The sequence below is a fragment of the Pseudomonas sp. GYB4201 genome, assembly GCF_056312595.1.
The window spans coordinates 18,226-75,335 of record NZ_JBWGIG010000029.1; the positions used below are offsets into that span (position 1 = coordinate 18,226).

The 57,110-nt window shown below is 64.4% G+C and carries 49 protein-coding genes and 1 pseudogene (1 of these 50 running past the window's edge); 29 read left to right on the forward strand and 21 right to left on the reverse strand.

Going from position 1 to position 57,110, the window contains the following annotated elements:
- Positions 1-63: 63 nt before the first annotated feature.
- The 5 genes from AC0Z2B_RS23450 to glyA form a co-directional block, all read right to left on the reverse strand.
- Complete coding sequence (locus tag AC0Z2B_RS23450; RefSeq protein WP_416427240.1) at positions 64-696, reverse strand: sarcosine oxidase subunit gamma; 633 nt, start codon at positions 694-696, stop codon at positions 64-66.
- A 138-nt stretch (positions 697-834) separates the two neighbouring features.
- Entirely contained in the window at positions 835-3,852 is a 3,018-nt protein-coding gene (locus AC0Z2B_RS23455) for a sarcosine oxidase subunit alpha (RefSeq protein ID WP_476299759.1), read from the reverse strand.
- Positions 3,849-4,145: a sarcosine oxidase subunit delta gene (locus AC0Z2B_RS23460; protein ID WP_027980273.1), complete on the reverse strand. Its 297-nt coding sequence runs from the start codon at positions 4,143-4,145 to the stop codon at positions 3,849-3,851. Before AC0Z2B_RS23460 ends, AC0Z2B_RS23455 begins: the two co-directional genes overlap by 4 nt.
- Positions 4,146-4,163: 18 nt before the next feature.
- Complete coding sequence (locus AC0Z2B_RS23465; RefSeq protein WP_476299760.1) at positions 4,164-5,414, reverse strand: sarcosine oxidase subunit beta family protein; 1,251 nt, start codon at positions 5,412-5,414, stop codon at positions 4,164-4,166.
- A 16-nt stretch (positions 5,415-5,430) separates the two neighbouring features.
- Positions 5,431-6,684: a serine hydroxymethyltransferase gene (glyA, locus tag AC0Z2B_RS23470; RefSeq protein ID WP_476299762.1), complete on the reverse strand. Its 1,254-nt coding sequence runs from the start codon at positions 6,682-6,684 to the stop codon at positions 5,431-5,433.
- 329 nt (positions 6,685-7,013) lie between these two features.
- Between glyA and AC0Z2B_RS23475 the strand changes: the two genes are divergently transcribed.
- The gene (locus tag AC0Z2B_RS23475; RefSeq protein WP_476299763.1) at positions 7,014-8,051 is read left to right on the forward strand and encodes a threonine aldolase family protein; all 1,038 of its coding nucleotides are present in this window, start codon (positions 7,014-7,016) and stop codon (positions 8,049-8,051) included.
- Between the two features lie 3 nt (positions 8,052-8,054).
- On the opposite strand, the gene AC0Z2B_RS23480 is transcribed toward AC0Z2B_RS23475, so the two are convergent.
- From AC0Z2B_RS23480 to AC0Z2B_RS23495, 4 genes and pseudogenes are all read right to left on the reverse strand, one after another.
- Positions 8,055-8,792, reverse strand: coding sequence for a methyl-accepting chemotaxis protein (locus AC0Z2B_RS23480; RefSeq protein WP_416427483.1), 738 nt, complete (start codon positions 8,790-8,792; stop codon positions 8,055-8,057).
- Between the two features lie 126 nt (positions 8,793-8,918).
- A pseudogene (locus AC0Z2B_RS23485) lies at positions 8,919-9,989 on the reverse strand (HAMP domain-containing protein); the annotation flags it as partial.
- 125 nt (positions 9,990-10,114) lie between these two features.
- Positions 10,115-10,417 carry a cell division protein ZapA gene (locus tag AC0Z2B_RS23490; protein ID WP_416427245.1) on the reverse strand — a complete coding sequence of 101 codons (303 nt, stop codon included), beginning with the start codon at positions 10,415-10,417 and terminating at the stop codon, positions 10,115-10,117.
- Positions 10,414-10,644 carry a hypothetical protein gene (locus AC0Z2B_RS23495; RefSeq protein ID WP_416427246.1) on the reverse strand — a complete coding sequence of 77 codons (231 nt, stop codon included), beginning with the start codon at positions 10,642-10,644 and terminating at the stop codon, positions 10,414-10,416. Before AC0Z2B_RS23495 ends, AC0Z2B_RS23490 begins: the two co-directional genes overlap by 4 nt.
- Positions 10,645-10,944: 300 nt before the next feature.
- Here AC0Z2B_RS23495 and AC0Z2B_RS23500 point away from each other — a divergent pair, with 300 nt between their 5' ends.
- The gene (locus AC0Z2B_RS23500; RefSeq protein WP_476299821.1) at positions 10,945-12,555 is read left to right on the forward strand and encodes a methyl-accepting chemotaxis protein; all 1,611 of its coding nucleotides are present in this window, start codon (positions 10,945-10,947) and stop codon (positions 12,553-12,555) included.
- Between the two features lie 111 nt (positions 12,556-12,666).
- On the opposite strand, the gene gbcB is transcribed toward AC0Z2B_RS23500, so the two are convergent.
- Positions 12,667-13,767, reverse strand: a complete 1,101-nt coding sequence (gbcB, locus tag AC0Z2B_RS23505; protein WP_416427247.1) for a glycine-betaine demethylase subunit GbcB — start codon at positions 13,765-13,767, stop codon at positions 12,667-12,669.
- Positions 13,768-14,051: 284 nt separating this feature from the next.
- Here gbcB and gbcA point away from each other — a divergent pair, with 284 nt between their 5' ends.
- Both gbcA and AC0Z2B_RS23515 read left to right on the forward strand, forming a co-directional pair.
- Positions 14,052-15,347, forward strand: coding sequence for a glycine-betaine demethylase subunit GbcA (gbcA, locus tag AC0Z2B_RS23510; RefSeq protein WP_476299764.1), 1,296 nt, complete (start codon positions 14,052-14,054; stop codon positions 15,345-15,347).
- Between the two features lie 815 nt (positions 15,348-16,162).
- The gene (locus AC0Z2B_RS23515; RefSeq protein WP_416427250.1) at positions 16,163-16,417 is read left to right on the forward strand and encodes a hypothetical protein; all 255 of its coding nucleotides are present in this window, start codon (positions 16,163-16,165) and stop codon (positions 16,415-16,417) included.
- A gap of 103 nt (positions 16,418-16,520) precedes the next feature.
- Here AC0Z2B_RS23515 and etfB read toward each other — a convergent pair whose 3' ends face one another.
- The 6 genes from etfB to AC0Z2B_RS23545 all read right to left on the reverse strand — a co-directional run bounded on the left by etfB (position 16,521) and on the right by AC0Z2B_RS23545 (position 24,260).
- The gene (gene etfB / locus AC0Z2B_RS23520) at positions 16,521-17,291 is read right to left on the reverse strand and encodes an electron transfer flavoprotein subunit beta (protein ID WP_416427251.1); all 771 of its coding nucleotides are present in this window, start codon (positions 17,289-17,291) and stop codon (positions 16,521-16,523) included.
- A 7-nt stretch (positions 17,292-17,298) separates the two neighbouring features.
- Positions 17,299-18,519: an electron transfer flavoprotein subunit alpha gene (etfA, locus tag AC0Z2B_RS23525; protein ID WP_476299765.1), complete on the reverse strand. Its 1,221-nt coding sequence runs from the start codon at positions 18,517-18,519 to the stop codon at positions 17,299-17,301.
- A complete protein-coding gene (gene dgcB, locus AC0Z2B_RS23530) occupies positions 18,519-20,465 on the reverse strand; it encodes a dimethylglycine demethylation protein DgcB (RefSeq protein ID WP_476299766.1) in 1,947 nt (648 codons plus the stop codon). The genes etfA and dgcB overlap by 1 nt, the downstream gene beginning before the upstream one ends.
- A 159-nt stretch (positions 20,466-20,624) precedes the next feature.
- A complete protein-coding gene (gene dgcA / locus AC0Z2B_RS23535; protein WP_457358362.1) occupies positions 20,625-22,685 on the reverse strand; it encodes a dimethylglycine demethylation protein DgcA in 2,061 nt (686 codons plus the stop codon).
- Positions 22,686-22,700: 15 nt separating this feature from the next.
- Positions 22,701-23,231 (reverse strand): DUF5943 domain-containing protein, encoded by a 531-nt coding sequence (locus AC0Z2B_RS23540; protein ID WP_027980258.1) that lies wholly within the window; start codon positions 23,229-23,231, stop codon positions 22,701-22,703.
- Between the two features lie 51 nt (positions 23,232-23,282).
- Positions 23,283-24,260: a dipeptidase gene (locus tag AC0Z2B_RS23545; protein WP_416427254.1), complete on the reverse strand. Its 978-nt coding sequence runs from the start codon at positions 24,258-24,260 to the stop codon at positions 23,283-23,285.
- Between the two features lie 259 nt (positions 24,261-24,519).
- Here AC0Z2B_RS23545 and AC0Z2B_RS23550 point away from each other — a divergent pair, with 259 nt between their 5' ends.
- The 5 genes from AC0Z2B_RS23550 to AC0Z2B_RS23570 all read left to right on the forward strand — a co-directional run bounded on the left by AC0Z2B_RS23550 (position 24,520) and on the right by AC0Z2B_RS23570 (position 27,744).
- Positions 24,520-25,299 carry a hypothetical protein gene (locus tag AC0Z2B_RS23550; RefSeq protein WP_476299768.1) on the forward strand — a complete coding sequence of 260 codons (780 nt, stop codon included), beginning with the start codon at positions 24,520-24,522 and terminating at the stop codon, positions 25,297-25,299.
- A 94-nt stretch (positions 25,300-25,393) separates the two neighbouring features.
- Complete coding sequence (locus AC0Z2B_RS23555) at positions 25,394-25,819, forward strand: lysozyme inhibitor LprI family protein (protein ID WP_416427256.1); 426 nt, start codon at positions 25,394-25,396, stop codon at positions 25,817-25,819.
- Between the two features lie 24 nt (positions 25,820-25,843).
- Positions 25,844-26,263, forward strand: a complete 420-nt coding sequence (locus AC0Z2B_RS23560) for a DUF3010 family protein (protein WP_476299770.1) — start codon at positions 25,844-25,846, stop codon at positions 26,261-26,263.
- 115 nt (positions 26,264-26,378) lie between these two features.
- Complete coding sequence (locus AC0Z2B_RS23565) at positions 26,379-27,119, forward strand: hypothetical protein (RefSeq protein ID WP_476299773.1); 741 nt, start codon at positions 26,379-26,381, stop codon at positions 27,117-27,119.
- 358 nt (positions 27,120-27,477) lie between these two features.
- On the forward strand, positions 27,478-27,744 hold the full coding sequence (locus AC0Z2B_RS23570) for a hypothetical protein (protein ID WP_476299775.1): 267 nt from the start codon (positions 27,478-27,480) through the stop codon (positions 27,742-27,744).
- A gap of 72 nt (positions 27,745-27,816) precedes the next feature.
- On the opposite strand, the gene AC0Z2B_RS23575 is transcribed toward AC0Z2B_RS23570, so the two are convergent.
- Complete coding sequence (locus AC0Z2B_RS23575) at positions 27,817-28,983, reverse strand: ATP-binding protein (RefSeq protein WP_476299777.1); 1,167 nt, start codon at positions 28,981-28,983, stop codon at positions 27,817-27,819.
- 67 nt (positions 28,984-29,050) lie between these two features.
- A complete protein-coding gene (locus AC0Z2B_RS23580) occupies positions 29,051-29,998 on the reverse strand; it encodes a GlxA family transcriptional regulator (RefSeq protein WP_476299779.1) in 948 nt (315 codons plus the stop codon).
- Between the two features lie 166 nt (positions 29,999-30,164).
- On the opposite strand from AC0Z2B_RS23580, the gene AC0Z2B_RS23585 reads away from it, so the two are divergent.
- The 10 genes from AC0Z2B_RS23585 to AC0Z2B_RS23630 all read left to right on the forward strand — a co-directional run bounded on the left by AC0Z2B_RS23585 (position 30,165) and on the right by AC0Z2B_RS23630 (position 38,811).
- The gene (locus tag AC0Z2B_RS23585; RefSeq protein WP_416427261.1) at positions 30,165-31,109 is read left to right on the forward strand and encodes a choline ABC transporter substrate-binding protein; all 945 of its coding nucleotides are present in this window, start codon (positions 30,165-30,167) and stop codon (positions 31,107-31,109) included.
- Between the two features lie 140 nt (positions 31,110-31,249).
- Positions 31,250-32,137, forward strand: coding sequence for a 3-dehydrocarnitine:acetyl-CoA trimethylamine transferase CdhC (gene cdhC / locus AC0Z2B_RS23590; protein WP_476299781.1), 888 nt, complete (start codon positions 31,250-31,252; stop codon positions 32,135-32,137).
- A 9-nt stretch (positions 32,138-32,146) separates the two neighbouring features.
- Positions 32,147-33,112 (forward strand): L-carnitine dehydrogenase, encoded by a 966-nt coding sequence (locus AC0Z2B_RS23595; protein WP_476299783.1) that lies wholly within the window; start codon positions 32,147-32,149, stop codon positions 33,110-33,112.
- Complete coding sequence (locus AC0Z2B_RS23600; RefSeq protein ID WP_476299785.1) at positions 33,109-33,564, forward strand: thioesterase family protein; 456 nt, start codon at positions 33,109-33,111, stop codon at positions 33,562-33,564. Before AC0Z2B_RS23595 ends, AC0Z2B_RS23600 begins: the two co-directional genes overlap by 4 nt.
- Before the next feature lie 138 nt (positions 33,565-33,702).
- Positions 33,703-34,515 (forward strand): hypothetical protein, encoded by an 813-nt coding sequence (locus AC0Z2B_RS23605; RefSeq protein WP_476299787.1) that lies wholly within the window; start codon positions 33,703-33,705, stop codon positions 34,513-34,515.
- Between the two features lie 60 nt (positions 34,516-34,575).
- The gene (locus AC0Z2B_RS23610; protein ID WP_476299789.1) at positions 34,576-35,169 is read left to right on the forward strand and encodes a hypothetical protein; all 594 of its coding nucleotides are present in this window, start codon (positions 34,576-34,578) and stop codon (positions 35,167-35,169) included.
- A 242-nt stretch (positions 35,170-35,411) separates the two neighbouring features.
- Entirely contained in the window at positions 35,412-35,672 is a 261-nt protein-coding gene (locus AC0Z2B_RS23615) for a hypothetical protein (RefSeq protein ID WP_476299792.1), read from the forward strand.
- A 110-nt stretch (positions 35,673-35,782) separates the two neighbouring features.
- Positions 35,783-36,421: a hypothetical protein gene (locus AC0Z2B_RS23620; RefSeq protein WP_476299794.1), complete on the forward strand. Its 639-nt coding sequence runs from the start codon at positions 35,783-35,785 to the stop codon at positions 36,419-36,421.
- Between the two features lie 184 nt (positions 36,422-36,605).
- Positions 36,606-37,973, forward strand: a complete 1,368-nt coding sequence (locus tag AC0Z2B_RS23625) for an MFS transporter (protein ID WP_473004734.1) — start codon at positions 36,606-36,608, stop codon at positions 37,971-37,973.
- Positions 37,974-37,980: 7 nt separating this feature from the next.
- A complete protein-coding gene (locus tag AC0Z2B_RS23630) occupies positions 37,981-38,811 on the forward strand; it encodes an amidohydrolase family protein (RefSeq protein ID WP_476299796.1) in 831 nt (276 codons plus the stop codon).
- Positions 38,812-38,905: 94 nt separating this feature from the next.
- On the opposite strand, the gene gbdR is transcribed toward AC0Z2B_RS23630, so the two are convergent.
- Positions 38,906-40,009, reverse strand: a complete 1,104-nt coding sequence (gene gbdR, locus AC0Z2B_RS23635) for a choline metabolism transcriptional regulator GbdR (RefSeq protein WP_416427269.1) — start codon at positions 40,007-40,009, stop codon at positions 38,906-38,908.
- A gap of 376 nt (positions 40,010-40,385) precedes the next feature.
- Positions 40,386-41,762, reverse strand: coding sequence for an L-serine ammonia-lyase (locus AC0Z2B_RS23640; protein ID WP_476299798.1), 1,377 nt, complete (start codon positions 41,760-41,762; stop codon positions 40,386-40,388).
- A gap of 446 nt (positions 41,763-42,208) precedes the next feature.
- On the opposite strand from AC0Z2B_RS23640, the gene AC0Z2B_RS23645 reads away from it, so the two are divergent.
- The 3 genes from AC0Z2B_RS23645 (at position 42,209) to choV (ending at position 45,246) form a co-directional block, all read left to right on the forward strand.
- A complete protein-coding gene (locus AC0Z2B_RS23645; RefSeq protein WP_416427272.1) occupies positions 42,209-43,156 on the forward strand; it encodes a choline ABC transporter substrate-binding protein in 948 nt (315 codons plus the stop codon).
- Positions 43,157-43,225: 69 nt separating this feature from the next.
- Positions 43,226-44,071, forward strand: coding sequence for a choline ABC transporter permease subunit (gene choW, locus AC0Z2B_RS23650; RefSeq protein WP_416427273.1), 846 nt, complete (start codon positions 43,226-43,228; stop codon positions 44,069-44,071).
- On the forward strand, positions 44,068-45,246 hold the full coding sequence (gene choV / locus AC0Z2B_RS23655) for a choline ABC transporter ATP-binding protein (protein ID WP_416427274.1): 1,179 nt from the start codon (positions 44,068-44,070) through the stop codon (positions 45,244-45,246). The genes choW and choV overlap by 4 nt, the downstream gene beginning before the upstream one ends.
- 64 nt (positions 45,247-45,310) lie before the next feature.
- On the opposite strand, the gene AC0Z2B_RS23660 is transcribed toward choV, so the two are convergent.
- Positions 45,311-46,870 (reverse strand): BCCT family transporter, encoded by a 1,560-nt coding sequence (locus AC0Z2B_RS23660; protein ID WP_476299823.1) that lies wholly within the window; start codon positions 46,868-46,870, stop codon positions 45,311-45,313.
- Between the two features lie 334 nt (positions 46,871-47,204).
- Between AC0Z2B_RS23660 and betI the strand changes: the two genes are divergently transcribed.
- The 7 genes from betI to yccS all read left to right on the forward strand — a co-directional run.
- Entirely contained in the window at positions 47,205-47,798 is a 594-nt protein-coding gene (gene betI, locus AC0Z2B_RS23665; protein ID WP_416427276.1) for a transcriptional regulator BetI, read from the forward strand.
- 53 nt (positions 47,799-47,851) lie between these two features.
- Positions 47,852-49,324, forward strand: coding sequence for a betaine-aldehyde dehydrogenase (gene betB / locus AC0Z2B_RS23670; protein WP_476299801.1), 1,473 nt, complete (start codon positions 47,852-47,854; stop codon positions 49,322-49,324).
- A gap of 134 nt (positions 49,325-49,458) precedes the next feature.
- Positions 49,459-51,150: a choline dehydrogenase gene (gene betA / locus AC0Z2B_RS23675; RefSeq protein ID WP_476299802.1), complete on the forward strand. Its 1,692-nt coding sequence runs from the start codon at positions 49,459-49,461 to the stop codon at positions 51,148-51,150.
- Positions 51,151-51,320: 170 nt separating this feature from the next.
- Positions 51,321-52,742: a multidrug transporter subunit MdtD gene (mdtD, locus tag AC0Z2B_RS23680; protein ID WP_476299804.1), complete on the forward strand. Its 1,422-nt coding sequence runs from the start codon at positions 51,321-51,323 to the stop codon at positions 52,740-52,742.
- 105 nt (positions 52,743-52,847) lie between these two features.
- Positions 52,848-54,185, forward strand: a complete 1,338-nt coding sequence (gene dbpA, locus AC0Z2B_RS23685; protein ID WP_476299825.1) for an ATP-dependent RNA helicase DbpA — start codon at positions 52,848-52,850, stop codon at positions 54,183-54,185.
- A gap of 141 nt (positions 54,186-54,326) precedes the next feature.
- Positions 54,327-55,505 (forward strand): BaiN/RdsA family NAD(P)/FAD-dependent oxidoreductase, encoded by a 1,179-nt coding sequence (locus tag AC0Z2B_RS23690; RefSeq protein WP_476299807.1) that lies wholly within the window; start codon positions 54,327-54,329, stop codon positions 55,503-55,505.
- Between the two features lie 117 nt (positions 55,506-55,622).
- Positions 55,623-57,110: the 5' portion of a YccS family putative transporter gene (gene yccS, locus AC0Z2B_RS23695; RefSeq protein WP_416427283.1), read on the forward strand. 705 nt of this gene lie beyond the right edge of the window; only the first 1,488 of its 2,193 coding nucleotides appear in the window; it begins with the start codon at positions 55,623-55,625; its stop codon lies beyond the right edge, outside the window.

Genomic DNA, 57,110 nt, shown 5'->3' on the forward strand with positions numbered 1-57,110 from the left:
CGCGCGCCCGGGGCGCGCGCGCTCTGTTCGGTGTCCCGCCGCGGCCGCAGGCCGCGTCAGGGCTCAGCCAACAATCTCAAGGCCATACTCGGCCGACGCATCCTGCAGCCACAGCCACCAGTAGTCGGAGAAGCTGCGGCGCACCACCAGCTCCCAGACGTCTTCGCTGGGGCGACGAATCACCAGTTGCGACTTGGCGAACACCGTGCCCACGGCCTTGCCCACCGGGAAGTTGTCGGGGTGCACGTCGTAGCTGGTGGACTTCATCAGCACTTCACGCACCTTGGGGCCGCTCAGCTCCAGCAGGCTCTGGCCGCCGCTGACGTTGACCACGGCGATGTGCTGGCCATCCAGCGCTTCACGCAGGCGGTTCTCGGTGGCCACTTCTTCGCCAGCCGGCACTACCAGCAGCCATTCATCCGGGCCCAGCCATTGCAGCGAAGTATCGCCGCTGGCAACCATGGCCAGGGCACCCGGCAGCTCCAGGCCCAGGGCCTTGAACACGCCACCGGCGAAGGCCTGATCGTGGCCGTTGCCACGCAGGGTCAGGTGGCCCAGCAGTTTCTTGTCGCGCAGCTTCACGCCGGCGTTCTTGCGGCCCTTGCCCACCAGCTTGTCGAGGCCGGCGTGATGCAGCGGCGACTCGACCTTGGCACCCGAGGCAGGGCGTTGTTCGTATACGTTGACTGTGGTCATGGGGACACCTGTCAAAAATTCAGTGAGCTGACACACCCGTAGCCGCTGCCAGAGGCTGCGCTGGCCTTCGCATACACCCGCGACTCCTGGGTTGGAATACGGGCCAGCGCAGCCTGACGGCAGCGGCTACAGTCGATATCAAACGTTCTGTTGTTCGCCTTTGGGGTCGAAGAACACCGAGCTGCAGATTTCGGCTTCCACGAAGCTGCCGTCCACCAGCGGGGCGTAGACCTTCTCGCCCATGCGCTTGAGGCCGCCCTTGACCACCGCCAGGGCAAACGAATGGCCCATGGTGGAGCTCATGTAGCTGGAGGTCACGTGACCGACCATGCTCATGGGGATGGCCTGCTTGGTGTCGAACACCAGCTGGGCGCCTTCGGGCAGCACCTTGTTCGGGTCCACGGGGCGCAGGCCCACCAGCTGCTTGCGCTGGTCGCGCACGCAGTCTTCGCGGTTCATGCCACGCCAGCCGATCCACGAGAACGGCTTGGTGCGGCCTACGCACCAGCCCATGTTCAGGTCGTCCGGGGTCATGGAACCGTCGGTGTCCTGGCCAACGATGATGAAGCCCTTCTCGGCGCGCAGCACGTGCATGGTCTCGGTGCCGTACGGGGTCAGGTTGTACTGCTTGCCGGCCTCGACGATCTGTTGCAGCACGCCCATGGCGTAGTCGGCCTGGATGTTGACTTCGTACGACAGCTCGCCGGTGAACGAGATACGGAACACCCGCGCCGGCACACCGCCGACCTTGCCTTCCTTCCAGGTCATGAACGGGAAGGCGTCCTTGTCCAGGTCGATGTCGGTGACGTGGCTCAGCAGCTTGCGGCTGTTGGGGCCCGACAGGGTCAGGGTGGCCCAGTGGTCGGTGACCGAGGTGAAGTACACCTTCAGGTCCGGCCATTCGGTCTGCTGGTAGATCTCCAGCCACTGCAGCACGCGGGCGGCGCCGCCGGTGGTGGTGGTCATCAGGAAGTGGTTGTCGGCGAGGCAGGCGGTCACGCCGTCGTCGAACACCATGCCGTCTTCCTTGCACATCAGGCCGTAGCGGGCCTTGCCCACGTCCAGTTTGGTCCAGGCGTTGGTGTAGATGCGGTTGAGGAACTCGCGGGCGTCCGGGCCCTGGATATCGATCTTGCCCAGGGTGGAGGCGTCCAGCAGGCCCACGCTGTCACGCACGGCCTTGCATTCGCGGGCCACGGCGGAGTGCATGTTTTCGCCGCGTTGCGGGAAGTACCAAGGGCGCTTCCACTGGCCGACGTCTTCGAATTCCGCGCCATTCTTCACGTGCCAGGCATGCAGGGCAGTGAAGCGCACCGGTTCGAACAGGTGGCCGCAGTGACGCCCGGCGATGGCACCGAAGGTGATCGGCGTGTAGTTGGGGCGGAACATGGTGGTGCCCATCTCGGTGATCGAGATGCCACGGCTGCGGGCCGCAATGGCCAGGCCGTTGATGTTGCCCAGCTTGCCCTGGTCGGTGCCGAAGCCCAACGCGGTGTAGCGTTTAACGTGTTCCACCGACTCGAAGCCTTCGCGGGTCGCCAGTTCGATGGCGGCGGCGGTGACGTCGTTCTGCTGGTCGACGAATTGCTTCGGCGCCCGGGCAGTCGGCTTGTCGTGGGGCACCTGGAACAGCGCCACGGTCGGTTCTTCCTGGCGGTTCAAGGCCTTCGGCACGGTGCCTTCGACAATCTTGAAGCCCGCTTCGGCCGCCGCACGGGCGCCACCTTCGAAGCCGTCCGACAGCGCGTCGGCCAGGTTGAACACACCATTGATGCCGCCCACGCACACGCGTTTCTGCGGGGCATCGCCGGGCACGAAGGCGAGGATGTCTTCACGCCACACCGGCTTGCCGCCCAGGTGCGAGGCCAGGTGCACCACCGGGCTGTAGCCGCCGGAGCTGCCGATCAGGTCGCACTCCAGCCATTCGCCGGGGCTGGTGACTTTGTGGCCCTTGACGTCGATGGCGGCGACACGGGCAGCGGTCACGTGCTTGCTGCCACGCGATTCGATCACGGCGCTGGAGGTGAGGATGCGAATGCCCTTGGCACGTGCCTCTTCCACCAGGGCACCGCGCGGGTTATGGCGGGCATCGGCCACGGCCACCACTTGCAGGCCGGCGTCGAACCAGTCCAGGGCCACGCGGTAGGCGTAGTCGTTGTTGGTGGACAGCACCAGCTTCTTGCCCGGTGCCACGCCGTAGCGGCGCACGTAGGTGGAGATGGCACCGGCGAGCATGTTGCCCGGCACGTCGTTGTTGCCATACACCAGCGGACGCTCATGGGCGCCGGCGGCCAGCACCACACGCTTGGCGCGCACACGGTGGATGCGCTGGCGCACCTGGCCGATCGGGGCGCGGTCGCCCAGGTGGTCGGTCAGGCGTTCGTGAATGGTCAGGAAGTTGTGGTCGTGGTAGCCGTTGACGGTGGCACGCGGCAGCAGGGTGACGTTGGCCAGGCCCTTGAGCTCGTTGACCACCTGCACCACCCACTCGGCGGCGGGCTTGCCGTCCAGGCTCTCGCGGGTGTCGAGCAGGCTGCCGCCGAACTCTTCCTGCTCATCGGCGAGAATAACGCGGGCCCCGCTGCGCGCGGCTGCCAGGGCAGCGGCCAGGCCAGCAGGGCCGGCGCCGACGATCAGCACGTCGCAGTGCTGGTTGAAGTTGTCGTAGGTGTCCGGGTCGTTTTCGGTCGGCGAGCGGCCCAGACCGGCAGCCTTGCGGATGTACTTCTCGTAGGTCATCCAGAAGGACTGCGGGTACATGAAGGTCTTGTAGTAGAAGCCCGGCGGCATCAGCTTGCCGCCGACCTTGCCGAGGATGCCCATCATGTCGTTGTTGACGTTCGGCCAGCCGTTGGTGCTGGTGGCCACCAGGCCCTGGTACAGCGCCTGTTGGGTGGCGCGTACGTTGGGAATCTGGGTGGCTTCGGTGGCACCGATCTGCAGGATGGCGTTCGGCTCTTCGGTACCGGCGGCGATGATGCCGCGAGGGCGCGAGTACTTGAAGCTGCGGCCGACGATGTCGACGCCGTTGGCCAGCAAGGCGGCGGCCAGGGTGTCGCCTTCATAGCCGGTGTAGCTCTGGCCGTTGAAGGTGAAGGTGATTTTCTTGCTGCGATCGATGCGACCGCCGCTGGACAGGCGATTGACCTGGCTCATGCTTTATCTCCCGCGGCCGTGAACTGGGGCTTGGTGCCGATCGGATAGGTTTCGAGAATCTCGTACGTCACCGTGTCGCGGGTGGCGTTGAAGTACTGGCGGCAGCCGGCGGCGTGAATCCACAGTTCGTGGTGCAGGCCACGGGGGTTGTCGCGGAAGAACATGTAGTCGCCCCACTGCTCGTCGGTGCAGGCGCCGGGGTCCAGCGGGCGCGGGATGTGGGCCTGGCCGGAGCTGTGGAACTCTTCTTCGGAGCGCAGTTCGCCGCAATGAGGACAGAAGATATGCAACATGAAGGACTTCTCCTGTAATTAGTGGGCGACCGCGGCAGCGCCGTGTTCGTCGATCAGCGCGCCGTTGTGGAAACGCTCGATGGAAAATGGCTTGGCCAGCGGGTGCATCTCGCCCTTGGCCAGGCTGGCGGCAAAGACGTTGCCCGAGCCGGGGGTGGCCTTGAAGCCGCCGGTGCCCCAACCGCAGTTGAAGAACATGTTCGGCACCGGGGTCTTGGAGATGATCGGGCAGGCGTCCGGGGTGGTGTCGACGATGCCGCCCCACTGACGGTTCATGCGCACGCGCGACAGCACCGGGAACATCTCGACGATGGCCTGGATGGTGTGCTCGATCACCGGGTACGAGCCGCGCTGGCCGTAGCCGACCCAGCCATCGATGCCGGCGCCGATCACCAGGTCGCCCTTGTCGGACTGGCTGATGTAGCCGTGCACGGCGTTGGACATGATCACGCTGTCGATGATGGGCTTGATCGGCTCCGACACCAGGGCCTGCAACGGGTGGGATTCCACTGGCAGGCGGAACCCGGCCAGCTTGGCCATGTGCCCGGAGTTACCGGCGGTCACCACGCCGACGCGCTTGGCGCCGATGAAGCCCTTGTTGGTCTCCACGCCAATGCACACGCCGTTTTCCTTGCGGAAGCCGATCACTTCGGTCTGCTGGATCAGGTCCACGCCCAGGGCGTCGGCGGCCCGGGCGAAGCCCCAGGCCACGGCGTCGTGACGGGCCACGCCGCCGCGGCGTTGCACGGTGGCGCCGATGATCGGGTAGCGGGTGTTCTTCGAGCAGTCCAGGTACGGAATCTCGTCGGCCACCTGCTTGCCGTTCAGCAGTTCGCCGTCCACGCCGTTGAGGCGGTTGGCGCTGACGCGGCGCTCGGAGTCACGCATGTCCTGCAGGGTGTGGCACAGGTTGTAGACGCCGCGCTGGCTGAACATGACGTTGTAGTTGAGGTCCCGGGACAGGCCTTCCCACAGCTTCATGGCGTGTTCGTACAGGTGGGCCGATTCGTCCCACAGGTAGTTGGAGCGCACGATGGTGGTGTTGCGGGCGGTGTTGCCGCCGCCCAGCCAGCCCTTCTCCACCACCGCGACGTTGGTGATGCCGTGTTCCTTGGCCAGGTAGTAGGCCGTGGCCAGGCCGTGCCCGCCGCCGCCGACGATAACCACGTCGTAGACCTTTTTAGGCGTTGGCGTGCGCCACATGCGCTGCCAGTTCTCGTGGTGGCTGAGGGAGTGTTTGAGAAGGCCGAAGCCCGAATAACGTTGCATAGGGTTCTACTCCAGCTCAGCGGTAAACCGGGAAGTCAGCGCACAGGGCGGCGACGTTCTTGGCCACATCGGCTTCCACGTCGGCGTCGCCCAGGTTGTCGAGGATGTCGCAGATCCAGCCAGCCAGCGCGGTGCACTGGGCCACCTTGAAGCCACGGCTGGTGACAGCCGGGGTGCCGATGCGCAGGCCCGAAGTCACGAACGGCGACTGTGGGTCATTGGGTACGGCGTTCTTGTTGACGGTGATGTGCGCGCGGCCCAGGGCGGCGTCGGCGTCCTTGCCGGTCAGGCCCTGGCGAATCAGGCTGACCAGGAACAGGTGGTTGTCGGTGCCGCCGGAGACCACGTCGTAACCGCGGTCGACGAACACGCCGGCCATGGCCTGGGCGTTGTCGATCACTTGTTGCTGGTAGGCCTTGAAGCCTGGCTCCAGGGCTTCCTTGAAGCACACGGCCTTGGCGGCGATGACGTGCATCAGCGGGCCGCCCTGGCCGCCGGGGAACACCGCGGCGTTGAGTTTCTTCTCCAGGGCTTCGTTGGCACGTGCCAGGATCAGGCCGCCACGCGGGCCGCGCAGGGTCTTGTGGGTGGTGGTGGTGACCACGTCGGCGTAAGGCAGCGGGTTGGGGTACAGGCCGGCGGCGACCAGGCCAGCCACGTGGGCCATGTCGACGAACAGGTAGGCACCGACCTTGTCGGCGATCTCGCGGAAGCGCGGGAAGTCCAGGGTCTTGGAGTAGGCCGAGAAGCCGGCGATGATCATTTTCGGCTGGTGTTCGACGGCCAGGCGTTCCACTTCGTCGTAGTCGATCAGGCCGGTGTCGGTGTCGATGCCGTACTGCACGGCGTTGTACAGCTTGCCGCTGAAGCTGACCTTGGCGCCGTGGGTCAGGTGGCCGCCGTGGGCCAGGCTCATGCCCAGCACGGTGTCACCGGCCGCCAGCAGCGCCAGGTACACCGCGGCGTTGGCCTGGCTGCCCGAGTGCGGCTGGACGTTGGCGTAGTCGGCACCGAACAGCTGCTTGGCGCGGTCGATGGCCAGCTGTTCGACCTTGTCCACGTGCTCGCAGCCACCGTAGTAGCGCTTGCCCGGGTAGCCTTCGGCGTACTTGTTGGTCAAACCGCTGCCCTGGGCCTGCATCACGCGCTTGCTGGTGTAGTTTTCCGAGGCGATCAGCTCGATGTGATCTTCCTGACGCTGTTCCTCGGCATTCATTGCCGCCAGCAGTGCATCGTCATAACCCTGGATCTGGTCTTGCTTGCTGAACATCGCGATCTCCCAGCGGCGGCGCGGCGCCTGTCGTATTGGTCGGGAACGGCCTTCTGGCAGCCCCCTTTGAGTGCGATGGTAGGGCTGGCGCCTATAGGCCAGATGCCTGCGCGCGCCACACAAAGGTGCGTTAACGACATACAGCCCATGTAGCCGCTGCCGAAGGCTGCGCTGGACGGTGTGAACCCTGAAAATCTCCAGCGGGGCGCAGGGCCAGCGCAGCCTGGCGGCAGCGGCTACGGTGGTTGGCGCGTTGTAACAAGTGCCCCATAGGCGCCGCGTGGACGGTGGTTTACAGTGACCGGCTAGACGATCACAAGGAACCGGCCATGAACGAGCAAAGCCAGCAGTTTGCCAGTGACAACTATTCGGGCATCTGCCCCGAAGCCTGGGCGGCCATGGAACAGGCCAACCACGGCCACGAGCGTGCCTACGGCGACGACCAGTGGACCGCCCGCGCCGCCGACCACTTCCGCCGCCTGTTCGAGACCGACTGCGAGGTGTTCTTCGCCTTCAACGGCACCGCCGCCAACTCCCTGGCACTGTCGTCGCTGTGCCAGAGCTACCACAGCGTCATCTGCTCGGAGACCGCCCACGTCGAGACCGACGAATGCGGCGCGCCGGAGTTCTTCTCCAACGGCTCCAAGCTGCTCACCGCCCGCAGCGAGAACGGCAAGCTGACCCCCGACGCCATCCGCGAAGTGGCGCTCAAGCGCCAGGACATTCACTACCCCAAGCCACGGGTGGTCACCCTCACCCAGGCCACCGAAGTGGGCAGCGTGTACCGCCCCGATGAGCTGAAAGCCATCAGCGCCACCTGCAAGGAACTGGGCCTGAACCTGCACATGGACGGCGCCCGCTTCGCCAACGCCTGCGCCACCCTGGGTTGTTCACCGGCCGAACTGACCTGGAAATCGGGCGTGGACGTGCTGTGCTTCGGCGGCACCAAGAACGGCATGGCCGTGGGCGAGGCCATCCTGTTCTTCAAGCATGAACTGGCGGTGGATTTCGATTACCGCTGCAAGCAGGCCGGCCAGCTGGCGTCGAAGATGCGCTTCCTGTCGGCGCCCTGGGTGGGCCTGCTGGAAAACGACGCCTGGCTCAACCACGCCCGCCACGCCAACCACTGCGCGCAGCTGCTGAGCCAGCTGGTGGCGGACATTCCAGGGGTGGAACTGATGTTCCCGGTGGAGGCCAACGGGGTGTTCCTGCAAATGTCCGAGCCAGCCCTGGAAGCCCTGCGTGGCAAGGGCTGGCGTTTCTACACCTTCATCGGCAGCGGCGGCGCGCGGTTCATGTGTTCGTGGGACACCGAAGAAGCGCGGGTGCGGCAGCTGGCAGCGGATATTCGCCAGGTGATGAGCTGATCCTCACAGCTTGAACCCGCCCATCTGCCGCGCCAGGTCGTCAGCCAGGCGGCTCAGGGCCTGGCACTCTTCGCGGCCGCTGCGCACCTCGCCGGCCGTGGCCCGTGCCAGGTCGGAGATGCCCTGGACGTTGCGGTTGATCTCCTCGGTCACCGCCGTCTGCTCCTCGGTGGCGGTGGCCACCTGGTGGTTCATGTCGCTGATGCGCTCCACCTGCCCGGTGATGGCGGTCAGCGACTCGCCGGTGCGCTGGCTCGACGCCACGCCGGTCCCGGTGGCCGCCTGGCCACTGTGCATGGACGCCACGGCGTGCTCGGCGCCTTGCTTCAGGCGGCCGATCATCTTCTGGATTTCGTCGGTCGAGGCCTGGGTGCGCTGCGCCAAGGTGCGTACCTCATCGGCCACCACGGCGAAACCACGGCCCATCTCCCCTGCCCGCGCCGCCTCGATGGCTGCGTTCAGCGCCAGCAGGTTGGTCTGTTCGGAGATACCGCGGATCACCGCTAGCACCTGATCGATGGAGCCCACCTGCTCGGCCAGTTCGCTGACCGCGCCGGCGGCGCTGCCGATTTCCACCGACATGCCCTCGATGTGGGCGATGGAGCGGCCGACGATATCCCGTGCCTGCAAGGCTTCATCGCGAGCGGTCTGCGAGGCTTCGGCGGCGCTGCCGGCGTTGCGGGCGATCTCCTGCACGGTGAGGCCCATCTCGTGCACGGCGGTGGCCACCATGTCGGTCATTTCCTTCTGGCGGCCGGCACGATCGGCGGTGTTGTCCACCACTTTCGCCACTTGGCCAACGCTGCCACGCAGCCGTTCGCTGGTGGCCAGCACTTCGGCGATCAGGTCACGCTGGCTGCCCAGGAAGCGGTTGAAGCCGCGCGCCAGGTCGCCCAGTTCGTCGGCACGCGAATCGTCCAGGCGGTGGGTCAGGTCGCCGCCGCCACTGCCGATGGCCACCAGCGCGGCGGTCACCTGGCGAATCGGCCGCACCAGCCCGCGCGCCAGCAGCACCACCAGCAGCAGGCACACCAGCGCCACCGCCAGGCCGATCAGGCTGGTCAGCCACAGGGCCTGGCGCGCCTGGGCATAGATCTGGGCTTCCGGCACTTCGGCCACCAGGCTCCAGTTCAGGTCGCGCAGGGGCAAGGCCAGGGCCAGGTAGGCTTCGCCGTCACGTTGGAAGCGCCCGGTGGTCAGGCCGCTGTGGCCTAGCACGGCCTTGGCCGCGTCGGGGCCGATCTGTTCGGCCAGTTGGCGCTTGCCGCTGAGGTCGGCCTGGGGGTGCACCTGGATCAGGCCGTCGTTGCGCACCAGGAACACCTTGCCGCGCTCGCCGAAGCTGTAGTTGTGGATCAGCCCGGACAACTCGCCCAGGCTCAGGCCCAGGCCGGCGATGCCCAGGGTCTTGCCTCCCTGCTGCACGCGTAGGTCGATGAACAGCGTCGGTGCGCCGGTGGCGGTGTCGTTATCGATATTGAGGGTGCGCGGCTTGCCGCTGTCGAGAAACTGGTAGAACCAGCTGTCCTGGGGGTTGTTGCGGCTGAGGGTACGGTCCAGGCCCTTCTCGGTGTAGTAGTGGTTGCTGCTGGCACTGGCGATCAGCGCGGTGAACGCCTGGTGCTGGCCACGCACGCCGTCGAGGTACTGGGTGAATGATGGCAATTGGGCACTATTTTCGCCCTCCGCCAGCCATTGCTGCACCAGGGTGTTGCTGGCGATGTCGTCGGCCGCGGTCAGTGGCTTGGCCAGGATGCGCTCGATGTCGTTGCGCATGGCCTCGATGCTGGCCGGCAAGGCTGTTTCCAACAGGTACGTCTGGGCCAGGCGGTTGACCACCGCGGTGTAGATACCCACCACGATGAGGATGCTGACCAGCAGGGCCGTGCCCATGCTGAGGATCAATTGCCATTGAATACTGCGGCGCCACAACTGCATGGGTGTAACCCTCTGAATGTCTACATCGGCAAGACTGCAACAGCCGTGCCGATTGTATACATTACCCAGACGAACGGTTACACAATAGTGCAAAGGCCCCGCCGCCGCTGGCGGGGCGCTTACCTTCAGCCGTGGCTGATGGTGTTCTTGATCACATCAACCGTGGCGTTGACTTGCTCTTGATAACGGTTGAGCGCCTCGCTGTGCTGCTGCTGCATTTCCAGCTGCTTGGAGCACAGGTTCAGCGCCGCCAGCACCAGCAACTTGTCGCCGATGAGGGAGGGGTACTTGCGTTTGGTCTCGGCCAACGACGCATTGAGCAGGCGAGTGGCGTCGAGCAGTTTCTGCTCTTCACCCGGCGGCGCCTTGAGCGAGTAGTCATTGCCCAGGATCGACACGACCTTGATCGACTCCTGGCCGGTACTCATGCGCTCACGGCACCAGCGCTAGCGCGCTGAACCAGGGCCTGGATACGCGAGACAGTGGAGGTCTGCTTCTCTTCCTGCTCCATCAGGGTCAGTTGCAGGGACTCGTTCTCTTCCTTGGCCTGGGCCAGTTGAGCGGTGATTTGAGCGTTGTTTTCGGTGAGGACGCGGTTCTGTTCAACCAGTTCGCTGACCAGTTGTTCCAGTTGGCTCAGAGTTGTTTCCAGCATGATGATTTCTCGGCAGGTTCAAAGGGCGGTAACGATAAAGAAAAGTCGCCGCGCAGGCCAGGGTTTATAAGGCTTGGGACCATGAAATACGCGGTTGCGACCTTCCATGGCCAAGCTCCGGGCCAAACCCGAAACAGACCCTGATGGACCGGCATATGCCCATTCGGTTCCGGCCCGGGCCCATCCCTGCGACAAATGGCCCCTAAAGACTGGCGCCCAGCGTCCGATAGTCATGGCAAATCTGTTTGTGTCGCAAGGACCGCGCGCCCTCATCTGGAACCCGCCATGTCCCTACGCAACATGAATATCGCGCCCCGCGCGCTGTCCGGCTTCGCCTTCATCGGCGCGCTGATGATCATCCTCGGCGTCTTCGCCCTCGTGCAGATGGGTAACATCCGCAAGGCCGGCGAAGAGATCGAGGGCAACACCCTGCCCAGCATCGCCAACCTCGACCAGATCACCCAGATGACCCTGCGCATGCGGGTGCTGGCCTACCGCCTGCTGTCCAACCGCGACGCCCAGACCCAGGCCGACACCCTCAAGCTGCTGGACTCGCGCAACCAGCTGATCGCCAAGGCCCAGGCCGCCTACGAGCCACTGATCGCCGGCCCTGAAGAGCGTGCGGCCTACGGCCAGCTGAAAGACGCGCTGGGCGAATACCACGAGTTGGAAATGCGCATGCGCGCGGCCAACACCGCCAACGACCTGGACACCCTGCGCAAGGTGGTCAACGGTGACCTGCAGGACAACTCGGCCCGGGTCAACACCGCCCTGGACAACCTGGTGACCATCAACACCCAGCAGACCGCCGACATGAACAACGCCGCGGCCGCCCAGTACTCCTCGGCCTTCACCCTGGTGGTGACGCTGCTGATCATCGCCGCCGTGCTGACCTTCCTGTTCGCCTGGCTGCTGACCCGCAGCATCGTCGGGCCGATCGACCAGGCCCTGGCCGCCGCCGAGCAGATCGCCGAAGGCAACCTGACCCGCCCGATCCACGTGGAAGGCCGCGACGAAGCCGCCCGCCTGCTGATTGCCATGGAGAAGATGCAGGACAAACTGCGCGACACCCTGCAGCGCATCTCCGGCTCGGCCACCCAGCTGGCCTCCGCCGCTGAGGAACTGAACAGCGTCACCGACGAAAGCGCCCGTGGCCTGACCCAGCAGAACCACGAGATCGAGCAGGCCGCCACCGCCGTCAACGAGATGACCAGCGCCGTGGAAGAAGTGGCGCGCAACGCCGTCAGCACCTCGGAAGCCTCCAAGGACGCCACCAGCTCGGCCAGCGACGGCCGCGACCTGGTGCAGGAAACCGTGGGCGCCATCGAGCGCATGAGCGCCGACGTGCAGAGCACCGCCGACCTGATCGGCAACCTGGCGGACGAGTCCCGCGACATCGGCAAGGTGCTGGACGTGATTCGTGGCTTGGCGGACCAGACCAACCTGCTGGCCCTGAACGCCGCGATCGAAGCCGCCCGCGCCGGTGAAGCCGGCCGTGGTTTCGCCGTGGTGGCCGACGAAGTTCGCGCCCTGGCGCACCGCACCCAGCAGTCCACCGCCGAGATCGAACGCATGATCGGCAGCATCCAGGGCGGCACCGAGCAGGCGGTGAATTCGATGCGCAACAGCACCGAGCGCGCCGAGTCGACCCTGAACATCGCCAAGGGCGCCGGCATGGCCCTGGACACCATCAACGGTGCCATCGTGCAGATCAACGAGCGCAACCTGGTGATCGCCAGCGCGGCGGAAGAGCAGGCCCAGGTGGCCCGCGAAGTGGACCGCAACCTGGTGAACATCCGCGACCTGTCGGTGCAATCGGCCGCCGGCGCCACCCAGACCACCGCGGCCAGCGCCGAGCTGTCGCGCCTGGCGGTGGACCTGAACAACATGGTGGCGCGTTTCAGCCTGTAACAGAAACACCGTAGCCGCTGCCGTCAGGCTGCGCTGGCCCTCTGCCTCACTGAAGATCTCCAGTGTTCATCAGGGCCAGCGCAGCCTGGCGGCAGCGGCTACAGCGTTGGATCAGTACTCGATCCGCACATCTCCCTTCGGCACGCTGCAGCACGACAGGATGTAGCCATCGGCAACGTCTTCGTCGGTGATGCCGCCGTTGTGCTCCATCTCCACTTCCCCGCCCAGCTTCATCACCTTGCAGGTGCCGCAGATGCCCATGCCGCAGGCCTTGGGAATCATCAGGCCGAGCTTGGCTGCCGCCGCGTGCACGGTTTCCCCCGGGGCCACGCGGATGCTCTTGCCGGCGGCGGTGAACTCCACCTGGTGCAGTTCGCTGGCATCGGGCTCCGGTGCCTCGGCGGCCTGTTCGGCATTCTCCACCGCGTCGGCGCGGGCTTCGGGCGGCGTGGCACCGAACGACTCCTCGTGGTAGCGCGACATGTCGTAGCCGGCCGCCTCCAGCAGGCGCTTCACCGCGTTCATGTACGGCGTGGGGCCGCAGCAGTAGATCTCGCGCTCCATGAAGTCGGCGGCAATCAGCTCCAGCAGCTTGTGGTTCAGGTAGCCGCGGTAGCCTGCCCATGGCTCGCCCAGCCCGTGCTTCTCGCAAATGATGTGCAGGCTGAAGTTGTCGATGCGCGACGCCATGTGTTCCAGCTCGCGGTGGTAAATGATGTCCTTGGGCGAGCGGGCGCTGTGCACGAAGACCATGTCGACGTTGGCGTTGGTGTCGTAGAACCAGCGAGCCATGGACATCACCGGGGTAATGCCGACGCCGCCGCTGAGGTACAGCACCTTGGGCGCCGGGAAGTCGATGGCGTTGAACAGCCCCACCGGGCCGTGCACCGCCAGCTCCTGGCCTTCGTGCAGGGTGTCGTGCAGCCAGTTGGACACACGCCCGCCGGGCACGCGCTTGATGGTAATGGAGAAGCTGTAGGGTACCGACGGCGAGCTGGAGATGGTGTAGGAACGCATCACCGGCTGGCCTTCGATTTCCAGCTCCAATGTCACGAACTGCCCCGGCTTGAAGAAGAACAGGATGGGCTGGTCGGCCATGAAACAGAAGGTGCGCACGTCCCAGGTTTCCTGGATGACCTTGACGCAACGGACCACATGGCGGCCATTGGCCCATGTCTGGGTATTTACCGGGCTCAGGAAGCTGTTCGACATGCTCATCTCCACGGCCGACTGCCGGCCTCATGGGGAAGGATTCTGCGTGGGCCGTGTCGCTGTCACTTTCCTATCTGCGACATTCACATGCTTATGGCGACCAGCCCCATGGTGCAAGGGCTGGCGCGTCGGGAATGGATTGGGCCATGTCGCCCATGGATAAGGTTCGCGGCCACGGCGGACGCACACTCCACGGCAAATGAACCGCTGTAAATGAAGCCTTGCGTTGCAAACCGTATCAGCCACTTTTCGCGGCCGCACAGATGGCCATGAGGACACACACGATGGACGTTACCGCTACCCTGAGCCTGGGCGACCCGCTGGAACCCGCACGCAAGGCCACCGCTGAGATGCTCCAGACCCGGGAGCGCACGTTCTCGCTGCCGCAGCCGTTCTATAACGACGAGCGCCTGTTCGACATCGACATGCAGGAGATCTTCCAGAAGGAATGGTTGATCGCCGGCATGACCAGCGAGATTCCGGCCAAGGGCAACTTCATCACCCTGCAGATCGGCAAGAACCCGATCATCGTGGTGCGCGGCGCCGATGGCGTGGTGCATGCCTTCCACAACGTCTGCCGCCACCGCGGCTCGCGCCTGTGCACCAGCGAGAAAGGCAAGGTGGCCAAGCTGGTGTGCCACTACCACCAGTGGACCTACGAGCTGGATGGCCGCCTGCTGTTCGCCGGCACCGAAATGGGCGCCGACTTCGACATGAAGCAGTACGGCCTGAAACCGGTGAACGTGAAGACCGCCGGCGGCTACATCTTCATCAGCCTGGCCCAGAACCCACCGGCCATCGACGAGTTCCTGCGCACGCTCGAGCACTACATGGAACCCTATGACATGGAGAACACCAAGGTGGCGATCACCACCACCCTGGTGGAAAAGGCCAACTGGAAGCTGGTGCTGGAAAACAACCGCGAATGCTACCACTGCGGCGGCTCGCACCCCGAGTTGTTGAAAACCCTGCTGGAGTGGGACGACGTCACCGACCCGCGCGCCGACCAGGCCTTCAAGGACCACCTGGCCGCCAGCGCCGCCGCCTGGGAAGCCGAGAAGATCCCCTACGCCCACGCCAGCTTCGGCCTGCGCAACCGCATCGTGCGCATGCCGCTGCTCAAGGGCACCGTGTCCATGACCCTGGACGGCAAGGTCGGCTGCAAGAAGCTGATGGGGCGCATCCAGAACCCGGACCTGGGCTCCATGCGCATCCTGCACCTGCCGCACTCCTGGAACCACTGCATGGGCGACCACATCATCGTCTTCACCGTGTGGCCCATCAGCGCCCAGGAAACCGTGGTCACCACCAAGTGGCTGGTGCACAAGGACGCCGTGGAAGGCGTGGACTACGACGTGGACCGCATGCGCCAGGTGTGGGACGCCACCAACGACCAGGACCGCCGCCTGGCCGAGGAAAACCAGAAAGGCATCAACTCCACCGCCTACCAGCCCGGCCCCTACTCCAAGACCTACGAGTTTGGCGTGGTGAACTTCATCGACTGGTACAGCGAGCGCATGCTCAGCAACCTGGGGGCCGCGCCAGCGCCGTACCTGAAGGGCGTGGCGGTGCACGAGTAATCACCTGCTCTGTAGGAGCCGACCTTGGTCGCGATGCTGGCACCCCACGGTGCCAGCCCTACCGCCATCGCGACCAAGGTCGGCTCCTACCGTGACTGTTGATCAATAACTGATCAACACGCCTCGCGGCCTTGCCCTGCTGGCCCTGCAGCCTTGCACCAACATCTTATCCACAGCCAGGCCCACAGCAAATGTGGGCAAGTGCTGCCCGCCTGCGCAAGAAACCCAAGAAAAACCGTGACTTATTCAGAATCACCTTCCCCAGCGTCAATTGATCAAAAATCGATCAAAGCTCTGTAAGCCAAGCATTACCTGGCCTGTAGCCATGGGCGAACACCTTATCCACAGTTACGCCAACAGACTTTGTGCGCAAGTTTGACGCCCTGCCCCCAGCCCTGTGGAAAACCGCCGGAACCCGCGGTTTATTGGGATTCCAGCGCTTGCATGAAGCCAAAACCATCAGTTTGATCAAAAAACGACCAAACCTGTGCACGCCTTGCCACGCAAGGCTCCCAGCGTTACGCGAACAGATTATCCACAGAGGCACCAACAAGGATTGTGGGAAACATTCGCTGGCCACCGGGTTTTACCCACAGCGAAAACCGCTAAAAAACAGCCACTTACCTTGGTCATTTAATGATCAAAGCGCTGCAGCCCTTGATCCGCCTGGATCCTGGCGATGCACCAACAACTTATCCACACGCCCACCCACACCGAATGTGGGCAACTGGGGCCAATACCCCCTACACCTGTCGGGGTTGTCGCGCACCAGGTCCTTGATCAATCTGTTTGCACCAATAAAAAAGGGATAACCCATGCACTCGGATAGCCTCATCGCCGCCCTCGCCATCGCCCTGCTGCTGGGCATCAGCCTCGCCAGCGCCGAGCCCCACACCGACTGGCAGGAGGTGCTCCAGGTAGGGCTGCCGCTGTGCCTGGCAGGGGTGGTGACGGTGGCCTACTGGTTGCGTCGCCAGCAGCCACGGCGTGCCAGGCCGGTGCAGCCACGGGGGTTGTTCATGGTGTGGGTGAATATTCGGTGGGAAGGGTTGGGGCGGCGGGGAGCCTGATGCGTAGATCCTGTGACGCAGCCTTCGGCAGCTGCTATGGGGCACAGGCTGTAGCAGCGGCCGGAGGCCGCGTCACGGGTTGGGGAATGGCTGAGCGCTTTGGTCAGCGCACCACCCCCTCCTCCACCAACAACTTCAATATCGCCTGCGCGCCTTCCTGGGCACTCACGCCCTTGAGCACCTGCCCGCCACCACCGCTGGCCTTGGCCGTGGCGGCTTTCATGCGGTCGGCGCCGCTCTTGGCCTTGATCACTTTCAGGCGCTTGGGCCGCGGCTTGGCGGGGCTCAGTTCGGCGCCTGTGGATAACGGGTCTTCGACGATTTCCACCCGGTCCACCTGGAACTGGCCGCGCTGGGCGGGGCCGTAGGCGCTTTGGCGGGCCTTGGGGGCGGCGTTGTCGACGGTGGCCAGCAGCGGCAGGCGCACCTTGAGGCGCCGGCGCTGGCCGCGTGGCAGGGCTTGCAGCACCTGGGCGACGCCGTTGCTCACCGACTCCACTTCGGCAAGGCCGGTCACCAGCGGCCAGCCAAGCTGTTCCGCCAGCAGGAACGGCAGCATGCCCGAGCCTTCGCCGGTTTCCGCCTGGCTGCCGGCCAGCACCAGTTGCGCGCCAACGTCGTGCAGGTAGTTGGCCAGGGCCGGCAGCACGTCGCTGCCCGGCGGTTGTTCGAGCACGTCCATGTGCGCCAGGCCCATGCCCAGGTAGCTGCGCAGGGCCGGCTCGCGGACGTCGCCGGCGTGCACCACCTGCAAGTTATCCCCGGCCAGCTGCAGGCCAAGTTCCACCGCGCGGGCGTCCTGTTCGGCGCGGCGGCTGCGGCCGGAGGTAGGGTGGGCGCCGACGGAGACCAGGCTGACGACTTTCATGTTCATGTGCACCTCAGGCGGCATCGCGCTTGGCTTGGTTACGGTAGGCGTCCACGGCGGCGATCAGCGCCTTGAGCAGCTCGCCGCTGTCGCCGATCACCGAGAGGTCGGCGCGCTTGATCATGTCGCAACCGGGGTCGAGGTTGATGGCGATGACCTTGTCGCAGGCGCCGATGCCCTGCAGGTGCTGGATGGCGCCGGAAATGCCGACGGCCACGTAGACCCGCGCGGTGACCCAGGTGCCGCTGGCGCCCACCTGGCGGTCGCGGGTCATGAAGCCATCGTCCACGGCCACCCGCGAGGCGCCCTCGGTGGCGCCCAGCGCTGCGGCGGTGCTGTGGAACAGCTCCCAGTCGCGCACGCCGTTGCCGCCGGAGAAGATGAACTCGGCCTCGGCCATGGGAATGGCGGCCGGGTCCACGGCCACCGCGCCCAGGTCTTCGATGCGCGACAGGCTGCGCGCCACGCTTGTGGATAACTGCACCGCCAGCGCCTCGTGGCGGGTTTCATCCACCGGCTCGGCGCATTCGGCGGCGGCCAGGATCAGCCGTGGCAAGACGCGGCTGATGTCCTGTTGGCCGGCGCCGGCGCGGCCCACGCAACGGCCTTCCTTGACCTGCCAGATGCGCGTGGCCGGGCGTTCGCCCAGGCTGGCACCCAGGCGCCGGCCCAGCTCGCCGCCACCGCTGCGGCTGTCGGGCAGCAGCCAGTGGCGCGGGTTGAACTGGTTATCCACGGCGCGCAGGCCCTGGATGCGTTGCTCGGGGGCGTAGCCGTCGTATTCGTCGCCGCTGATTTCCAGCAGGCGGTCGACGCCGGCGATGGAGAAACTGGTTTCCTTGTGCTCGCCAAAGACGATCGCCAGCACTGCGCCGTCGCTGCCCGCCAGCTGATGAGCCAGGCCCAGCAGGTCGCGGTCGTGGCTGCTGAGGCGGCCGCCGACCATGTCCGGCACCACGGCGATGTAGAACGCCGGCTCCGGCACCCGATGCAACGGCAACAGCACCTCCACGGCCGCCGAGCGCTTGCTCGCGCCGCCCTGTTGCGCGCCGCTGCGGTCAATGCGCTTGATGCCATTGGGGCCGATGAAGCCCACGGCATGGGGGTTCTTGCGGATGACGCCCGCAGGCCCCATCCAGGACGCCTGCACCGGCTGCATGGCCGCGTGCAGCGGGTGCAGGCGGTTGCGGGCGATCCTCTCGGCCCGCGGGTCGCGGCGAATAATGTCGCTCATCAGTGCACCTCCGCAGGGATACGTTTAGCCGGCACTGGCTTTGCCGTCGCTGCCTCTTCCACCAGCGCATCAGCCACCAGCTCGGCGATGTCCTTGATCAGGGGGCGGGGCTCGACCACGCCTTCCAGCATGGCCGTGCACTGTGGGCAACCCACGGCCACCAGCTCGGCCTGGGTCTGGCGGATGTCGTCCATGCGCATGTCGGGAATACGCTGCTTGCCGGGAATGTCGGTGATCGGCGCGCCGCCACCGCCGCCGCAGCAGCGCGAGCGGAAGCCGGAACGCTGCATTTCGCGCACCTCGATGCCTAGGGCCTTGAGCACGTCGCGCGGGGCCTGGTATTCGCCGTTATAGCGGCCCAGGTAGCACGGGTCGTGGTAGGTGACGCTGCCGCCCTTGTGCTGGCCCAGGCTGAGCTTGCCCGCGGTCACCAGTTCGGCCATGAAGGTGCTGTGATGCAGCACCTCGTACGTGCCATTGAACGCACCGTATTCATTCTTCAGCACGTGGAAGCTGTGCGGGTCGCAGGTGACGATGCGGCTGAAGCTGTACTTGGCCAGGGTCTGGATGTTGCGCCTGGCCAGGTGCTGGAACGTCGCCTCATCGCCCAGGCGGCGCGCCACGTCGCCACTGTCGCGCTCTTCCAGGCCCAGCACGGCGAAGTCGACCTTGGCCGCCTTCAGCACTTTGACGAAGGCGCGCAGGGTGCGCTGGTTGCGCATGTCGAAGGCGCCATCACCGACCCAGAACAGCACGTCGGCGGTCTTTTTCTCGCTCATCACGTTGAGGTTCAGGTCGGCCGCCCAGTTCATCCGGCCGCCGGGGTTGAAGCCGCCGGGGTTGTCGGTGGCGATCAGGTTGTCGAGCACCTCGGCGCCCTTGTTGGGGGTAGCGCCCTTTTCCAGGGTGAGGTGGCGGCGCATGTCGACGATGGCGTCGACGTGCTCGATCATCATCGGGCACTCTTCCACGCAGGCGCGGCAGGTGGTGCACGACCACAGGGTTTCGGCGTCCACCAGGCCGTTGACGATGGGCTGGTGCGGGTTGCCACCGTGCTCACCAATTGCCTTGCCCGGGTAGGGGCTGCCGGCGAACTGGGCGTCGGTGCCCCCGGCCAGGCCCACTACCATGTCCTGGATCAGTTTCTTGGGGTTCAGCGGCTGGCCGGCGGCGAACGCCGGGCAGGCCGCCTCGCACTTGCCGCACTGCACGCAGGCGTCGAAGCCCAGCAGCTGGTTCCAGGTGAAGTCCTTGGGTTTTTCCACGCCCAGCGGCGCAGCCGGGTCGGCCAGGTTCAGCGGCTTGAGGCCGGTGGAACGGCCGCCGCCAAAGCGCTCGGCGCGGCGGTGCCAGGCCAGGTGCAGGGCACCGGCGAAGGCGTGCTTCATGGGCCCGCCCCAGGTCATGCCGAAGAACAGCTCGGACACGCCCCACAGCACGCCCACCGCCAGGATCGCCGCCAACACCCAGCCGCCGAAGTTGGCAGGCAGGATGCCGGCCACCGGCAGGGTCAGCAGGAAGAAGCTCGCGGCGAACGCCAGCAGGCTTTTCGGCAGGCGCATCCATGGGCCTTTCGACAGCCGCGACGGCGGATTCAGCCGGCGTTTGAAGACGAACACGGCACCGACGAACATGATGACCGTAGCCAACAGCAGTGCATAACCGAGGATGCGGTTATGCAGGCCGAAGCCGTGCACCAGGATCGCCAGGACGATGGACAGCACCGCGCCACCGGCCGTGGCCACGTGGGTGTTGGCGATGTATTTGTCGCGCGCCACCACGTGGTGCAGGTCGACCATGTAGCGCCGCGGCATGGCCAGCAGGCCGCCCAGCAGGTCGACGGCAGCCGGCCGGCCCTGGCGCCACAGGCGCACGCGGCGCACGGCGCCGAGCACGCCAAGGGCCAGGGCGGCGAATAGCAGGATGGGGAGGATAGTGTTCAGCATGGGGGGGCTCCCACCAGTACAGCGAAATAAATGCGTTCCTGTAGGAGCTGCCGCCAGGCTGCGATAAAGGCCGAAGGACTTTCGTCCGGGTCAGGATCGCAGGGGCCGCGATGCGGCCCGACGCCGCCTGGCGGCAGCTGCTACGCGGTTACGCCGAGCTTAGAAGTCCTTGCACAGGCGCAGGGCGTCGTAGATCGCCGCATGGGTGTTGCGCTGGGCCACGCAGTCGCCGATGCGGTACAGCAGGTAGCCGTCGCCGGCCTGGCTCAACGCCGGTTGCGGCTGGATGGCAAACAGCGCCTCGATGTCCATCTGGCCCTTGTTGCGCGACTCCTGCTTCAGCTCGTAATAGAGTTTCTCGTCCGGCCGCACGCCGTTCTCCACCACCACCTGGTCCACCACGCGCTCCTCCTTGGCCCCGGTGTACTCGTTCTCCAGCACCGCCACCAGCTTGTCGCCCTCGCGGTAGACCTTTTCCAGCATGAAGTCGCCGGTCATGATCACTTCTTTCGGGTACATGCTGCGGTAGTAGGTGGGGAACGACGTGCCGCCAATGGCCACGCCCGGCTTGATGTCGTCGGTGACGATCTCCACCTGGGCGCCCTTGTCGGCGAGGTAGTCGGCCACCGACATGCCGGTGAACTCGCAGATGGTGTCGTACACCAGCACGTTCTTGCCCGGTGCCACCTTGCCGTCCAGCACGTCCCAGCTGCTCACCACCAGGCCTTCTTCCGCCCCCCAGTGCTCGTTCTGCTCCAGGAACGGGTGGCCGCCCACGGCCAGCACCACCACGTCGGGGCGCAGGTCGCGAATGGTCGCCGCGTCGGCAGCAGTGCCCAGGCGCAGGTCCACCTTCAGGCGCGCCAGTTCCAGCTGGAACCAGCGGGTAATGCCGGCGATCTGGTCACGTTGCGGCGCCTTCGACGCCGTGGTGATCTGCCCGCCGATGAAGTCTTTCTTCTCGAACAGCGTCACGTCGTGGCCACGCTCGGCCGACACCCGCGCCGCCTCCATGCCCGCCGGGCCGGCACCGACAACCACCACCTTGCGTTTGGGCCCGGTGGATTTCTCGATGATGTGCGGCACGCCCATGTATTCACGCGAGGTGGCGGCATTCTGGATGCACAGCACGTCCAGGCCCTGGTACTGGCGGTCGATGCAGTAGTTGGCGCCCACGCACTGCTTGATCTGGTCCACCTGGCCCATCTTGATCTTGGCGATCAGGTGCGGGTCGGCGATGTGCGCGCGGGTCATGCCGACCATGTCCACGTAGCCGCCTTCGAGAATGCGCGTGGCCTGGTTGGGGTCCTTGATGTTCTGCGCGTGCAGCACCGGCGCCTTCACCACTTCCTTGATACCGGCGGCCAGGTGCAGGAACGGCTCCGGTGGATAACTCATGTTGGGGATAACGTTGGCCAGGGTGTTGTGGGTGTCGCAACCCGAGCCCACCACGCCAATGAAGTCGATCATGCCGGTGTCGTCGTAGTACTTGGCGATCTGCTTCATGTCCTCGTGGCTGAGGCCATCGGGGTGGAATTCGTCGCCGCAGATGCGCAGGCCCACGCAGAAATCGGGGCCCACTTCCTTGCGTACGGCCTTGATCACTTCCAGGCCGAAACGCATGCGGTTTTCAAAGCTGCCGCCCCATTCGTCGGTGCGCTTGTTGACCCGTGGGCTCCAGAACTGGTCGATCATGTGCTGGTGCACCGCCGACAGCTCCACGCCGTCCAGGCCGCCGGCCTTGGCCCGCGCCGCAGCGCTGGCGTAGTTGCCGATCACGCGCCAGATCTCTTCGGGCTCGATGGTCTTGCAGGTGGCGCGGTGCACCGGCTCGCGGATGCCCGACGGCGACATCAGCGTGGGCCAATGCTCGCCGTCCCAACGCGAGCGGCGGCCCATGTGGGTAATCTGGATCATGATCTTGGCGCCATGCTTGTGCATGGCGTCGGCCAGGTTCTGGAAGTGCGGGATGATCTTGTCGGTGGCCAGGTTCACCGATTTCCACCAGCCCTGGGGGCTGTCGATGGCCACGCTGGACGAGCCGCCGCAGATCGCCAGGCCGATGCCGCCCTTGGCTTTCTCTTCGTAGTATTTGACGTAACGATCGGTAGTCATGCCGCCATCGGTGGCGTAGACCTCGGCGTGCGCAGTGCTGAGCACGCGGTTGCGGATCGTCAACTTGCCGATCTGGATCGGCTGGAACATCGCTTCGAAAGCCATGACGGTGTCCTCGACTTACAACGGCTTGACGGTGAACAGGCCATCTTCGTGGCCTTCTTCCGAACCGCCGTACACCTGCTCGGCGACGGTGCGGATGGCGCTGCCCTTGGCAGCCAGAATCTGGTCCATGGCGCCGGCGAACCAGCCGGTGAACATGTAGTCCACCTTGCGGCCGACCTTGCCGTACACGTACACGAAGCACGAGTGCTCAAGCTTGACGCTGGCGGTGCCTTTTTCCAGGTCGATGTCCTGGATCTTGAACAGGCCCCAGCCGCGTTGCGACAGGCGCTTCATGTAGTGTTCGAACACCGCCACGCCTTCCAGGCCATGGCATTCGGCTTCCTTCTCGCACCAGTGCCAGGCGGATTTGTAGCCAGCCTTGTAGAGAATTTCGGCGTAGGCGTCGGCGCCCAGCACTTCCTCGATGCCCATGTGGTTGTTGACGAAGAAATGCCGCGGCACGTACAGCATCGGCAGGGCGTCGGAGGTCCAGACACCGGTCTCGCTGTCGACTTCAATTGGCAATTGCGGGGCGATCTTGGCCATGGAAACTTAACTCCAGAAATTTGAAATAAGGGGGTGAGGCGGGTTAAGGCGTTACTCGCCCCACACGTCCTTCAGAACGTTGACCCAGTTTTCGCCCATGATCTTGCGCACCACGCGTTCGCTGTGGCCGCGCTTGAGCAGGGTCTCGGTCAGGTTCGGGAATTCGCCCACGGTGCGGATGCCCAGCGGGTTGATGATCTTGCCGAAGTTGGTCAGGCGCCGGGCGTAGCCCTTGTCGTGGGTCAGGTATTCGAAGAAGTCCTGGCCGTGGCCCTGGGTGAAGTCGGTGCCGATGCCGATGGAGTCTTCACCGACGATGTTCATGGTGTATTCGATGGCTTCGGCGTAGTCGTCGATGGTCGACTCGATGCCCTTGGCCAGGAACGGCGCGAACATGGTCACGCCCACGAAGCCGCCGTGGTCGGCGATGAACTTCAGTTCCGCGTCGGACTTGTTGCGCGGGTGCTCCTTGAGCCCGGAAGGCAGGCAGTGGGAGTAGCACACCGGCTTTTTCGATTCGAGAATCACTTCCTCGGAAGTCTTCGAGCCTACGTGGGACAGGTCGCACATGACGCCCACGCGGTTCATTTCGGCGACGATCTCGCGGCCGAAGCCCGACAGGCCGCCGTCGCGCTCGTAGCAGCCGGTGCCCACCAGGTTCTGGGTGTTGTAGCACATCTGCACGATACCCACGCCCAGCTGTTTGAACACTTCCACGTAGCCGATCTGGTCTTCGTAGGCATGGGCGTTCTGGAAGCCGAACAGGATGCCGGTCTTGCCCAGCTCCTTGGCCTTGCGGATGTCGGCGGTGCTGCGCACGGGCATCACCAGGTCGCTGTTTTCGCGCATCAGCTTCTGGCTCTTGCAGATGCTGTCGACGGTGGCCTGGAAGCCTTCCCACACCGAGACGGTGCAGTTGGCCATGGTCAGGCCGCCCTTACGCATGTCCTCGAACAGCTCACGGTTCCATTTGGCAATGATCAGCCCGTCGATAACGATGCTGTCGGCGTGCAGTTCGGCTGGGCTCATCAGGCTGTCCCCTTTAGGCATGTACCCGCGCCGAATCGTCTGCCGGCGCTTTGGAGCCAGCATATGCCTGCGCGCCCCGGCAGCCGGATGCAAAAACGACAGGGGGTTTGTTGAAAGCGTCAAGGCGACGCGCAGTTGTTCAAATACGGCGGTGGGGCGGGTTGGCTGGAATACTTACCGGATGCCGACCGCCCCTGCGGCCTGCCTAGATTGGTGGCCCGGACCGATCACCGCGAGCGGCCATTTATCAGGTACAACCATGAACATTGATCAACAGACGAGCTATCGCCAGCAGCTCGACGATTTTCTCGGCAGAATCCAGTCAAAGCTCCTGCCGGCCATCAACACTACGAGCGCGCTGGCGGGCCCCGCCCCCCTGTTGCCGTCAGCGCAAAAACGCGACGTGGCCTTGGTGGTCGAGGACACTTTGCTGGCCGTCAGGCAGGGGCTGGACGATAGACAGATGAATACGGTGCTGACGGTCTCGTACCTGGCGCAACTGTTGGCAAACGCTCTGTTTACCCCCGCCCTGCCAGAATGGGAGATTGAATACCGCAAAGCATTGACCGATGTCGGCTGGGACGTCGATACACAGGTTGTCCTGGCCGGAAGAGACTTTCCCAGCCTGACGCTGCCTGCGGTAGCCCGCACGATAGCCACGCGCATAGGCTGCCCGGACGCTGGGGAGCTGCTTGAAGACGCGGTAAGCCAACTGCCGCAATCGCCCAGAGCGTTCGGGTTGCTTGAACGCTGCAGCTTGCTCACGGGGAAGCTGTTCGCACTCAACATCATCCCGGTGCCGACCGTGACTGCCGACGGCAAAGTGCGGCTCGGTGTAGCGTTCGTGCGCATGCAAACCACCAACGGAACGCTGGGAAGCCTCCTGGCCAGCGTTTTGCTCAATGCATTTTCGCCGCGCCTGGCCTACGGCTTCTCCGCCACCATCTCGCTTGAGAAACTCACCTTCATGGGCCCGATCGTCGAGGAGGCGTTGCATGCCGTCAGAAAACGCCAATTCGAGGAAATCAGGCTGGGATGACTGCTTAGCTTTTTTCACCCGCCCCTATTCTTTACCCACCACCTGAGCCAAAATCCCCGCCATTGTTCTGCACATCTTGGCGGGGATCTCGCACATGAAATCTTGGTTACTGGTATTGGCTCTGGCTTCCCTGGGTGCCCACGCGGCCGAAGACGGCCCTACCCCCTGCGACAACGTTGACGACAGCAAGGCCAGCCTGGCCTGCTCGGCGTACAACAAGAAAACCGCCGAAAGCGAGCTCAAGGACGCCTACAAGGACCTGCTCGACCGCGCCAAGACTAACTTCAGCGGCGAACCGGCCAAGCAGGCCAAGATGAAGGACCTGGTTACCGCCGCCCAGGCCCAGTGGGAGAAGACCCGCGACGCCGACTGCGCCATCGAGACCTTCGAAGCCAAGCCGGGCACTCCGGAATTCACCACCGCCCAGGACGACTGCATCGCACAGAAGAGCGACGAACGGTCGGAATACCTGCAGACCCTGGCCAACCCGGGTGACGAAGGCGACGTGCCCGAGCAGTAAGCCCCTCTTTCACCAAGGCATTTTATGAAAATCTGCGGTATCGACATCAAGGCCAGCGAAGCCATCTTCGCCCTGGCCAGCCACGCAAGCGGCACCCTCGAGCACCTGGCGTTGCCACTCAAGAAACTGGCCCTGGACGACGATGAGGATGCCGCGCAGGTGAAAGCCTTCGCCCGTCAGCTGGCCGAGTTCGTCAGCGCCAACGGCATCACCCACCTGGCCATCAAGAAACGCAGCAAAAAGGGCGAGTTTGCCGGCGGCCCCATCACCTTCAAGATCGAAGGCATCCTGCAACTGCTGGAAGGCTGCGACGTGCAGCTGGTGTCACCGCAGACCATCAACGCCCAGGCGAAGAAACACGATATCGCCCTGCCCGCCTCGCTGAACAAATACCAGCACGACGCCTTCAAGGCGGCCTGCGCCCTGCTGCTGAAAACCCGCTAAACCTTACCATTGCGCGCAGGCAGGCTTACCCGATGCCGCCCAGCCTGCCACTGGCCTAGGTTGAGCCACCGGCCGTCCATGGAGGACTGCCACCGGCAAGGAGCGAGTACCCGCCATGAACCAGTCAGTGCAGCAGTACCGTGATCAGCTAGAAACCTTCGTCGCCACCCTCAACCTTCCCATGGCTGCCCAGGCCGCCGGCCTTCAACAAGCGCCCCCCAGCGCCGAGGCCCGCGACATGGGCCTGGTGATGGATAGCGGGGTGCTGGCCGTCAATCAGGGCCTGCACGACGAGCACCTCAGGGGGGTGATGCTGTGCACCCACTTCGCACAGTTGGTCGCCAGCGATCGTCACGCCATCGGCTCGCGGCAATGGGAGGACGAGTACATGGCAGCCTTGCGGAACCTGGGATGGCGCGCGGTGTGGGGCACCGAATTGCGTCAATCGCAGATGCCGCCTAACCCAAGCCTGGAAGCCGTACTGCAGACCATTTTCAGCAAAATCGACTGCGTAGAAGCTTCCCCACTCGTCGAGCGCATCCACGAAGGCTTGAAGAACTCCCCACGGGCCCTGGCCATGCTCGGTAAAAGCTCCCAGCAATACGGTTTCCAATACAACGCCGTGCGCTCCCAGAAAGGGGCGCCCCACATCAAGCTGGGGGCGGTATTCCTGCGCAGTGCAGAGGCGGGGCGTGCCGACGGCAAATGGTGGCGTGGCGCGAACAGCCTTGAGGCGAGCTTCGGCGTAGGGGTGGAGACGCGGCTGAGCCTCGATCAATTCGACACCATGATCGAGGTCGTCGAGCCCGCACTGGAAAACCTGACCCGTTATCTGTGGGAGCAGATACGCCTGTAGTAGCTGCCGAAGGCGGCGTCCGGCGGCGTGCCTGCAGGACCGCGGCGCTTGGGACGCAGCCTGCGGCAGCTGCTACGGGGGTGATTGGGAACGGGACTACTGTATGATCGGAAATGCCTGACAAATGCTGCTCGCGGGCCAGTGTTACCTTTGCCCGGTCGCCAAAAACGGCGACCGAGTGTGAGAACTCGCCAGCACCAAGAGCTTTGTCAGCGCGCTTCATGGCAGCTGTACCCGGGCGGGTTTCGGCCCGGCCGAGTTCCTTGGTGCCTCGGTTTCTCACCCCGTGTACAGCTGCCACCTTGTTCCGTGAGAAGAACAAGGTGGCGGCTCCATGAAGTGCATCAAGGAAAACACCATGAACAACTACCAAACCGGGACCGCCACCTTCGGCCCTCTCGACGCCAACGCCCTCCCCCTCTTCACCATCACCCCGGGCTTCAACGCCGAGGACGCCCTGGCGCACCTGAGCGTCTTGCTCAAGGGCGCCGAAGCCTGCGCCTTCGAACTCACCGAGTGCCCCGGCGACACCGCCCACGGCCTGGCGCTGTCCTTGGCCCAACAAATCGACACGGCCCGCGGCCTGGTCCAAGCCCTGCTGAACAGCCAAACCCTACCCACGTAGCAGCTGCCGAAGGCGGCGTCCGGCGGCGTGCCTGCAGAATCGCAGGGGCCCGGACGCAGCCTGCGGCAGCTGCTACGCCGGTTTGCGCAGGCTTAGCCAATGGGCAAAGGACTTATCCTCCAGCACATAGGCACCCCGGCTGGATTTCCACACCAGTTCTTTCTCGCGCAATGCCTCGATGCTGGCCTGGATGGTCTGGGTACCAGGCACCAGGTCACTGCCCAGGGTTTCCAGCACCTTGCTGACTGCAAGCACGGTGGCATCGGCGAAAGGCGCGAACGGTTCGCTGGCCAGCGAGCGATCCACCATCACCTGCAACACAGCACGTTGCGGCAACGTCAGGGTGTTCCACGCGCTTTCGAATTCGTTCCAGGCACCCGCGAGCACGGCCTCGGCGCCGCTGCGCAACAGCGCACCAAGATTTCCGGCCTCTCCAAGTTCCAGCGCCACGGTACTGATGATCGCGCGCAGCATTTCCGGACGCCGCCCCACCTGCTCGAAGGCATGCTCCACGTCGGCAGCACCGAACTGGTTATTCTGCGCCAGATGCTTGTTCAGCCATGCGGTATAGGCGCTGGTGAACTCTTTGCCCAGCAGCGGAAAAGTAGTGACGCTGGAGCCAAAGAACGGCTGGCTGCGGTTCAGTACCAGATGCGCCAGCTTGTCCCGGTTCGAACCGGTGAAAACCATATACACGCCCGGTTTCTCACGCCCCTGGTTGAGCTCGTCCCGGGCAGCCTTCAGCGCGAACATGGCGTTGATGCCGCTATCAGTGCTGAGCGCGTGCTGGGCTTCATCGATCACCAGCGCCAGCGGTTGCCCTGAAGCCTGGTGCAACAGTTCCAGCGCCTGGCTGAGCGTCGCGCCCGGTGGCAGCTGCGGCTGGGTGAAATCCCAGGAAAGCGTGCGCAGGAAATTGAGCTTATCCACCCCCAGGGATTTGGCGAGCTTGCGAATGCCCTTCTCAAACGGCACCAACGCATTGGCGATGGCCGTGGCGATCAGCTCTGCCGGATCAGTTTCACGGTCGCTCCACAGGTCGACATACACCGCCAGCCAGCCACGTTTCTGGCACTCGGGGATCAGGTCCTCGCGCAGGAAGGTGCTTTTCCCGGTACGCCGGGGCGCGGCCAGGAACAGCCCGGAGCTGTAGTCCAGCAGGCCCGCACCGGTGAGCCCATCCGCAATCTGGCCGGCCAGCGCGGGGCGACGAAAAACAAAACCTGCAGAGCTACTCATGGTTTTACACTCAATTATAAAAGCATGTATAAATTATACAGCTAAGTATAATTTACCATAATTCACCTCACACCACCCCCTCCCTACGCCGCTCCTCCCGCGGGCACCGCCCGAACCGTGCGCGGTAGCTACGGGTGAAATACGACGCCGACTCGAAACCGCAGGCAAGGCTCACCTCCAGCACGCTCATGCCGGTCTGGCGCAGCAGCTGCCGGGCTTTTTCCAGGCGCAGGCGCAGGTAAAAGGCGCTGGGCGTGTCGTTGAGGTGCAGCTTGAACAGCCGCTCCAGCTGCCGCCGGGTGACGTTGATGCCTTCCGCCAACGCCAGGGTGCTGAGCGGCGGCTCGGTGTGCTGTTCCATCTCGCCAATCACCTGCACCAGCTTCTTGTTGCTGACGCCATAGCGCGAGGCGATCTGCATGCGCTGGTGGTCCTTGCGCGGGCGAATACGCCCGACCACGAACTGCTCCGACACCTCGATGGCCAGGGCACTGCCGTGGGCCTGGGCGATCAGGTCGAGCATCAGGTCGATCGAGGCGGTGCCGCCGGCCGAGGTGATGCGCCGCCGGTCGATCTCGAACAGTTCCTGGGTCACCTCCAGCTGCGGGAAGGTTTCCTTGAAGGCATCCAGGGCCTCCCAGTGCAGGGTGGCGCGGTAGCCGTCGAGCAGGCCGGCCTTGGCCAGCACGAAGGCACCGGTGTCGATGCCGCCCAGGGCTACGCCGTTGTGGTCCAGCCGCCGCAGCCACTGCTGCAGGCCCGGGGTGACGGCCTTGAGCGGCTCGAAGCCGGCCACCACCAGCAACGTCGCCCCGGGCCCCAGGGCCTCCAGCGCGGCATCGGCGTTCACCGACATGCCGTTGCTGGCCAGCACCGGCCCGCCATCCAGGCTCAACACGTGCCAGCGGTACAGCTCGCCGCGAAAGCGGTTGGCCACGCGCAACGGCTCTACCGCGGAGATAAAGCCGATGGCGGAGAAACCGGGTAGCAAGAGGAAGTAGTAGTCCTGGGACATGGCCGCTCTCGTGCAGGGAAGCCTCGTTAATACGCCGCAGGTCGCCGCAGTGCAAGTGCGGGTCGCCGCAGTGCGAATTTACCGGCGCCCGGCAGGCTACCTTGTTGTCCAGGGTGCGCAGACGCCCTTCCCCCAATAACTAGAAACTGCCGCGAGAGGAGCCATCATGAAAAGACTGATCAGCTGCTGTCTGCTGATGCTCACCAGTACCGCGATGCTGTCGGCCGCCCAGGCCGCCGAACCCGAAAGTTGCAAGAACGTGCGCCTGGGCGTGGTCAACTGGACCGACGTGATGGCCACCAGCGCCATGACCCAGGTGCTGCTCGACGGCCTGGGCTACCAGACCAAGCAGACCAGCGCCTCCCAGCAGATCATCTTTGCCGGCATCCGCGACCAGCGCCTGGACCTCTTCCTGGGCTACTGGAACCCGCTGATGACCCAGACCATCACGCCCTTCGTGGAACAACAGCAGGTCAAGGTGCTGGCCGAACCCAGCCTCAAGGACGCCCGCGCGACCTTGGCCGTGCCCACCTACCTGGCCGACAAGGGCCTGAAGAGCTTCGCTGATATCGCCAGGTTCAAGAAGGAACTGGGCGGCAAGATCTACGGCATCGAGCCCGGCTCGGGCGCCAACAAGCAGATCAAGGACATGATCGCCAAGAACCAGTTCGGCCTGGGCGGCTTCCAGCTGGTGGAATCCAGCGAGGCCGGCATGCTCTCGGCAGTGACCCGCGCCACCCAGCGCAACGAAGCCATCGTGTTCTTCGGCTGGGCGCCGCACCCCATGAACGTCAACCTGAAGATGACCTACCTCAGCGGCAGCGACGGCGCCCTGGGGCCCAACGAAGGCATGGCCACGGTATGGACCGTAACCGCGCCGGACTACGCCAGCCGCTGCCCCAACGTGGACAAGCTGCTGACCAACCTGACCTTCAGCGCCGAAGACGAGAGCCGCATGATGCAGCCGCTGCTGGACCACAAGGACGCCCTGGAATCCGCCAAGGCCTGGCTCAAGGCCCACCCTGAAGACCAGAAACGCTGGCTGGCGGGTGTGACGACTTTCGACGGCAAGCCGGCTGAGCAGAACCTGCAACTCACCACAAACCCCTAAGCGCTCTGTAGCCGCTGCCGCCAGGCTGCGCTGGCCCTGCCAGACCCTGAAAACCTCCAGTGAGGCTCAGGGCCAGGGCAGCCTAGCGGCAGCGGCTACGGGACAGGTGCGCCTGTAATTCAAGAATTCAAGGAGACAGCATGAACCACGACGTGATCATCACCTGCGCCCTCACCGGCGCCGGCGACACCACCGGCAAGAGCCACCTGGTGCCCATCACCCCGCAACAGATCGCCGCTGCCGCCGTGGAAGCCGCCAAAGCCGGCGCCACCGTGGTGCACTGCCACGTGCGCGACCCGCAAACCGGCAAGTTCAGCCGCGACGTGGCCCTGTACCGCGAGGTGATGGAGCGCATCCGCGAGGCCGACATCGACATCATCGTCAACCTCACCGCTGGCATGGGCGGCGACCTGGAGATCGGCCCGGGCGAGTCGCCCATGGAGTTCGGCCCCAACACCGACCTGGTCGGCCCACTGGCCCGCCTAGCCCACGTGGAGGAACTGCTGCCGGAGATCTGCACCCTGGACTGCGGCACGCTCAACTTCGGCGACGGCGACAGCATCTACGTCTCCACCCCGGCGCAGCTGCGCGCCGGGGCCAAGCGCATCACCGAGCTGGGCGTGAAAGCCGAGCTGGAAATCTTCGACACCGGCCACCTGTGGTTCGCCAAGCAGATGATCAAGGAAGGCCTGCTGCACGACCCGCTGTTCCAGCTGTGCCTGGGCATTCCATGGGGCGCGCCGGCCGACACCACCACCATGAAGGCCATGGTCGACAACCTGCCGGCGGACGCCGTGTGGGCCGGCTTCGGCATCGGTCGCATGCAGATGCCCATGGCCGCACAGGCGGTGCTGCTGGGCGGCAACGTACGCGTGGGCCTGGAAGACAACCTGTGGCTGGAGAAAGGCGTGCTCGCCAGCAACGGCCAACTGGTCGAACGCGCCACCGAGATCCTCACCCGCCTGGGCGCCCGCGTGCTCACCCCGGCCGAGGGCCGCGCGAAGATGAACCTCACCCGTCGCACCTAAGGAACCGCCATGACCTTCATTACCGAGATCAAGACCTTCGCCGCGCTGGGCAGCGGCGTCATCGGCAGCGGCTGGGTGGCCCGCGCCCTGGCCCACGGCCTGGACGTGGTGGCCTGGGACCCGGCCCCCGGCGCCGAAGCCGCGTTGCGCCAGCGCGTTGCCAATGCCTGGCCAGCCCTGGTGCAGAACGGCCTGGCGCCTGGCGCCTCGCAGGAGCGCCTGCAGTTCGTCGACACCATCGAGGCCTGCGTCCGCAACGCCGACTTCATTCAGGAAAGCGCTCCCGAACGCCTGGAGCTGAAACTGGAGCTGCACGCGAAAATCAGTGCCGCGGCCAAACCCGACGCCCTGATCGGCTCCAGCACCTCGGGCCTGTTGCCCAGCGAATTCTATGAAGGCGCCACCCACCCTGAACGCTGCGTAGTAGGCCACCCGTTCAACCCGGTGTACCTGTTGCCCCTGGTGGAAGTGGTGGGCGGCCGCCAGACCGCGCCCGCAGCCGTGCAAGCCGCCCTGCAGGTGTATGAGTCACTGGGCATGCGCCCACTGCACGTGCGCAAGGAAGTGCCCGGCTTCATCGCCGACCGCCTGCTCGAAGCGCTGTGGCGCGAGGCCCTGCACCTGGTCAACGATGGCGTGGCCACCACCGGCGAGATCGACGACGCCATCCGTTTCGGCGCCGGCCTGCGCTGGTCGTTCATGGGCACATTCCTGACCTACACCCTGGCGGGCGGCGACGCCGGCATGCGCCACTTCATGAAGCAGTTCGGCCCGGCCCTGAAGTTGCCCTGGACCTACCTGCCAGCGCCGGAGCTCACCAACAAGCTGATCGATGACGTGGTCGACGGCACCACCGCACAACTGGGCAACCACAGCATCGCCGCCCTGGAACGCTACCGCGACGATTGCTTGCTGGCCGTGCTGGAAGCCGTACGCGCGACCAAGGCGAAACACGGCATGGAGTTCGCCGAATGATCACCTACCGCACACCGGTGCTGGAGGAGTGGGTGGATTACAACGGGCATCTGCGCGATGCCTTCTACCTGCTGATTTTCAGCTATGCCACTGATGCGTTCATGACGGCCGTGGGCATCGACCCACAGCGCGACCAGCGCTCGCTGTTCACCCTGGAGTGCCACATTAATTATCTGCATGAGGTAAAGCTTGGGGTGGAGGTACGGGTAAATACGCACATCGTGGCGCATGATCACAAACGCGTGCACCTCTACCATACCCTGCACGTACCTGGCTCGGATGACCCCGTGGCCACTTCCGAAAAAATGCTGCTGCATGTGGATCTGACGGGGCCACGCGCGGCGCCCTTCAATGATGCCGTGCGTCATCAACTGGCAACTTTTAGTCAACAGCAGCCAGCACTTCCCTCAACGGCATTTATCGGCCGTATCATCAACTTGCACCAGCGCTGATTGTTATTAGTCGGAGGCAATCCCCGCGCTGCGCCATTTCCCTCTTCAGCTGTTCGACGAGACAATCAATAATTACCTCACTGCCCGCGACAACCCAGTTACGGGCAGCTCGCCTACCACTGAAAAGGATTTTAAAACATGTCCATTATCGACTATAGCGAACTGTCCATCCGTGAACGGCTGGCCGCGTTCGATGCCATTGAACTGGCTGAGCCGGAAATTATCACGCCTTCTTTTAGCATCCTCGCTGACAACCGTTACGACGACGAAGACGACTTCGTGCCGGCAGAGGGCGAGAAGCATGCCAGTACCGGCGGCGGCAGCTTGATGACGTTTGAAGATGAAATGTCTCAGCAGAATGTTTTCGATGTTGAAAGCTGCACCTATTTTGCTCAGCGCGCGGCCTCGAAGAAATTCAATATGAAAAGCGAGATCGTGAAATGGTACGAAGAATATACCCGTGTGCTCGGTATCGTCGGCTGGAACCTGCGCAGCTATCAGTTTCAAGAGGTCAAGACCAACAGTACCAGCGTCAGCATTGATCAGATGGCAGTTCGGCTTATGTCGGTAGCCGCTGCGGGCGGCGGTAACATCGCTGCTGCCCTGCTTGCCTCGTTCAAAGACACCTTGAGCACGCTGGCACAGAGGGATCAGCCACTCAAAGCCTTCGACCGGCATGCCAGCACCGAACGCAACGGCGGCTTCCAGATGATGCCTTGCGGCGAGACCAAGGCAGGCCTGGTGAAAATACTGTTGAGCTGCAACTTCTACGAAGCCAAGGTCAACAAAGGCAAAGTGCTGTTTGTTTCGTGGAACAAATCAGATATCCGCATGTATGGCAGCGCCCAACTATCGACGATGAACCCCACCGTCTACGCCACCTTCAGGGGCGAAATCGAAGCGAAGATAGGCGAGCGCCGCCGAGAAGACTTCGACAAAATTAAAATCTAATATAAGTTTTTTCAAACCGGGCGCCTGAAGGCGCCCGGTTTCACGACAAGGATAGTTGAGATGCCGATCGAGTTTCGCAAATTTTCCTGCTCCAGGACATTGCTACTCTGCCGTAACCTGGATGCTGTTCAAGAGCAGGCCGTGCTGAAAGCAATATTATTCAGCCAGTTGAAGGCAGACAAATTGGATGCTTCGCTGAACAGCTCAAAGTGGCACACCTACCAGCAGGACGCGCTGGAACTTCTGGACTGGGCAATGGTGGCATCAGATGGCGAAGATCATAGCAGCGAGGAGACCATTACCGACGTGGTAGCGCAGTTGCGCCTAGCTATCGAGCAATGGCTGAAGCCGGAGACCGCGAGCACCGCCATAGAGTTGCTGGACGCATGGGCTACAAGCCGATCCACACCACCCACGGCGCCCTTGATGCTGGTGGTAACCAGTTCGTCAACCAGCGCACTGCTCCTCACCGCTAGTACCCGGACACACCTGTTATCCGAACCGCCACTGCAGGATGTCCGGCTAGGCATCCAGCGTTACCAGGTAGCACGGCACTTCTGGGCATTGGAAAAAAAGGTGGCGGCAGCTGTAGAGGAGCGCTTCGGCGCCGAATTCCTCGATTGGAACCAGCCGCAACCCGAAACCTCAGCGTGAAGCAAAAAAAGCCCCGATCCAGCCGTATCCGGATCGGGGCGCAGTGTGCTGCGAACAGCGTGTCGAAGGTGACCAGACCCGCACGCTGGAAGCCGACGCCAGTGTGCCCTGCCCCGCCCCCCAGGATTTAGCCGAAAACGACACGCTCATGCCCACCGCGGCCATGGCGACGATCACCCCTTGCCGCGCCGTGCCGGCGCTTACAGAATCGGCCAAAAGCCCCTCACCAAAGGACTCGCCTCATGATGCACGTGGATCTGATTGACCAGGATGACCTGCTCGGCCAACTCAAGGCCCTGGGCTTCGAGATGCCCGCCGGCGCCAGCGCCGAGCAGGCCTGCGAATGTGCAGTGCGCGGCCTCAGCGAGGCGCGCGCCAAGGCCTTGCGAAGAATGGTCGAGCAATTGCTGACCGGCAGCGCCACCATCCTGCCGGCGGTACGCCAGGCCATCGACAAGCAACTGCTGCCCGCGCTGGCGCAATTTCAGCAATCCAGGGTTTGAGCAACGTCAGGAAGCCCTGCCCTTTTCCCACAGCCCTATCAATGGCCTAGATTCGACAGCTCCGGCAGGCACGGCGCCTGCCCCAGCGAACCGCCATCGAGGGCCCCCGCATGAATTACCCTGGCACCGCATTTATCGTCGGCAACACCCTGATAGGGCTTGACGAGGACGTCGACGACCCGTCACGCGATGACGTTTTAAATAGCACCCTGTATGCCCAGCTCGACGCCGACCGCACTGCAAGCAAACATCAAGACATAGAGCGCTGGTTCTGTGCCTACCGCAACACCCTGGCCACTCTGGGCTGGAAGATAGTGCGAGAAAACAATGAGACGTGGGCACGATCCGACTCACTGTCGGCACAGGAGAAAACCTTGCAGATGATCCAGCGGGTCGGTAATCCGCAGCTGGCGAGGCTTACGGAAAGATGCATAGGTGCATTCCGATCGACCCCTTCGCCCAATTGGCAGGAGCCGACAACGCCATGGCAGGAAGTACCGCCCATCTCCTTCATGATGATTCCGTGCGTACCCATCAGCACAAGGAAGGTGTCGATCGTGCTCGCGGCAAACGGTGCGCTATGCGCCGCCGACCCCGACGCGTGGATGAGCGGGCAAGAGCAGACGCTCAGAATCAGGGCTTGCTGCATGGAACTCGACACTGATCATTACCAAAAAAATCGCTGGGCCATTCAAGAGCACCTAAAGCTCGAAGCCTTGAAAATGATCCGTATCACGTTGCTCAGCTGAAGCCACGCGTCGCTCAAAGAACACCTTGGTCGTGCTGTAATGCCCATGGCAGAGGCATCGAATCCAGGCTTGCATAAACAAAACACATACCCGCATAACCGTTTCGCGGCAGACGGCCCGTTGATCCAGTCGTAACTTCTTTCCTACAGCGCCCCGGCGCCATGACAAGAAAGAGAGTATGCCGATGAACAACCGCCCTGCTGTAGACGTCAAGGCGTGGATCGACTCACGCGCCATTTCCCCCTACCAGTGGCTGGTGCTGGCACTGTGCTCGCTGATTATCCTGTTCGACGGCTACGACGCCGCAGTGATGGGCTTCATCGCCCCCGCCCTGGTGCAGGACTGGGGCCTGGCGCCCGCGCAGATGGGCCTGATCCTGGGCGCGGCAATGTTCGGCGTAGCCTTGGGCGCGCTGGTGGCCGGCCCCTACTCCGACCGCCTGGGCCGCAAGCGCGTGCTGCTGGTGTCGATCTTCTGCTTCGCGCTGTTCAGCGTGATGTGCACCTTCGCCCGCAACCCTTATGAAATGGCCCTGCTGCGCTTCCTCACCGGCCTGGGCCTGGGCGCGGTGATGCCCAACTGCGTGACCCTGGTGTCGGAATACATGCCCGAGCGCCGCCGTGGCCTGCTGATCACGCTGATGTACTGCGGCTTCAACATCGGCTCCGGCGCTGGCGGTTTCGTCGCTGCGGGCCTGCTGCCGGTGGGCGGCTGGAAGTCGGTGCTGCTGCTGGGTGGTATCTGCCCACTCATCGTGCTGCCGCTGCTGGTGTGGCTGCTGCCCGAATCAACCTTGTACATGGTGGTGCGCAACCACGCCCAGGGCAGCATCGGCGACATCCTGCGGCGCATGGGCGGCGCGTTTGCCGAGGGCACGCGCTTTACCCTCAAGACGCCGGCCCTGGACAAGAAGGCCCAGGTGTTCAAGCTGTTCTCCAACGGCTACGCCCACGGCACGCTGATGCTGTGGCTGACCTATTTCATGGGCCTGTTCGTGATCTACCTGCTCAACGGCTGGCTGCCGACCATCATGCGCGCCGGTGGCCTGAGCCTGGAGAAAGCCGCCATCACCGCCGGCCTGTTCCAACTGGGCGGCACCCTGGGTGGCCTGCTGGTGGGCAGCCTGATGGACCACTTCAAGTCGCGCAAGAAGGTCATCGGCCTGTTCTACCTGTTGGGCATGTGCTGCCTGCTGGCCGAGGGCATCTTCGGCTTCGGCCCTACCGTGCTGGGCATGCTGGTGTTCGTCAGCGGCATGTGCGTGAACGGCGCGCAGACTGGCCTGCAAGCCTTCTCCCCAACCTTCTACCCCACCGAAATGCGTGCCACCGGTGTCAGCTGGATGCACGGCATCGGCCGCAGCGGCGCTATCATCAGCTCGTCCATGGGCGGCTTGCTGCTGGGCGCGTTCCCGGGCACCACCAGTATCTTCATCGTGTTGTCGATCCCGGCCCTGTTCGCCGCGCTGGCCATCGTCAACCACCGCAATGCCGTAGCCGAACCCGCGACCGACCGCGCTGCGCCACGCGTGGTCGAGGCGCCTAGCCAATGAGTGATTCATGAGTGTACTGACCCAATCCAAGATCGACTGCCACCACCACATCTTCGACCCGGTGCAGTTCCCCTACGTCGCCGACACCCAGTACCGCCCCGAGGGGCACGAACTGGGCACCGCGCTGCAGTACGGCGCGGTGATGCAGGCCTACAACATTCGCCACTCGCTGATCGTCGGCCCTACTTCGGGCTACAACACCGACAACCGCTGCCTGCTGGCGGCGCTGGCGGCAAACCCCGGGCGCTCCAAGGGTATTGCCGTGGTGCCGCTGACCATCGGCAGCGACGAACTGGCGACGCTCAAGGCCCAGGGCGTGGTGGGCATCGCCTTCAACGTGGCCATGCTCGGCACCGCGCCGTTCCTGGAGGTGGATGGGCTAATGGGGCGCCTGGCCGAATTGGAGCTGTTCGCCCAGGTGCAGGTGATGGACGACCAGCTGCCCGCGCTGATGCCGCTGCTGACGCGCAACCGCACGCCGCTGCTGATTGACCACAGCGGCCGCCCGGACGTGACGGCTGGGCTTGGCCAGCCGGCGTTCCAGGCGCTGCTGTCGCTGGCAGACAAGGAACGTACCTTCGTGAAACTCTCGGGGCTGTCGAAGTTTTCCCGCCAGGCCTACCCGTGGGCCGACGGCCACCCCTACCAGCTGGCGCTGCTGGAGGCGTTCGGCGCCGAGCGCTGCATGTGGGGGTCGGACTGGCCGTTCCTGCGTGCCAACGAACGCATGGACATCGGCAGCCTGTTGCTGCTGGTGGAGCAACTGTTCCCGGATGAGAAGGTGCGCGAGCAGATCTTGTGGAGCACGCCGAAGCGGGTGTTTGGGTTTGCCGAATGATCGGTTGTGCTGCCTGACGCGGCCTTCGGCCGCTGCTACGGGAATGATTTTTTCGCATTCCATGTAGCACCGGCCGCAGGCCGCGTCCGAGGCCCTAAATCCGCACGCTGGCAAACGTCGATTCGTTGCGCGCCTGGCTCAACGCCGACATCGGCCCCGACAACGGCGCCAGCACCATGGCCTGCGGAATCGGCATCATGGCCACCTGCTGGGCGGTGTTGGAACCCACGCGCTCGTCGCGCGGCGGAATGCCGAAGTATTCGCGGTAGCACTTGGAGAAGTGCGGCGTGGACACGAAGCCGCACACCGACGCCACTTCGATGATCGACATCGGCGTCTGCTTCAGCAACTGCCGCGCGCGAATCAACCGCAGCTTGAGGTAATAGCGCGACGGCGAGCAGTGCAGGTACTTCTGGAACAGCCGCTCCAGCTGTCGGCGCGACACCGACACATACACCGCCAGCTCATCCAGGTCGATCGGCTCTTCCAGGTTGGCTTCCATCAGCGCGACGATTTCCTGCAGCTTCGGCTGGTTGGTGCCCAGCATGTGCTTGAGCGGCACGCGCTGGTGATCCTGCTCGTTGCGGATGCGCTCGTAGACGAACATTTCCGAGATGGCTGCCGACAGCTCGCGGCCGTGGTCGCGGCTGATCAGGTGCAGCATCATGTCCAGCGGCGCGGTGCCGCCGGAGCTGGTGAAGCGGTTGCGGTCGAGGGTGAACAGGCGGGTGCTCATGGCCACCCGCGGGAAGGCTTCCTGCATCGACGCCAGGCACTCCCAGTGCACGCTGCAGTCGAAGCCGTCGAGCAGGCCGGCGCAGGCCAGGGCCCAGCTGCCGGTGCACACCGCGCCAAGGCGCTTGGACTGGCGCGCCTGGCTCTGCAGCCAGGTCACGTGCTCGCGGGTCACGGTGCGTTGAATGCCGATGCCGCCACAGACAATCACGGTATCCATGGCCGGAGCCTTGTGCATTGCCGCATCCGGGGTGATCTGCAGGCCGTCGCTGGCCCAGACCTGGCCGCCGTCCACGCTCAGGGTGGTCCAGCGATACAACTCGCGGCCGGACAACTGGTTGGCCATGCGTAGGGGTTCTACTGCAGAGGCCAGGGAAATCAGCGTGAAATTATCCAGCAGCAGAAAGCCGATGGATTGAGGCGTACGGGTCTGGGGTTGGGCCCCGGAGTTGAACGACGTCATCGCGGTATCTCCTCACTCAAAGCGGGTGATGGCCTCAGGCGGAGGCTCTTGTTATGGCCCTGCTTGCTGGAGGGCTTTGCGATGACAACGCAAATGCCATGCCTAAAGTTGAATGGCTATTCAATAAATCCTGAAAACGACGTCGCTCTGCGGCCAGACGTCGCAGCTGGCAAGATGCCATCCTTGGCAGCCCTCAAGGGCTGTGAGCACTTCGGTAGCACTTGTGTGAAGCGACGGGTGGAAGGGGGGAAACGAGTGTCACCCCAAGCACGGGCCGGCGCCCTCCAGGGGAAGTACGCCGGCGCAGTGAACGGTAGGCGCTAAACGCGCCAAAAGGTTGCGAGGCCGCCGCGCCGTGAACGAAAACGGCGCAGGCTCAACATTCGATGGCGCTGACCGCCAGGCCGCCGCGCGAAGTCTCCTTGTACTTGTCGTGCATATCGGCACCGGTGTCGCGCATGGTGCGGATCACCCGGTCCAGGGAGATGAAGTGCTGGCCGTCGCCGCGCAGGGCCATTTGCGCGGCATTGATGGCCTTCACCGCAGCGATGGCGTTGCGCTCGATGCACGGCACCTGCACCAGGCCACCCACCGGGTCACAGGTCAGGCCCAGGTTGTGTTCCAGGCCGATCTCGGCGGCGTTTTCCAGCTGCGCTGGGGTGGCACCGAGGATCTCCGCCAGGCCGGCCGCCGCCATGGCGCAGGCCGAGCCCACCTCGCCCTGGCAGCCCACCTCGGCACCGGAAATGGAGGCGTTCTTCTTGCACAGGATGCCAATGGCGGCGGCCGCCAGCAGGTAATCGACGACGTTGGCCTCGCTGACCTCGTCGCTGAACTTCATGTAGTAGTGCAACACCGCCGGAATGATGCCGGCCGCGCCGTTGGTCGGCGCCGTCACCATGCGCCCGCCGGCGGCGTTCTCCTCGTTCACGGCCAGGGCAAACAGGTTCACCCACTCCATCGCACTGAGCGTGGAGCCGATGACGTTGGGCTTGTTCAACTCTTGCAGACTGCGGTGCAGGCGCGCGGCGCGGCGGCGCACGTTGAGGCCACCGGGCAGGATGCCTTCGTGCTTGAGGCCGTGTTCCACGCAGTCCTGCATGGCCCGCCAGAGCTTCATCAGGCCGGCGCGGATCTCCTCCTCGCTGCGCCAGGTCTTCTCGTTGGCCATCATCAATTGCGACACACGCAGGTCGTTTTGCTCGCACAACTCCAGCAGTTCCACCGCCGTGTCAAAGTCGTAGGGCAGCACGGTGTTGTCGGCGTCGAGCACGCCGCTGGCAGCCTGGGCCGAGTCCACCACGAAGCCGCCGCCCACCGAGTAATAGGTGTCGCGGTGCAGCTCACCCAAGGCGCCTTCGGCGATCAGGGTCATGGCGTTGGGGTGGTACGGCAGGTTCTCGTCGAGCATCAGCATGTCGCGCTGCCACACGAAGGGGATCGGCCGCTCGTTGGCCAGTTGCAGGGTGTCGGTTTCGCGCAGGGTGGCGATGTGCAGGCTGATGGTGGTGGGGTCCACCGCGTCCGGCCATTCGCCCATCAGGCCCATGATCACGGCGTTGTCGCTGCCATGGCCGACGCCGGTGGCTGACAGCGAGCCGTACAGGCGCACTTCCACCCGTTGCACCTGTTGCAGCTCGCCGCGTTCGCGCAAGCCCTGCACGAACAGCGCGGCGGCGCGCATGGGCCCCACCGTGTGGGAGCTGGACGGCCCGATGCCGATCTTGAACAGGTCAAACACACTGATTGCCATTGCCGCGCACCTCCTGATTTGGGCAGACCGGGCCGCCACGGGCGGCCGCTGGCGCAACTGCTACGCTTGAGCCGCGTGCGCCGGATTGCCTTCATCATCGGCTTTGCGGCGCAGGGCGCGACGTCTGCAACCGACCCGCTCATGCCCAGCAACGCCTGCGCCCCCAGGAAGGCGTTTTCAGCCATGCCGCTGGTCCAGAATCACGCTTGCAGGGTGCGGAAAATCTGTAAGCGACGTCACCGGCACTGGAAGCGACTCCCTATGTACTGGTTACGACCCCCCCTGTAGGCGCGGGATTTTCACTGGTCCATGATCAATCTCGACTCGATTGCAAGGCACCCGGTTAGCGCTGTCCCAGCGGCGCACCGCCCGCCACCCAACCGCGACCAGAAAGCGGGTCAGCCTGAGCAGGCCGCCCGAGAAAAAACATCCAGGAGCGCAACCCCATGAAAGGTTCACCATCGTTGTTGTTGGCCGCCATGTTGAGTCTGCCGATGCTGGCCCACGCCGCAGAACCGGCCCAATGCGACACCGTCAATTTCTCCGACGTCGGCTGGACCGACATCACCGTCACCACCGCCGTCACCAGCGCCGTGCTGCAGTCGCTGGGCTACAAGACCAACACCACCATGATTTCCGTGCCCGTGACCTACAAGTCCCTGGCCGACGGCAAGAACATGGACGTATTCCTCGGCAACTGGATGCCGACCATGGAGAACGACATCAAGCCGTACCGTGATGCCGGCACCGTGGAGACCGTGCGCGCCAACCTGGAAAACGCCAAGTACACCCTGGCCGTGCCCCAGGCGCTCTACGACAAGGGCCTTCATGACTTCAGCGACATCGTCAAATTCAAGAAGGAGCTCGACGGCAAGATCTACGGCATCGAACCGGGCAACGACGGCAACCGCCTGATCCAGAGCATGATCGACAAGAACGCCTTCGGCCTGAAGGACGCCGGCTTCAAGGTAGTGGAGTCGAGCGAAGCCGGCATGCTCAGCCAGGTGGACCGCGCCAACCGCCGCGGCACCGACGTGGTGTTCCTGGGCTGGGAACCGCACCCGATGAACACCCGCTTCAAGATCAAGTACCTGACCGGCGGCGATGACTACTTCGGCCCCAACTTCGGCCAGGCCACCATCTATACCAACGTGCGCAAGGGCTACACCCAGGAATGCAGCAACGTCGGCCAGCTGTTGAAGAACCTGGCCTTCACCCTGCCGATGGAAAGCTCGCTGATGGGCAATATCCTCGACGACAAGATGAAGCCTGACGCCGCCGCCAAGGCGTGGCTGAAAAAGAACCCCCAAGTGCTCGACACCTGGCTGGCGGGCGTGACCACCGTGGATGGCAAACCAGGCCTGGAAGCCGCAAAAGCCAAGCTGACGCAGTAACCGCAGACCTTGCGGCGGGTGCGCCCGCCGCAAGTCGTTCTTTCAACTTGCATGCGGACGTTCACTACCATGCTGACAGATCATAAAATCCCGCTGGGCCAATACATCGCCAGCTTCGTCGACTGGCTGACGCGACACGGCGCCAGCACCTTCGACGCCATCTCCTCCTCCCTCGAAGCGATGATCCACGGCCTGACGTTCTGCCTGACCTGGTTCAACCCATTCGCCCTGATCTTCCTGATAGCCGCGCTGGCACACTTCATCCAGCGAAAATGGGGGCTGACCGCCTTCGTGGTGCTGTCGTTCCTGCTAATCCTGAACCTTGGCTACTGGCAGGAAACCATGGAAACCCTGGCCCAGGTGCTGTTCGCCACCCTGGTGTGCGTGGCCGTGGGCGTGCCGCTGGGTATCGTCGCGGCGCACAAGCCAATGTTCTACACCATGATGCGCCCCGTGCTCGACCTGATGCAGACCGTACCGACCTTCGTGTACCTGATCCCAACCCTCACTCTGTTCGGCCTGGGCGTGGTGCCGGGGCTGATTTCCACGGTGGTGTTCGCCATTGCCGCGCCCATCCGCCTGACGTACCTGGGCATCCGCGACGTGCCCCACGAGCTGCTGGACGCCGGCAAGGCCTTCGGGTGCTCGCGCAGCCAGCTGCTGTCGCGCATCGAACTGCCGCACGCCATGCCCAGCATCGCCGCCGGCATTACCCAATGCATCATGCTGTCGCTGTCGATGGTGGTCATCGCCGCCCTGGTGGGCGCCGACGGCCTGGGCAAACCCGTGGTCAACGCACTGAACACCGCCGATATCGCCCTGGGCTTCGAAGCAGGCCTGGCCATCGTGCTGCTGGCGATCATGCTCGACCGTATCTGCAAACAACCCGAGCCAAAGGTAGGGGGTGACGCATGAGCATAATCCGCTTCGACAAGGTAGACGTGGTCTTCTCCAATAAACCGCGGGAGGCCCTCAGCCTGCTGGACCAGGGCCTGTCGCGAGACCAGATCCTGAAGAAGACCGGCCAGGTGGTAGGCGTGGAAAAGGCCAGCCTGGACATCAACAAGGGCGAGATCTGCGTGCTGATGGGCCTGTCGGGCTCGGGCAAGTCCAGCCTGCTGCGCTGCATCAACGGCCTCAACACGGTAAGCCGCGGCAACCTGTTCATCGAGCACGAAGGTGCGCAGATCGACATCGCCAACTGCACCCCGGCCGAACTCAAGCTGATGCGCACCAAGCGCATCGCCATGGTGTTCCAGAAGTTCGCCCTGATGCCCTGGCTGACGGTGCGCGAGAACATCAGCTTCGGCCTAGAGATGCAGGGCCGGCCGGAGAAGGAACGGCGCCAGCTGGTGGACGAGAAGCTGGAACTGGTGGGCCTGACCCAATGGCGCAACAAGAAGCCCGACGAGCTGTCCGGCGGCATGCAGCAACGGGTAGGCCTGGCTCGCGCCCTGGCCATGGATGCCGACATCCTGCTGATGGACGAACCCTTCTCGGCCCTCGACCCGCTGATTCGCCAAGGCCTGCAGGACGAACTGCTGGCCCTGCAGAACAAGCTCAGCAAGACCATCGTCTTCGTCAGCCACGACCTGGACGAGGCGCTGAAGCTGGGTAGCCGCATCGCCATCATGAAAGACGGCAAGATCATCCAGTACAGCAAGCCCGAAGAGATCGTGCTCAACCCTGCCGACGACTACGTGCGCACCTTCGTCGCCCACACCAACCCGCTGAACGTGCTGTGCGGCCGCAGCCTGATGCGCACACTGGACAACTGCAAGCGCATCAACGGCTCGGTGTGCCTGGACCCGGGTGGCGACTCATGGCTGGACCTGGCCGAAGGCAACACCATCAAGGGTGCGCGCCAGGGCGCCGGCGTGCTGGACCTGCAGAATTGGGTGCCGGGCCAGGCCGTGGACGGCCTGGGGCGCCAACCGACGCTGGTGGGCGCCGACATCGGCATGCGCGACGCGCTGCAGATTCGCTACCACACCGGCAACAAGCTGGTGTTGCACGACAACAACCGGGTGGTGGGTATCCTGGGTGACAGCGAGCTGTACCACGCGTTGCTGGGCAAGAACCTGGGGTGACCCTGACGCGACCGCTGCTACACGTAGCAGCGGCCGCCGGCCGCGTCCCAGGCACCACCACCCATCAACGGCGAATAAACTCCCGCCCACCCAACGCCAGCAACTCCGCCTGCATCTGTTCCAGGCGGTCCTCTTCTTCTTTAGCGTCCTGCTTCATGGCCTTCACCAGGCCGAACATGAACAGCACCAGCACCACCGAGAACGGCAGGCCTGCCAGCACCACCATGGTCTGCATGGCTTCGAAGTTGCCTGCGAACAGCAGGCCGATGGTCACTAGCGTGATGATCGCCGACCAGAGGATACGCAACCAGTGAGGGGCATCTTCATCCACGTCGCCGCCTTTGCACGACAGGTTGGCCATCATCACCGCGCCGGAGTCGGCCGGGGTGAGGAACAGCACGAAGCCGACGAAAATAGCCACGCCGATGACGACCTTCGACGCCGGGTAGTGGTCCAGCAGCTGGTACATGGCCATCGAAGGCTGTTCCAGCGCCGTCTTGCCCAACTCCACCGCATTCTGGTTCATCACCAGGTCCAGTGCGGTATTGCCGAACACCGACAGCCACGCCAGGGTGAAGCCCAACGGAATCAGCAGCACGCCAAACACCAGTTCACGCACCGTGCGGCCACGGGAAATACGCGCGATGAACATGCCCACGAATGGCGCCCAGGAAATCCACCACGCCCAGTAGAACAGGGTCCACAGGCCCAGCCAGCGCTCGGACTTGGCGGTGTCGCCGGTGTACACGTACAGGTCGAAGGTCTTCAGCACCACGCCGTTCAGGTAGTCGCCGATGTTCTGGATGAAGCCGTTGAGCAGGTGCAGCGTGTTGCCGGCCAGCAGCACGAAAATCAGCAGGCCGCTGAACAGCACGATGTTGAGGTTGGACAGCCGGCGAATGCCGTTCTCCACGCCGGACACTGCGGCGATGGTGGCCACCGTGCTCATCACCAGGATCACGATCAGCAGGTTGGTGTTGCTGTGCTGCATGCCGAACAGGTGCTCCAGCCCCGACGACACCTGCATGGCGCCGATGCCCAGGTTGGTCACCAGGCCCAGCAGGGTCACGAACATGCCGAAACCGTCCACCGCGTCACCCGCCAGGCCCTTGACCCAGCGCTGGCCCACCAGTGGGTACAGCGCCGAGCGCAGCGCCAGCGGCTGGTTGTGCCGGTAGGCGAAATACGCCACCGCCAGGCCCACCAGCGCATAGATCGCCCAGCCGTGCAGGCCCCAGTGCAGGAACGTCAGATGAATGGACTGACGAGCGGCTTCATGGCTGGCCGAAACGCCCTCGGGCGGGTTGAAGAAGTGGTCCAGCGGCTCGGAAGCGCCGAAGTACAGCAGCGAAATACCGATGCCCGAGGAGAACAGCATGCCGGCCCACGCGCCGTAGCTGAAATCGGGGGTGTCGTCCTTGGTCCCCAGCTTGAGTTTGCCGAACGAGGTGAACGCCAGCGCCACCACGAACACCAGGTAGGCGCCGATCACCAGCATGTAGTACCAGCCGAAACTTTTCGACAGCCAGTCCTGGGCCACGCCCAGCAAATGCCCGGCCTGCTGGGGTGCGGCGATCAGCACCGCGGTGAGCAGCAATATCAGAATCGTCGATGCGTAGAACACGACGGGGTTGAGCCGAACCCTTTCGGTGGGGTTCTTGATCAAGGAGGCAGAACTCATGGCACAGATGCTCCAGGCAGTGCGAGAGAAGGACACACAGGGACTCATTCCTTTGGCGAATGGAGCAATTCCCACACGCCAAGGAGTGATATAAAGCACCTCGATTTTTTTCGGAGTGCCATTTGTGCCACCAGGACGCCCGCAAAGCATGTCAATGGCACAAATTGTCGCAGATCTTATTCTTTGTTGATTGAACGTTCAATCAAAACAAAATAGACTGGTCTTCGCCGAGACGGGCGGCTTGCTGTCCGTCGCAAGGCCAAAGGAGAAGTTTTCAATGCCCAAGGTCGGTATGCAGCCCATACGCCGCCAGCAGTTGATCGAAGCCACTTTGCTTGCGGTCGACCAGGTCGGGATGGCAGATGCCAGCATTGCGCTGATCGCCCGCTTGGCAGGGGTGTCGAACGGAATCATCAGTCACTACTTTCAGGACAAGAACGGCCTGATCGCGGCGACCATGCGCTACCTGATGAACGCCCTGATCGAAAACGTCCGGGCCCGGCGCCAGGCACTGGGGGACGAAAGCCCCCGCACCCACCTGCAGGTGATCATCGAAGGCAACTTCGACGCCAGCCAGGTCAACGGCCCGGCGATGAAAACCTGGCTGGCCTTCTGGGCCGCCAGCATGCACCAGCCGTCTTTGCACCGGTTGCAGCGGATCAACGACCACCGCCTGTATTCCAACCTGTGCTGCCAGTTCCGCCGCGTCTTGCCGCAGGAACAGGCACGCACCGCCGCCCGCGGGCTGGCGGCGCTGATCGACGGGCTGTGGTTGCGCGGCGCGCTCTCGGGCGACGCCTTTGACACTGACCAGGCGGTGCAGATCGCCTACGAATACATGGATCAGCAACTGGCGAAGCAGATGAACTAGCGGCAAGCCGCTCGCATCTGCCCAGCTCCCAGACAAGCACTTGCGAGGACACTATGGCCCGTTTCGAACTGCAAAAACTCTACATTGACGGCGGTTACGTGGACGCTTCCAGCGACGCCACCTTCGACGCCATCAACCCGGCCAACGGCGAAGTCCTTGCCCAAGTGCAACGGGCGACCGAGGCCGACGTGGAGCGCGCCGTGGTCAGCGCCGAAAAGGGCCAGAAAGTCTGGGCCGCCATGACCGCCATGGAGCGCTCGCGCATCCTGCGCCGCGCCGTGGACATCCTGCGCGAGCGCAACGATGAGCTGGCCGCGCTGGAAACCCTGGACACCGGCAAGGCCTATTCGGAAACCCGCTACGTGGACATCGTCACCGGTGCCGACGTGCTGGAATACTACGCAGGCCTGGTGCCGGCCATCGAAGGCGAGCAGATCCCGCTGCGCGATACCTCGTTCGTCTACACCCGCCGCGAGCCGCTGGGCGTGACCGTGGGCATCGGCGCCTGGAACTACCCGATCCAGATCGCCCTGTGGAAATCGGCCCCGGCCCTGGCCGCCGGCAACGCGATGATCTTCAAGCCCAGCGAAGTCACCTCGCTGACCACCCTGAAGCTGGCCGAGATCTACACCGAGGCCGGCCTGCCGGCAGGCGTCTTCAACGTGCTGACCGGCAGCGGCCGCGAAGTGGGCAGCTGGCTGACCGAGCACCCGCGCATCGAGAAAATCTCCTTCACCGGCGGCACCGACACCGGCAAGAAGGTCATGGCCAGCGCTTCCAGCAGCTCGCTGAAGGAAGTGACCATGGAACTGGGCGGCAAGAGCCCACTGATCATCTTCGACGACGCCGACCTGGACCGCGCTGCCGACATCGCCATGATGGCCAACTTCTACAGCTCGGGCCAGGTGTGCACCAACGGCACCCGCGTGTTCGTGCCCAACGCCCTGAAGGCGGCCTTCGAAGCCAAGATCGTCGAGCGTGTGCAGCGCATCCGCGTCGGCAACCCGGAAAACGAAAACACCAACTTCGGCCCGCTGGTGAGCTTCGCCCACATGGAAAGCGTGCTGGGCTACATCGCCAAGGGCAAGGAAGAAGGCGCGCGCGTGCTGTGCGGCGGCCAGCGCCTGACCGAGGGCGAGTTCGCCCAGGGCGCCTACGTGGCCCCGACCGTGTTCACCGACTGCCGCGACGACATGACCATCGTCCGTGAAGAGATCTTCGGCCCGGTGATGGCCATCCTCGGCTACGACAGCGAGGAAGAAGTAATCCGCCGTGCCAACGACACCGATTTCGGCCTGGCCGCCGGTATCGTCACCCAGAACCTGACCCGCGCACACCGCGTGATTCACCAACTGGAAGCGGGTATCTGCTGGATCAACGCCTGGGGCGAATCCGACGCCAAGATGCCAGTGGGCGGCTACAAGCAGTCGGGCGTGGGCCGCGAGAACGGCATCAGCTCGCTGAACCAGTACACCCGGATCAAATCGATCCAGGTCGAGCTGGGCGAGTACGCCTCGGTCTTCTAACGCCGCCCCGCCACCCCGTAGGAGCCGACCTTGGTCGCGATGCAGACGCCGCGCGACCAAGTCGAACCGCAGCGATGCCATCGCGACCAAGGTCGGCTCCTACAGTCCCCACATCCACCTGAGGATGCTATTTCATGTCCAAAGAATTCGATTACATCATCATCGGGGCCGGCTCGGCCGGTAACACCCTGGCCACCCGCCTGACCGAAGACAAAGGCGTCACCGTCCTGCTGCTGGAAGCCGGCGGCCCTGACTACCGTGCCGACTTCCGCACCCAGATGCCTGCCGCCCTGGCCTTCCCGCTGCAGGGCCGCCGCTACAACTGGGCCTACGAGACTGACCCCGAGCCGCACATGAACAACCGCCGCATGGAATGCGGCCGCGGCAAGGGCCTGGGTGGCTCTTCGCTGATCAACGGCATGTGCTACATCCGCGGCAACGCCATGGACTACGACGGCTGGGCCAAGCTGCCGGGCCTGGAAGACTGGACCTACCTGGACTGCCTGCCGTACTTCCGCAAGGCCGAAACCCGTGACATCGGCCCCAACGACTACCACGGCGGCGAAGGCCCGGTCAGCGTCACCACGCCCAAGGCCGGCAACAACCCGCTGTTCCACGCCATGGTCGAGGCCGGCGTGCAGGCCGGTTACCCGCGCACCGACGACCTCAACGGTTACCAGCAGGAAGGCTTCGGCCCCATGGACCGCACCGTGACGCCCAAGGGCCGTCGCGCCAGCACCGCCCGTGGCTACCTGGACACCGCCAAGCAGCGCGACACCCTGACCATCGTCACCCACGCGCTGACCGACCGCATCCTGTTCGACGGCAAGCGCGCCGTGGGCGTGGCCTACCTGGTGGGCGAGAGCAACACTCCGGTAGAAGCCCGTGCCCGCAAGGAAGTGCTGCTGTGCAGCGGCGCCATCGCCTCGCCGCAGATCCTCCAGCGTTCCGGCGTGGGCCCGAAAGACCTGCTCAAGAGCCTGGACATCCCGGTAGTGCACGACCTGCCTGGCGTCGGCCAGAACCTGCAGGACCACCTGGAAATGTACCTGCAGTACGCCTGCACCAAGCCGGTGTCGCTGTACCCGTCGCTGCTGTGGTGGAACCAGCCGGCCATCGGCGCCGAGTGGATGTTCAACGGCACCGGCATCGGCGCCAGCAACCAGTTCGAGGCCGGCGGCTTCATTCGTTCGCGCCCGGAATTCGAATGGCCGAACATCCAGTACCACTTCCTGCCGGTGGCGATTAACTACAACGGCAGCAACGGTGTGAAAGAGCACGGCTTCCAGGCCCACGTGGGCTCCATGCGCTCGCCGAGCCGTGGCCGGGTGCAGCTGAAGTCGAAGAACCCGCGCGAATACCCGAGCATCCTGTTCAACTACATGGCCACCGAGCAGGACTGGCAGGAATTCCGCGACGGCATCCGCCTGACCCGCGAGATCATGCAGCAGCCCGCCCTGGACGAGTTCCGTGGCCGCGAGATCAGCCCGGGCATCGAGGTGCAGACCGACGAGCAGCTGGACAAGTTCGTGCGCGAGCACGCCGAGACCGCGTTCCACCCGTCCTGCTCGTGCAAGATGGGCACCGACGAGATGGCCGTGGTCGACGGCCAGGGCCGCGTGCATGGCCTGCAAAGCCTGCGCGTGGTGGACGCCTCGATCATGCCGATCATCACCACCGGCAACCTCAACGCGCCGACGATCATGATGGCCGAGAAAATCGCCGACAAGATCCGTGGCCGCCAGCCGTTGCCGCGCAGCACTGCCGACTACTACGTGGCCGGTGATGCACCGGTGCGCAAGGCACCACTGCGCGCAGTGAACTAACCTGCAGCCGCTGCCGCCAGGCTGCGCTGGCCCTACGCCTCACTGGAAATCTCCAGCGTACGCGAGGGCCAGCGCAGCCTGCGGCAGCGGCTACGGCTTGCGACAACGGCTTGCGACAAATCACCGCACCCACCTAAGCTAGGCACTCCCCCACACAAGCAAGGGATGTCATGCCGGCCCTTCTAGACCCCCGCACCGCCAAGCTGCTGCCCTGGGTAGTCGCCATCGCTTTCTTCATGCAGTCCCTGGACGGCACCATCCTCAACACCGCCCTGCCCGCCATGGCCCGCGACCTGGCCGAAGACCCGCTGCGCATGCAGTCGGTGGTCATCGCCTACATGCTCACCGTGGCCCTGCTGATCCCGGCCTCGGGCTGGATCGCCGACCGTTTCGGCACCAAGCGCGTGTTCTTCAGCGCCATCGCCCTGTTCAGCCTCGGCTCGCTGGCCTGCGCGCTGTCGGGCAGCCTCACGGTGCTGATCATCTCCCGCGTGCTGCAGGGGCTGGGCGGCGCCCTGATGCTGCCGGTGGGCCGGCTGGTGGTGCTGCGCGCCTACCCGCGCTCGGAGCTGGTGCGCATCCTCGGTTTCGTCACCATTCCCGGCCTGCTGGGCCCGCTGATCGGCCCCACCATGGGCGGCTGGATGGTGGAATACCTGAGCTGGCACTGGATCTTCCTGATCAACCTACCCGTGGGCCTGCTCGGTTGCTGGGCGGTGTGGAGCATCGTCCCGGACCTGCGCGGCAGCAGCCGCACGCACTTCGATACCCTGGGCTTCCTGATGTTCGGCGCCGCCATGGTGCTGATCACCATTGCCATGGAAGGCCTGGGCGAGCTGCACCTGCCGCACCTGCGGGTGATGCTGCTGTTGTTCGCCGGCATGGCCTGCCTGGCCGCCTATTGGGTGCGCGCCGCCCACGACCCGGAGCCGCTGTTCTCGCCTACCCTGTTCCGCACGCGCACCTTTGCCGTGGGCATCCTGGGCAACCTGTTCGCCCGCCTGGGCAGCGGCGCCCTACCGTTCCTGGTGCCGTTGCTGCTGCAGGTGGCGCTGGGCTATTCGCCAGCGCAGGCGGGCATGAGCATGCTGCCGCTGGCGGCCTCGGCCATGCTGGCCAAGTCGGTGGCACGGCCGCTGATCGAACGGTTCGGCTACCGCATCGTGCTCACCGCCAACACCCTGGCCCTGGGCCTGATGCTGGCCAGCATGGGCCTGGTGACGCCGGACACGCCCTACGTGGTGCTGCTGGTGCAGCTGGGCATCATGGGCGCGGTGAACTCGCTGCAGTTCACCGCCATGAACACCGTGACCCTGATCGACCTCGACGACGCCAACGCCAGCAGCGGCAACAGCCTGCTGTCGGTGGTGGCGCAGCTGTCCCTGAGCCTGGGCGTGGCCTGCGCCGGGGCCCTGCTGGGCGGCTTCAGCACCGAGGCCGGCACCAACGTGCTGCAGGCGTTCCAGCTGACCTTCCTGACCATCGGCATCATGGCCATGCTGGCGGCGGCGATATTCGTGCAACTGTCGAACAAGGACGGCAAAAAGGACAGCAGCAACGCTGTTCGTCCGGAACCGGAGATAGAGGCTTAGGGCCAAAGGCCATGGGGCTGGTACACTGCGCGACATTTTGTTTTGCAGGCCAGTCCCGTGACCACCATTGCCACCGCTTTTAACACTTTGCCTTTGTCCGCCGCCATGCTGGCCAACCTGGAATCCCTCGGGTATGCGCAGATGACGCCGATCCAGGCGCAAAGCTTGCCGGTGATCCTCAAGGGCATGGACCTGATCGCCCAGGCCAAGACCGGTAGCGGCAAGACCGCGGCCTTCGGCATCGGCCTGCTGAACCCGATCAACCCGCGCTACTTCGGTTGCCAGGCGCTGATCATGTGCCCCACCCGCGAGCTGGCCGACCAGGTGGCCAAGGAAATCCGCCGCCTGGCCCGCGCCGAAGACAACATCAAGGTGCTGACCCTGTGCGGCGGCGTGTCGTTCGGCCCGCAGATCGCCTCGCTGGAACACGGCGCGCACATCATCGTCGGCACCCCGGGGCGCATCCAGCAGCACCTGCGCAAGGGCTCGCTGGTACTCGACGGCCTCAACACCCTGGTGCTCGACGAAGCCGACCGCATGCTCGACATGGGCTTCTACGACGCCATCGAAGACATCATCGAGCAGACCCCGGCGCGTCGCCAGACCCTGCTGTTCTCGGCCACCTACCCGGTGGGCATCAAGCAGCTGGCGTCGAAGTTCATGCGCGACCCGCAGACCGTCAAGGCCGAGTCGCTGCACGCCGACAGCCAGATCGAGCAGCGTTTCTACGAGATCAACCCGGAAGAACGCCTGGGCGCCGTGACCAAGGCCCTGGGGCACTTCCGCCCGCAATCGTGCGTGGCGTTCTGCTTCACCAAGCAGCAGTGCCAGGAAGTGGTCGACCACCTGGTGGCCAAGGGCATCAGCGCCGTGGCCCTGCACGGCGACCTGGAGCAGCGCGACCGCGACCAGGTGCTGGCGATGTTCGCCAACCGCAGCACCTCGGTGCTGGTGGCCACTGACGTCGCCGCCCGCGGCCTGGACATCGACGCGCTGGACATGGTGATCAACGTCGAGCTGGCGCGCGATTCGGAAATCCATATTCACCGCGTCGGCCGTACCGGCCGTGCCGGCGAGAACGGCCTGGCCATCAGCTTCGTGGCCCCGGCCGAGGCCCACCGCGCCCAGGCCATTGAGCAGCTGCAGAAGGCGCCGCTCAACTGGCAACCCCTGGACAGCCTGGTAGCCAAGGGTGGCGGCCCGCTGCTGCCGGCCATGAGCACCCTGTGCATCGCCGCCGGCCGCAAGGACAAGGTACGCCCAGGCGACATCCTCGGCGCCCTGACCGGCGATGCCGGCATCCCTGGCACCCAGGTCGGCAAGATCGCGATCTTCGACTTCCAGGCCTACGTGGCCGTGGACCGCGACATCGCCAAGCAGGCCCTGCAGCGCCTGAACAACGGCAAGATCAAGGGCCGCTCGCTGCGCGTGCGTATTCTCTGATCACCTGAATCTCCGTAGCCGCTGCCGCCAGGCTGCGCTGGCCCTTTACCCCGCTGAAAATCTCCAGCGGGCACCCCGGCCAGCGCAGCCTGGCGGCAGCGGCTACGGTGTTGTGACACCCCCCATTTCGAGGATGATGTTGTGCGCTCTACCGACGTTGTGATCATTGGCGCAGGGGCCGCCGGCCTGATGTGCGCCTTCAGCGCCGCCGCCCGCGGCCGCCAGGTGCTGCTCATCGATCACGCCAACAAGGCCGGCAAGAAGATCCTGATGTCCGGTGGTGGGCGCTGCAACTTCACCAACATGTACGCCGAACCCGCCAACTTCCTCTCGCAGAACCCGCACTTCTGCAAGTCGGCTCTGGCCCGCTATACCCAGTGGGACTTCATCGCCATGGTGGCCAAGCACGGCGTGCCGTACCACGAGAAGAAACTGGGCCAGCTGTTCTGCGACAACAAGTCCAGCGACATCCTGGAAATGCTGCTCGAAGAGTGCAACCAGGTGAACGTCGACCTGCGCCTGGACACCTCGGTGCAGCACATCGAGAAAACCGCCGCCGGCTACCTGCTGAGCACCAGCATGGGCCAGGTGGGCTGCCAGTCGCTGGTGATCGCCACCGGCGGCCTGTCGATTCCGACCCTGGGCGCCACCGGCTTCGGCTACCAGATTGCCCGCCAGTTCGGCCACGACGTGCTGCCTACCCGTGCCGGCCTGGTGCCATTCACCATCACCGACCAGCTCAAGGAACTGTGCACCGAGCTGTCGGGCACCTCGGTGGACTGCCTGGTGAGCTGCAACGACCAGGCGTTCCGCGAGAACATCCTGTTCACCCACCGCGGCCTCAGCGGCCCGGCGATCCTGCAGATTTCCTCGTTCTGGCACCCCGGTGACACGGTGGAGATCAACCTGCTGCCCGACCACGACGCGCTGGACTGGCTGCAACAACAGCAGGCCGAGCGCCCCAACAGCGAGCTGAAGACCTTGCTGGGCGAACTCTTCACCAAGAAGATGGCCAACCTGCTGGCCGAGCACTGGTTCGCCTCCAAGCCGATGAAGCAGTACACCCCGGCCGAGCTGCGCGACGTGGCGCAGAAGCTTGGCGCCTGGCAGGTCATCCCCGCCGGCACCGAGGGCTACCGCACCGCCGAAGTGACCCTGGGCGGCGTCGACACCCGCGAAGTGTCGTCCAAGACCATGGAGTCGCTGAAAAGCCCGGGCTTGTATTTCGTCGGCGAAGTTCTGGACGTCAGCGGCCACCTGGGCGGTTTCAACTTCCAGTGGGCGTGGGCCTCGGGCTACGCCGCGGCGCAGTTCGTCTAAAACGGCGCGGGCAGTATCCCGGAACAAATTTTGCTGGTAATAAGGGAGCGGCGACAGAGAATCGCCGCTCGCCACGGCTCTATTTAGCTCATCTGCCCAACAGGTTCGCCCCCCTCTATGGCATCGACCTCGTTTCGCCAATCCATGCGCCGGCTTTGGGCGCTCGACAAGTTCAGCTACAGCGTGCGGGTGTTCATCGCCCTCACCGGCTCCATGGCGTTCTGCTGGTACCAGAAGGAAATGCACGCGCTGATCCCGATCTTCCTGGGGATTATTGCCTGCGCCCTGGCCGAGACCGACGACAACTGGCAGGGCCGGGTCAAGGCCCTGGCGGTGACGCTGGTGTGCTTCAGCTGCTCGGCGCTGTCGGTGGAGCTACTGTTCCCCTACCCCTATTTATTCGTCTGCGCCCTGGCGCTTGCGGCCTTCGGGCTGACCATGCTCGGCGCCCTGGGCGAACGCTACAACGCGGTGGCCTACGCCACGCTGATCGTGGCGGTGTACACCATGATCGGCGTGGACCAGCGCGGCGGCGAGACCAGCAACTTCTGGGAAGAACCGCTGCTGCTGGTCACCGGCGCCGCCTGGTACGGGCTGCTGTCAGTGCTGTGGCAGGCGCTGTTCGCCAACCAGCCGGTGCAGCAGGCCCTGGCCAAGCTGTTCCGCGAGCTGGGCTATTACCTCAAGCTCAAGGCCAGCCTGTTCGAGCCCATCCGCGGCCTGGACGTTGAAGCCCGGCGCCTGGAGCTGGCCAAGCAGAACGGCCGCGTGGTGGCGGCGCTCAACTCCACCAAGGAAATCATCCTGCACCGCGTGGGCGGCGGCCGGCCGGGGTCGAAGATCAGCCGCTACCTGAAGCTGTACTTCCTGGCCCAGGACGTCCACGAGCGCGCCAGTTCCTCGCACTACCCCTACAACGCCCTGTCCGAAGCCTTCTTCCACAGCGACGTGCTGTTCCGCTGCCAGCGCCTGCTGCGCCAGCAGGGCGCCGCCTGCCGGCGCCTGTCGGAGTCGATCCAACTGCGCCAGCCGTTCGTCTACGACGACAGCTTCGCCGAGGCCCTGGGCGACCTGCACGCCTCCCTGGAGCACTTGCGCATCCAGAGCAACCCGGCCTGGCGCGGCCTGCTGCGCTCGCTGCGCGCCCTGGCCGCCAACCTGGCCACCCTCGACCGCCTGCTCAGCGACGCCAGCAACCCCGACAAGCTGGCCGATGAAAGCGACAGCAGCCTGCTGGACCGCTCGCCACGCACGCTCAAGGACATGTGGGCGCGGGTGCGGCAAAACCTGACGCCCACCTCGCTGCTGTTCCGCCATGCCCTGCGCCTGCCCCTGGCAGTGTCGGTGTGCTACGCCATCGTGCACCTGGTGCCCACCACCCAAAGCTACTGGATCATGCTGACCACGGTGTTCGTCTGCCAGCCCAGCTATGGCGCCACCCGCCGCAAACTGGGCCAGCGCATCGTCGGCACGGCCATCGGCCTGACCCTGGGCTGGGCGCTGTTCGACCTGTTCCCCAGCCCGCTGATCCAGTCGATGTTCGCCATCGCCGCCGGCCTGGTGTTCTTCGTCAACCGCACCACGCGCTACACCGTGTCCACGGCG

Bases quoted from the DNA above. Each gene is read 5' to 3' on its own strand.
- AC0Z2B_RS23450 (WP_416427240.1), bottom strand. From the start codon at position 696: ATGACCACAGTCAACGTATACGAACAACGCCCTGCCTCGGGTGCCAAG.
- AC0Z2B_RS23455 (WP_476299759.1), bottom strand. From the start codon at position 3,852: ATGAGCCAGGTCAATCGCCTGTCCAGCGGCGGTCGCATCGATCGCAGC.
- AC0Z2B_RS23460 (WP_027980273.1), bottom strand. From the start codon at position 4,145: ATGTTGCATATCTTCTGTCCTCATTGCGGCGAACTGCGCTCCGAAGAA.
- AC0Z2B_RS23465 (WP_476299760.1), bottom strand. From the start codon at position 5,414: ATGCAACGTTATTCGGGCTTCGGCCTTCTCAAACACTCCCTCAGCCAC.
- glyA (WP_476299762.1), bottom strand. From the start codon at position 6,684: ATGTTCAGCAAGCAAGACCAGATCCAGGGTTATGACGATGCACTGCTG.
- AC0Z2B_RS23475 (WP_476299763.1), top strand. From the start codon at position 7,014: ATGAACGAGCAAAGCCAGCAGTTTGCCAGTGACAACTATTCGGGCATC.
- AC0Z2B_RS23480 (WP_416427483.1), bottom strand. From the start codon at position 8,792: ATGACCGACATGGTGGCCACCGCCGTGCACGAGATGGGCCTCACCGTG.
- AC0Z2B_RS23490 (WP_416427245.1), bottom strand. From the start codon at position 10,417: ATGAGTACCGGCCAGGAGTCGATCAAGGTCGTGTCGATCCTGGGCAAT.
- AC0Z2B_RS23495 (WP_416427246.1), bottom strand. From the start codon at position 10,644: ATGCTGGAAACAACTCTGAGCCAACTGGAACAACTGGTCAGCGAACTG.
- AC0Z2B_RS23500 (WP_476299821.1), top strand. From the start codon at position 10,945: ATGAATATCGCGCCCCGCGCGCTGTCCGGCTTCGCCTTCATCGGCGCG.
- gbcB (WP_416427247.1), bottom strand. From the start codon at position 13,767: ATGTCGAACAGCTTCCTGAGCCCGGTAAATACCCAGACATGGGCCAAT.
- gbcA (WP_476299764.1), top strand. From the start codon at position 14,052: ATGGACGTTACCGCTACCCTGAGCCTGGGCGACCCGCTGGAACCCGCA.
- AC0Z2B_RS23515 (WP_416427250.1), top strand. From the start codon at position 16,163: ATGCACTCGGATAGCCTCATCGCCGCCCTCGCCATCGCCCTGCTGCTG.
- etfB (WP_416427251.1), bottom strand. From the start codon at position 17,291: ATGAACATGAAAGTCGTCAGCCTGGTCTCCGTCGGCGCCCACCCTACC.
- etfA (WP_476299765.1), bottom strand. From the start codon at position 18,519: ATGAGCGACATTATTCGCCGCGACCCGCGGGCCGAGAGGATCGCCCGC.
- dgcB (WP_476299766.1), bottom strand. From the start codon at position 20,465: ATGCTGAACACTATCCTCCCCATCCTGCTATTCGCCGCCCTGGCCCTT.
- dgcA (WP_457358362.1), bottom strand. From the start codon at position 22,685: ATGGCTTTCGAAGCGATGTTCCAGCCGATCCAGATCGGCAAGTTGACG.
- AC0Z2B_RS23540 (WP_027980258.1), bottom strand. From the start codon at position 23,231: ATGGCCAAGATCGCCCCGCAATTGCCAATTGAAGTCGACAGCGAGACC.
- AC0Z2B_RS23545 (WP_416427254.1), bottom strand. From the start codon at position 24,260: ATGAGCCCAGCCGAACTGCACGCCGACAGCATCGTTATCGACGGGCTG.
- AC0Z2B_RS23550 (WP_476299768.1), top strand. From the start codon at position 24,520: ATGAACATTGATCAACAGACGAGCTATCGCCAGCAGCTCGACGATTTT.
- AC0Z2B_RS23555 (WP_416427256.1), top strand. From the start codon at position 25,394: ATGAAATCTTGGTTACTGGTATTGGCTCTGGCTTCCCTGGGTGCCCAC.
- AC0Z2B_RS23560 (WP_476299770.1), top strand. From the start codon at position 25,844: ATGAAAATCTGCGGTATCGACATCAAGGCCAGCGAAGCCATCTTCGCC.
- AC0Z2B_RS23565 (WP_476299773.1), top strand. From the start codon at position 26,379: ATGAACCAGTCAGTGCAGCAGTACCGTGATCAGCTAGAAACCTTCGTC.
- AC0Z2B_RS23570 (WP_476299775.1), top strand. From the start codon at position 27,478: ATGAACAACTACCAAACCGGGACCGCCACCTTCGGCCCTCTCGACGCC.
- AC0Z2B_RS23575 (WP_476299777.1), bottom strand. From the start codon at position 28,983: ATGAGTAGCTCTGCAGGTTTTGTTTTTCGTCGCCCCGCGCTGGCCGGC.
- AC0Z2B_RS23580 (WP_476299779.1), bottom strand. From the start codon at position 29,998: ATGTCCCAGGACTACTACTTCCTCTTGCTACCCGGTTTCTCCGCCATC.
- AC0Z2B_RS23585 (WP_416427261.1), top strand. From the start codon at position 30,165: ATGAAAAGACTGATCAGCTGCTGTCTGCTGATGCTCACCAGTACCGCG.
- cdhC (WP_476299781.1), top strand. From the start codon at position 31,250: ATGAACCACGACGTGATCATCACCTGCGCCCTCACCGGCGCCGGCGAC.
- AC0Z2B_RS23595 (WP_476299783.1), top strand. From the start codon at position 32,147: ATGACCTTCATTACCGAGATCAAGACCTTCGCCGCGCTGGGCAGCGGC.
- AC0Z2B_RS23600 (WP_476299785.1), top strand. From the start codon at position 33,109: ATGATCACCTACCGCACACCGGTGCTGGAGGAGTGGGTGGATTACAAC.
- AC0Z2B_RS23605 (WP_476299787.1), top strand. From the start codon at position 33,703: ATGTCCATTATCGACTATAGCGAACTGTCCATCCGTGAACGGCTGGCC.
- AC0Z2B_RS23610 (WP_476299789.1), top strand. From the start codon at position 34,576: ATGCCGATCGAGTTTCGCAAATTTTCCTGCTCCAGGACATTGCTACTC.
- AC0Z2B_RS23615 (WP_476299792.1), top strand. From the start codon at position 35,412: ATGATGCACGTGGATCTGATTGACCAGGATGACCTGCTCGGCCAACTC.
- AC0Z2B_RS23620 (WP_476299794.1), top strand. From the start codon at position 35,783: ATGAATTACCCTGGCACCGCATTTATCGTCGGCAACACCCTGATAGGG.
- AC0Z2B_RS23625 (WP_473004734.1), top strand. From the start codon at position 36,606: ATGAACAACCGCCCTGCTGTAGACGTCAAGGCGTGGATCGACTCACGC.
- AC0Z2B_RS23630 (WP_476299796.1), top strand. From the start codon at position 37,981: ATGAGTGTACTGACCCAATCCAAGATCGACTGCCACCACCACATCTTC.
- gbdR (WP_416427269.1), bottom strand. From the start codon at position 40,009: ATGACGTCGTTCAACTCCGGGGCCCAACCCCAGACCCGTACGCCTCAA.
- AC0Z2B_RS23640 (WP_476299798.1), bottom strand. From the start codon at position 41,762: ATGGCAATCAGTGTGTTTGACCTGTTCAAGATCGGCATCGGGCCGTCC.
- AC0Z2B_RS23645 (WP_416427272.1), top strand. From the start codon at position 42,209: ATGAAAGGTTCACCATCGTTGTTGTTGGCCGCCATGTTGAGTCTGCCG.
- choW (WP_416427273.1), top strand. From the start codon at position 43,226: ATGCTGACAGATCATAAAATCCCGCTGGGCCAATACATCGCCAGCTTC.
- choV (WP_416427274.1), top strand. From the start codon at position 44,068: ATGAGCATAATCCGCTTCGACAAGGTAGACGTGGTCTTCTCCAATAAA.
- betI (WP_416427276.1), top strand. From the start codon at position 47,205: ATGCCCAAGGTCGGTATGCAGCCCATACGCCGCCAGCAGTTGATCGAA.
- betB (WP_476299801.1), top strand. From the start codon at position 47,852: ATGGCCCGTTTCGAACTGCAAAAACTCTACATTGACGGCGGTTACGTG.
- betA (WP_476299802.1), top strand. From the start codon at position 49,459: ATGTCCAAAGAATTCGATTACATCATCATCGGGGCCGGCTCGGCCGGT.
- mdtD (WP_476299804.1), top strand. From the start codon at position 51,321: ATGCCGGCCCTTCTAGACCCCCGCACCGCCAAGCTGCTGCCCTGGGTA.
- dbpA (WP_476299825.1), top strand. From the start codon at position 52,848: ATGCTGGCCAACCTGGAATCCCTCGGGTATGCGCAGATGACGCCGATC.